Origin of the sequence: Micromonospora pattaloongensis (genome assembly GCF_900107255.1) — a bacterium.
Lineage (GTDB): Bacteria > Actinomycetota > Actinomycetes > Mycobacteriales > Micromonosporaceae > Micromonospora_I > Micromonospora_I pattaloongensis.
Genome location: NZ_FNPH01000013.1, coordinates 56,523 through 99,642 on the forward strand (window position 1 = coordinate 56,523; position 43,120 = coordinate 99,642).

General features: G+C 73.8%; 36 protein-coding genes and 1 tRNA gene (1 of these 37 running past the window's edge). 17 read left to right on the plus strand and 20 right to left on the minus strand.

Features of this window, described 5'->3' with window-relative positions; translation table 11 throughout:
* Together BLW47_RS22615 and BLW47_RS22620 are read right to left on the minus strand one after the other, a co-directional pair.
* Positions 1 to 1,300, minus strand: partial view of a HelD family protein gene (locus BLW47_RS22615; protein WP_091561893.1) — the 5' portion only. Its footprint begins 815 nt before the window's first position; 1,300 of the gene's 2,115 nt are visible here — the first part of the coding sequence; the start codon lies at positions 1,298 to 1,300; its stop codon lies off the left edge, out of view.
* Between the two features lie 160 nt (positions 1,301 to 1,460).
* Complete coding sequence (locus BLW47_RS22620; RefSeq protein ID WP_091561898.1) at positions 1,461 to 2,393, minus strand: alpha/beta fold hydrolase; 933 nt, start codon at positions 2,391 to 2,393, stop codon at positions 1,461 to 1,463.
* A 218-nt stretch (positions 2,394 to 2,611) separates the two neighbouring features.
* On the opposite strand from BLW47_RS22620, the gene BLW47_RS22625 reads away from it, so the two are divergent.
* Positions 2,612 to 3,253 (plus strand): carbonic anhydrase, encoded by a 642-nt coding sequence (locus BLW47_RS22625; RefSeq protein WP_091561902.1) that lies wholly within the window; start codon positions 2,612 to 2,614, stop codon positions 3,251 to 3,253.
* A gap of 172 nt (positions 3,254 to 3,425) precedes the next feature.
* Here the strand turns inward: BLW47_RS22625 and BLW47_RS22630 are convergent, their stop codons facing one another.
* Entirely contained in the window at positions 3,426 to 3,755 is a 330-nt protein-coding gene (locus BLW47_RS22630; RefSeq protein WP_091561906.1) for a hypothetical protein, read from the minus strand.
* Positions 3,756 to 4,035: 280 nt separating this feature from the next.
* On the opposite strand from BLW47_RS22630, the gene BLW47_RS22635 reads away from it, so the two are divergent.
* The 4 genes from BLW47_RS22635 (at position 4,036) to BLW47_RS22650 (ending at position 9,738) form a co-directional block, all read left to right on the plus strand.
* A complete protein-coding gene (locus tag BLW47_RS22635) occupies positions 4,036 to 4,527 on the plus strand; it encodes a DUF3145 domain-containing protein (RefSeq protein ID WP_091561910.1) in 492 nt (163 codons plus the stop codon).
* A 132-nt stretch (positions 4,528 to 4,659) separates the two neighbouring features.
* Complete coding sequence (locus tag BLW47_RS22640) at positions 4,660 to 6,378, plus strand: glycoside hydrolase family 3 protein (RefSeq protein ID WP_091561913.1); 1,719 nt, start codon at positions 4,660 to 4,662, stop codon at positions 6,376 to 6,378.
* Positions 6,379 to 6,460: 82 nt separating this feature from the next.
* On the plus strand, positions 6,461 to 7,465 hold the full coding sequence (locus BLW47_RS22645) for a glycosyltransferase family 2 protein (protein ID WP_091561917.1): 1,005 nt from the start codon (positions 6,461 to 6,463) through the stop codon (positions 7,463 to 7,465).
* The gene (locus tag BLW47_RS22650; RefSeq protein WP_091561921.1) at positions 7,462 to 9,738 is read left to right on the plus strand and encodes a hypothetical protein; all 2,277 of its coding nucleotides are present in this window, start codon (positions 7,462 to 7,464) and stop codon (positions 9,736 to 9,738) included. Before BLW47_RS22645 ends, BLW47_RS22650 begins: the two co-directional genes overlap by 4 nt.
* A gap of 9 nt (positions 9,739 to 9,747) precedes the next feature.
* Here the strand turns inward: BLW47_RS22650 and BLW47_RS22655 are convergent, their stop codons facing one another.
* The 8 genes from BLW47_RS22655 to BLW47_RS22690 form a co-directional block, all read right to left on the minus strand.
* Positions 9,748 to 10,368 (minus strand): class I SAM-dependent methyltransferase, encoded by a 621-nt coding sequence (locus BLW47_RS22655; RefSeq protein ID WP_091561925.1) that lies wholly within the window; start codon positions 10,366 to 10,368, stop codon positions 9,748 to 9,750.
* 77 nt (positions 10,369 to 10,445) lie between these two features.
* Entirely contained in the window at positions 10,446 to 11,156 is a 711-nt protein-coding gene (locus BLW47_RS22660; RefSeq protein WP_091561928.1) for a class I SAM-dependent methyltransferase, read from the minus strand.
* Between the two features lie 101 nt (positions 11,157 to 11,257).
* Complete coding sequence (locus BLW47_RS22665; protein WP_091561932.1) at positions 11,258 to 12,682, minus strand: acyl-CoA carboxylase subunit beta; 1,425 nt, start codon at positions 12,680 to 12,682, stop codon at positions 11,258 to 11,260.
* A gap of 24 nt (positions 12,683 to 12,706) precedes the next feature.
* Positions 12,707 to 13,933: a beta-ketoacyl-ACP synthase II gene (fabF, locus tag BLW47_RS22670; RefSeq protein WP_091561935.1), complete on the minus strand. Its 1,227-nt coding sequence runs from the start codon at positions 13,931 to 13,933 to the stop codon at positions 12,707 to 12,709.
* On the minus strand, positions 13,930 to 14,169 hold the full coding sequence (locus tag BLW47_RS22675; protein ID WP_091561938.1) for an acyl carrier protein: 240 nt from the start codon (positions 14,167 to 14,169) through the stop codon (positions 13,930 to 13,932). The genes fabF and BLW47_RS22675 overlap by 4 nt, the downstream gene beginning before the upstream one ends.
* Positions 14,170 to 14,225: 56 nt before the next feature.
* Positions 14,226 to 15,170 (minus strand): beta-ketoacyl-ACP synthase III, encoded by a 945-nt coding sequence (locus BLW47_RS22680; protein WP_091561943.1) that lies wholly within the window; start codon positions 15,168 to 15,170, stop codon positions 14,226 to 14,228.
* Positions 15,167 to 16,336, minus strand: coding sequence for an acyltransferase domain-containing protein (locus BLW47_RS22685; RefSeq protein WP_091561946.1), 1,170 nt, complete (start codon positions 16,334 to 16,336; stop codon positions 15,167 to 15,169). Before BLW47_RS22685 ends, BLW47_RS22680 begins: the two co-directional genes overlap by 4 nt.
* A 136-nt stretch (positions 16,337 to 16,472) precedes the next feature.
* A complete protein-coding gene (locus tag BLW47_RS22690; protein WP_425435437.1) occupies positions 16,473 to 17,675 on the minus strand; it encodes a PucR family transcriptional regulator in 1,203 nt (400 codons plus the stop codon).
* A gap of 58 nt (positions 17,676 to 17,733) precedes the next feature.
* Here BLW47_RS22690 and BLW47_RS22695 point away from each other — a divergent pair, with 58 nt between their 5' ends.
* The 4 genes from BLW47_RS22695 (at position 17,734) to BLW47_RS22710 (ending at position 20,649) form a co-directional block, all read left to right on the plus strand.
* Positions 17,734 to 18,405, plus strand: coding sequence for a phosphatase PAP2 family protein (locus BLW47_RS22695; RefSeq protein ID WP_091561948.1), 672 nt, complete (start codon positions 17,734 to 17,736; stop codon positions 18,403 to 18,405).
* Positions 18,406 to 18,644: 239 nt separating this feature from the next.
* The gene (locus tag BLW47_RS22700) at positions 18,645 to 18,977 is read left to right on the plus strand and encodes a hypothetical protein (protein ID WP_091561952.1); all 333 of its coding nucleotides are present in this window, start codon (positions 18,645 to 18,647) and stop codon (positions 18,975 to 18,977) included.
* Between the two features lie 76 nt (positions 18,978 to 19,053).
* The gene (locus BLW47_RS22705; RefSeq protein ID WP_091561956.1) at positions 19,054 to 19,713 is read left to right on the plus strand and encodes a TetR/AcrR family transcriptional regulator; all 660 of its coding nucleotides are present in this window, start codon (positions 19,054 to 19,056) and stop codon (positions 19,711 to 19,713) included.
* A gap of 9 nt (positions 19,714 to 19,722) precedes the next feature.
* A complete protein-coding gene (locus tag BLW47_RS22710) occupies positions 19,723 to 20,649 on the plus strand; it encodes an NADP-dependent oxidoreductase (protein WP_245736952.1) in 927 nt (308 codons plus the stop codon).
* Here BLW47_RS22710 and BLW47_RS22715 read toward each other — a convergent pair.
* Entirely contained in the window at positions 20,646 to 21,959 is a 1,314-nt protein-coding gene (locus BLW47_RS22715; protein WP_091561959.1) for a TIGR04013 family B12-binding domain/radical SAM domain-containing protein, read from the minus strand. The two genes, BLW47_RS22710 and BLW47_RS22715, sit on opposite strands and share 4 nt — an antisense overlap.
* Before the next feature lie 25 nt (positions 21,960 to 21,984).
* Positions 21,985 to 22,629, minus strand: coding sequence for a hypothetical protein (locus tag BLW47_RS22720; protein ID WP_091561963.1), 645 nt, complete (start codon positions 22,627 to 22,629; stop codon positions 21,985 to 21,987).
* Between the two features lie 263 nt (positions 22,630 to 22,892).
* Between BLW47_RS22720 and BLW47_RS22725 the strand changes: the two genes are divergently transcribed.
* Positions 22,893 to 23,465, plus strand: a complete 573-nt coding sequence (locus tag BLW47_RS22725; RefSeq protein ID WP_245736953.1) for a copper resistance CopC family protein — start codon at positions 22,893 to 22,895, stop codon at positions 23,463 to 23,465.
* 105 nt (positions 23,466 to 23,570) lie between these two features.
* On the opposite strand, the gene gltX is transcribed toward BLW47_RS22725, so the two are convergent.
* Together gltX and BLW47_RS22735 are read right to left on the minus strand one after the other, a co-directional pair.
* On the minus strand, positions 23,571 to 25,001 hold the full coding sequence (gene gltX, locus BLW47_RS22730) for a glutamate--tRNA ligase (RefSeq protein ID WP_245736961.1): 1,431 nt from the start codon (positions 24,999 to 25,001) through the stop codon (positions 23,571 to 23,573).
* A 94-nt stretch (positions 25,002 to 25,095) separates the two neighbouring features.
* Positions 25,096 to 29,091, minus strand: coding sequence for a P-loop NTPase fold protein (locus tag BLW47_RS22735; RefSeq protein ID WP_175543765.1), 3,996 nt, complete (start codon positions 29,089 to 29,091; stop codon positions 25,096 to 25,098).
* A 469-nt stretch (positions 29,092 to 29,560) separates the two neighbouring features.
* On the opposite strand from BLW47_RS22735, the gene BLW47_RS22740 reads away from it, so the two are divergent.
* Positions 29,561 to 30,004, plus strand: coding sequence for an SRPBCC family protein (locus BLW47_RS22740; protein ID WP_091561976.1), 444 nt, complete (start codon positions 29,561 to 29,563; stop codon positions 30,002 to 30,004).
* 124 nt (positions 30,005 to 30,128) lie between these two features.
* On the opposite strand, the gene aceE is transcribed toward BLW47_RS22740, so the two are convergent.
* Complete coding sequence (gene aceE / locus BLW47_RS22745) at positions 30,129 to 32,882, minus strand: pyruvate dehydrogenase (acetyl-transferring), homodimeric type (RefSeq protein ID WP_091561980.1); 2,754 nt, start codon at positions 32,880 to 32,882, stop codon at positions 30,129 to 30,131.
* Positions 32,883 to 33,093: 211 nt separating this feature from the next.
* Between aceE and BLW47_RS22750 the strand changes: the two genes are divergently transcribed.
* Positions 33,094 to 33,498: a secondary thiamine-phosphate synthase enzyme YjbQ gene (locus BLW47_RS22750; protein ID WP_091561983.1), complete on the plus strand. Its 405-nt coding sequence runs from the start codon at positions 33,094 to 33,096 to the stop codon at positions 33,496 to 33,498.
* 47 nt (positions 33,499 to 33,545) lie between these two features.
* Here the strand turns inward: BLW47_RS22750 and BLW47_RS22755 are convergent, their stop codons facing one another.
* The 3 genes from BLW47_RS22755 to BLW47_RS22765 form a co-directional block, all read right to left on the minus strand.
* Positions 33,546 to 35,198 carry an alkaline phosphatase D family protein gene (locus tag BLW47_RS22755; RefSeq protein WP_091561986.1) on the minus strand — a complete coding sequence of 551 codons (1,653 nt, stop codon included), beginning with the start codon at positions 35,196 to 35,198 and terminating at the stop codon, positions 33,546 to 33,548.
* A gap of 202 nt (positions 35,199 to 35,400) precedes the next feature.
* The gene (locus BLW47_RS22760; protein ID WP_245736955.1) at positions 35,401 to 36,198 is read right to left on the minus strand and encodes an ABC transporter permease; all 798 of its coding nucleotides are present in this window, start codon (positions 36,196 to 36,198) and stop codon (positions 35,401 to 35,403) included.
* Positions 36,185 to 37,096 (minus strand): ABC transporter ATP-binding protein, encoded by a 912-nt coding sequence (locus BLW47_RS22765; RefSeq protein ID WP_091561989.1) that lies wholly within the window; start codon positions 37,094 to 37,096, stop codon positions 36,185 to 36,187. The genes BLW47_RS22760 and BLW47_RS22765 overlap by 14 nt, the downstream gene beginning before the upstream one ends.
* Before the next feature lie 194 nt (positions 37,097 to 37,290).
* Between BLW47_RS22765 and BLW47_RS22770 the strand changes: the two genes are divergently transcribed.
* From BLW47_RS22770 to BLW47_RS22790, 5 genes are all read left to right on the plus strand, one after another.
* Positions 37,291 to 37,770 carry a MarR family winged helix-turn-helix transcriptional regulator gene (locus tag BLW47_RS22770; protein ID WP_091561992.1) on the plus strand — a complete coding sequence of 160 codons (480 nt, stop codon included), beginning with the start codon at positions 37,291 to 37,293 and terminating at the stop codon, positions 37,768 to 37,770.
* Positions 37,771 to 37,818: 48 nt separating this feature from the next.
* Positions 37,819 to 40,197, plus strand: coding sequence for a transketolase C-terminal domain-containing protein (locus BLW47_RS22775; RefSeq protein WP_091561996.1), 2,379 nt, complete (start codon positions 37,819 to 37,821; stop codon positions 40,195 to 40,197).
* Between the two features lie 110 nt (positions 40,198 to 40,307).
* Positions 40,308 to 40,745 carry a DUF3052 domain-containing protein gene (locus BLW47_RS22780; protein ID WP_091562000.1) on the plus strand — a complete coding sequence of 146 codons (438 nt, stop codon included), beginning with the start codon at positions 40,308 to 40,310 and terminating at the stop codon, positions 40,743 to 40,745.
* Between the two features lie 139 nt (positions 40,746 to 40,884).
* Positions 40,885 to 41,349 (plus strand): peroxiredoxin, encoded by a 465-nt coding sequence (locus tag BLW47_RS22785; RefSeq protein WP_091562004.1) that lies wholly within the window; start codon positions 40,885 to 40,887, stop codon positions 41,347 to 41,349.
* A 130-nt stretch (positions 41,350 to 41,479) separates the two neighbouring features.
* Positions 41,480 to 41,551 (plus strand) — tRNA-Val (locus BLW47_RS22790).
* A 282-nt stretch (positions 41,552 to 41,833) separates the two neighbouring features.
* On the opposite strand, the gene BLW47_RS25730 is transcribed toward BLW47_RS22790, so the two are convergent.
* The gene (locus BLW47_RS25730; RefSeq protein ID WP_245736957.1) at positions 41,834 to 42,364 is read right to left on the minus strand and encodes a hypothetical protein; all 531 of its coding nucleotides are present in this window, start codon (positions 42,362 to 42,364) and stop codon (positions 41,834 to 41,836) included.
* Positions 42,365 to 43,120: the final 756 nt, after the last annotated feature.

Sequence of the window (43,120 nt, forward strand, 5' to 3'; positions counted from 1 at the left end):
CCCGCTCCGGCAGCGACCGGTACGCGTCCGCCAGCGCACGGATCTCCGCGTGGGAGAGGATCCCCCGGGCGTACGACCGCAGCCGCTGCGGGTCGGCGAGCCAGCCGAGCACGTGCCGGGGGTGCAGCCGGGGCCACCAGGCGCGCAGGAAGTCGCGGAAATCCGGCCGCTCCGCGAGGTCGTCCTCGAACTCGACCTTCGTGGGCAGGCCCGCGATGCCGAGCCGGTTCGCCTGGTCCCACAGCGCGTTGAAGATCCCGTCGAACCCGGCGCGTCGTACCTCGTTGCGCCGGGCGCCGCGCGGTAGCGCGCGTTCCCGGATCGCGTCGAGCTCCGCCGCGGTCAGCCGGAGCAGCTGGCCGCGGTAGAGGAGCCGCAGCTCGTCCGGGCCGTCCGGCACGGCGTCGCGGGCCGCCCGCTCCAGCACCCGGCGCATCCGCAGCGAGCCCTTGATCGCGGCGATCTCCGCCCGGTCGGAGCGGGTCGCCTCGAACCCGGGCACCAGCGAGCCGAGCGAGTGCAGGGTCGCGGCCTCCTCGCCGAGCGAGGGCAGCACCGAGGCGATGTACTCGACGAAGACGCCCGACGGGCCGACCACCAGGATGCCGCCGCCGGCGAACCGGTTGCGGTCGGAGTAGAGCAGGTAGGCGGCCCGGTGCAGCGCGACCGCGGTCTTGCCGGTGCCCGGCCCGCCGGAGACGATCGTGACGCCGGTCGCGGGGGAGCGGATCGCCTCGTCCTGCTCGCGCTGGATGGTGGCGACGATGTCGCGCATGCCGCGGGTCTTGGCGCGGGCGAGGGTGGCCAGCAGCGCGCCGTCCCCGACCACCCGCATGCCGGGCGGCGCGGCGTCCGGATCCAGCAGGTCGTCCTCGATGCCCGTCACCCGCTCGCCGCTGGACTGGATCATGCGCCGGCGGACGACGCCGCGCGGCTCGGCCGCGGTGGCCTGGTAGAAGGCGCTGGCCGCGGGCGCGCGCCAGTCGATGACGAGCGGTTCCGACTGCTCGCCCCGCACCCCGAGCCGGCCGACGTGCAGCACCGCCCCGGTGCGCAGGTCGAGCCGGCCGAAGACCAGCCCCTCGCGCTCCGCGTCGAGCGCGTGCCGGCGCCGCGCGGCGTGGAAGACCATCGCGTCCCGCTCCACCAGCGCGCCGAAGTTGCCCACCCGCGCCAGCCGGTAGCCGTCCTTCTCCGCCCGGGCGGCGTCGCTGCGCAGCTGATCGAGGCGGGCGTACACCCGGTCGACGTGGCGTTGTTCGGCGGCGATCTCGTGTTGCAGGCTGGTGGCGTCGGTCAACGCGGAAGCTCCGTGAGCGCTCGGGGCGGGACGCGGTGGCGGCCCGCCGGACGTGCCGCGGCGGCGAATCCGGCGGCCAGAGCGAGGGTACGGGGCGCGCCGCGGGCCGACGGCCGGACCGTCCGTTTCGGTGTCCTTGATCAAACGCGGGCGGCGGTCGTCAGGCCGCCAGCGGCAACTCCGCCGAACCGGTCTGTTCCGGGGCGACCCGGCGCAGCACCGCGGCCAGCGCGGCGGTCACCTCGTCGGGGCGCTCCAGCATGAGCATGTGGCCGGCGCCCGGACAGACGGTCAGCTCGGTGCCGGGCAGCGCGGCCGCGATCGACTCGGCGCACGGCGGCGGGGTCAACCGGTCGCGGTCGCCGACCAGCGCCGCGGCCGGGACGTCACCGAGCGCCGCCAGGGTCTCCAGGCGCTGCTGCGCGCCGATCGACGGCCGGAACCCGCCGATCGACCGGAGCGACGCGCGCGCCACGGCGGACGTGGTGAGCCGGATGGCGTCCGGGTCGCAGCTGTCGCCGAAGAGCAGCCAGCGCAGCGTGGGGCGCAGGGCGCGCAGCAGCGGCCGGTGCGGGTGCCACTCCCCGCAGCGGGCCAGCAGGCCGGCGCCGGTGGTCTCGGCGAGCCGGATCAGCCGGGTCACCCGCGGCGACAGTCCGTAGACGGTGTGCGTGTGCCCCTCGGCGGTGGTGGCGACGAAGACCAGGCCGGCGACGCGCGCGGCGAACTCGTCGGGGTGCCGGTGGGCGTACTCCATGATGGTCATGCCGCCCATCGAGTGGCCGGCGAGCACGACCGGGCCGGTCGGGGCGACCTCCCGGACGATCTCGGCGAGGTCGTCGCCGAGCTGCGCCAGCGTCGCGGAGCGCAGCCGCGTCGAACTCGACCGGCCGTGCCCGCGGGCGTCGTAGGTGACCATGCGGACGGGCCCGGCCGATCCGGCGGTCAGCGCGTCGATCTGCCGGCGCCAGGTGCGGCCGTCGAGGGTCCACCCGTGCAGCATGATGAGCGTGACGGGGGCGTCCGTCGGACCGGATGCCCGGACGTGCAGGCGTACGCCGTCCGGGAGCCGTACCGTGGTCTGGTCGGGCATCCTCACCTCCGCGTCGTGCCGGGGGTCCACGCATACCGGGGATCCACGCGTGACGGTAATCACGCGTGGCGGTAATCATGCATCGCGTGCGACGCGTCGGCGGGTATGACACGTTTCCCGACCGCGGTGTACCCACCGTCCCACGTTGTGAATCACCGAACGTGACACGCGTCGCAACCCGCTTCCCGATCGGCCGGTGGCACGCGACGCTGAGGGGCATGTCGTCGCCGTCCCGTATCCAGGCCACGTCCGAACCGACCACCACCCCGGCCGGGCGTACCCGCCCGACCGCCGCGGAGGCGCTCGCCGAGCTGCTCGCCGGCAATGAGCGCTTCGTGACCCGCCGCCCGCGACACGGGCACAGCGTCGAGGCCGCCGCCTCCGGGGACCAGGAGCCGTCCGCGCTGGTGGTGGGGTGTATCGACTCCCGCGTACCGCTGGAGGCGATCTTCGACCAGACCTTCGGTTCGATCTGCGTGGCGCGCTCCGGCGGTCAGGTGCTCGATCGCGCCGTGCTCGGTTCGGTCGAGTTCGCGGTCGCCGAACTGAAGGTGCCGCTGGTCGTCGTGCTCGGTCACGAGCGGTGCGGCGCGGTCGCGGCGACGGTGACCGCGCTGCGTACGGGGGAGCGGCCCGGCGGGGCGCTCGGCTACCTGGTCGACGAGATCGCGCCGGCGGTGACCGAGGTCGGGCTGGACGAGCCGGACGTCGTCGCGCTGGCGCTGCGCCGGCACACCGTGCGCACCGTCCGGGCCGTGGCCGACGCCGAGCGCGTGGCGGAGCGCGTCGCGACCGGCGCGGTAGAGGTGGTCGGGGCCATCTACGACCTGGACACCGGCCGCGTCGCCCTCCTCGACTGACCCCGCCCCACCCCGCCGACTCTGTTGATCATGAGGTCTGCGGCGCGACACCGCGTCGCGCCGCCGTGAACCGCATGATCCACAAAGCGTGAGTGGGCGTTGACACGCAGAAAACCCCGTCACGGATTGCTCCGTGACGGGGTTTTCGAGTGCTGTGGGTGTCGCCGAGGGCTCAGCCCTCGAAGACGCCGGCCTCCACGAGGCGCTTCTCGGTCGCGTCCCAGCCGTGGCTGGGGTATTCGGCGGCCAGCGCGTTCAGCTCGGCGCGGATCTTGGCGGCGTGACCGGCGCCGGCGAGCGCACGGATCTCCTCGACGAACGCCTCGGAGTCGGTGGCCAGACGGTTGGTCTTGCCGTTGGTGAGGTTACGCACATAGGCGTGCTTGCCGCTGTTCAGCGGGATCACGTACTTGAACTCGCCGAGCACGCTCAGGGCGCCACCCTGACCGGCCTGGCCGGCGCGGACTGACGCGCGCGCGGTCTTCGAGGTGTTGCTCGCCACGAGGTACTCCTTGCACGACGTACGGGAACGGACAGGATGTCCGGAGGGCTGAGGAGGCGACAGAAGTCGCCGACTGAACTTTACACGACCGCTGCGGTACGAAAATTCAGCCCGTCCGGCGCTGTCAGAGACAACCACGGGCCCGCCGGGGACATTCCGATGGTGCCATTTTCCCGATTCCCTGGCGCACCATTCGTCACACCAGTCATCATGGGGTGCGGCACCACTCGGTGATCGAGGTCGTAGGGGAAGACGCACCTCGCTCTCCCGGGAGGTCACCGTGCCAACGCGTGGCGTCGTATACGTCCACTCGACCCCGCTCGCCGTGTGCCCTCACGTCGAATGGGCGATCTCGCGCGTCCTCACCGCGCCGGTCAACCTGCACTGGACGGCCCAACCGGTCGATCCGGGCGCCCGTCGGGCGGAGTGCAGTTGGACCGGCCGGGCGGGGACGGGCGCCGAGCTGGCTGCTGCCCTCCGGCAGTGGCCCATGATCCGTTTCGAGATAACGGAGGAGCCGAGCGCCGGCGTCGACGGCGAGCGGTTCATGTACGTGCCGGGACGAGGTCTCTTCCGTGCTGCGATGGGCGCCGCCGGCGACATCCAGCTCGGCGAGGACCGGCTGCGGGCGCTGATGGCCGCCGCCCGCGCGCCGGAGGCGCTCGCGCACGCCCTGGACAAGGCGCTCGGCACCGCCTGGGACGCCGAGCTGGAGCCCTACCGGCACGCCGGCGACGGCGCGCCGGTGACCCTCCTCACCCGGGTCGGCTGACCGCGCGCCCCCATTCGGCGCGCCGACCCGGACACACCGGCAGGAGGCCGCCGAGGGCGGCACGACCTCCGGCGGGCCGGGGACGGCCCCCCGCCCGGCCCAGGTTGCCGCTCGGCCCGATCGCCTGATGGGATGGCCGGCGTGCCGAACCCCTCGCGGCGCGCCATCGCCGTCCTCACCGCCCTGACCCTGCTGGTCCTCACCGGATGCGCCGGCGGCACCGCCGCGCCGACCCGATCCCCGTCGGCCGGCGCCACCACGACCGCCCCGGACGACCCCGCGGCCCGCGCCGCGCGGCTGGCCGGCACGCTGGCCGACGAGGACCTCGTCGGCCAGATCCTGATGCCCTACGCGTACGGCAGCTCGGCGACCGCGGTCTCCGCCGGCTCCGCGGCCGGCAACCGGAAGCTGGCCGGGGTGGACACCCCGGCCGAGATGATCGCCAAGTACCGGCTCGGCGGGCTGATCCTGGTCGGCTTCTCCGCCGACGACCCGACCGGCAAGAACCAGCAGACCAGCAACGTCGACAACCCGAAGCAGGTGCGGGCGCTCACCACCGGCCTGCAGCGGGCCGCGGCCGGCCTGGCCGCCGGCAAGGGGGAGGCGCCGCTGCTGATTGGCACCGACCAGGAGTACGGCGTGGTCACCCGGATCCGCTCCGGCGTGACCGCGCTGCCCAGCGCGATGGCCTCCGGGGCCGCCGGTCAGCCCGCGCTGACCGAGGGCGCGTGGCGGGCCGCCGGCACGGAGCTCGCGGCGCTCGGCGTGAACCTCGACTTCGCGCCGGTCGCCGACGTGGCCGCCGCGAACAGCGCGGTGATCGGGTCCCGCTCGTACGGCGCCGACGCGAAGGCGACCGCGGCGCAGGTCGCGGCGGCGGTGCGCGGCCTGGAGGGCGCGGGCGTCGCCGCCACGCTCAAGCACTTCCCCGGACACGGGCACACCGCGGCCGACTCGCACGAGGCGCTGCCGGTGCTGACGCAGACCCGGTCGGCGCTCGACGCCGGCGACCTGCCGCCGTTCGCCGCCGGCATCGACGCGGGCGCGTCGATGGTGATGTCCGGGCACCTCGACGTCCGGGCCGTCGACCCGGGCACCCCGGCCACCTTCTCCCGCAAGGTGCTCACCGACGTGCTCCGCGGCGAGCTGGGCTTCCGCGGCGTCGTCGTGACCGACGGGATGAACATGGCGCCGGCGATGAAGTGGCCGGCCGGCGAGGCGGCGGTGCGGGCGGTCAACGCCGGCAACGACCTGCTGCTGATGCCGCCGGACGTGAAGGGCGCGTACGAGGGGCTGCTCGCGGCGCTGCGCGGCGGCGAACTGCCGCGGCCCCGGCTGGTCGAGGCGGTCACCCGGGTACTGACCCTGAAGCTGCGACTCGCCGACCAGCGCCCGCCGGCGATGTCCACGCTGAACAGCGCCGGCCACCGGCAGGCGGCCGCGCGGCTCGCCGCCGCCGCCGTCACCCAGCTGCGCGGCGCGTGCGGCCAGCCGGCGGTGCGCGGGCGGGTCACCGTCACCGCCTCCGCCGGCCGCGACAGCACCCGGGCGCTGCTGACCGGCGCGTTGCGCGCGGCGGGCGCCACCGTGGTGCCGGCCGGCGGCACCACCGTCCACCTCGTCGGGTACGGGGACACCGCGAAGGACCTCAACCCGGCGGCCGCGGTGACGGTGGCGATGGACACCCCGGCGATCCTCGCGGCCGCCCGGTCGAAGACGCTGCTCGCCACGTACTCGTCGAGCCCGGCGTCGATGACGGCGCTCGCCGCCGTGCTCACCGGCAAGGCCCCCGCGCCGGGCCGCGCGCCGGTCGCCGTACCGGGGCTGCCGCCGACCGCCTGCGCCGGCTGACGCGTCGCCGGCCCGCGTGACGCCGGTCACGACTGATAGCGTTCGGCTGACTGTCCGACCGACCGAACGGGGGAGACGCGGGATGGCGCGCCCCGAGCCGGCACTCTCCGTCGTCGTGCCGATCTTCAACGAGGAGGCCGTGCTCCCGCTCTTCGCGGTGCGGCTGCGCGCCACGCTGGACGAGCTCGGCGAGGCGTACGAGGTGGTCGCCGTCGACGACGGCAGCACCGACGCGACCCCGGCGGTCCTGGCCGGACTGCGCCGCGGCTGGCCGCAGCTGCGGGTGATCCGGCTGCGCCGCAACAGCGGCCACCAGGCGGCGCTGACCGCCGGGCTGTTCCGGGCCCGCGGCGCGTACGTCGCCAGCATCGACGCCGACCTGCAGGACCCGCCGGAGCTGATCCCCGAGCTGCTGCGCACCGCGCGGGCCGGCGGGCTGGACATCGTGTACGGGGTGCGCAACGACCGCTCCACGGACCCGCCGTTCAAGCGGTGGACCGCCGGGCTCTACTACCGCCTGGTGCGCCGGCTGGTCGCCGACACCGTGCCCGCCCAGGCCGGCGACTTCCGGCTGCTGAGCCGCGCCACAGTCGAGGCGCTGCGCGAGCTTCCCGAGCGCGCCCCGGTGCTGCGGCTGGTCGTGCCCTGGCTGGGCTTCCCGAGCGCGGAGGTCGGCTACGCCCGCGCGGAACGGGCGGCCGGGCGCACCAAGTACTCGCTGTCGCGGATGGTCCGGCTGGCCGCCGACAGCGTCATCAACTTCTCGCCGGTGCCGCTGCGGCTGGCGACCTGGCTCGGTGTCTGCGGCGTGCTGCTCTGCGGGGTGCTGGTCATCATCGCGATCGTGGCCTACCTGAGGGACTCCACCGTGGCCGGCTGGGCGTCGCTCTACGTGGTGGTGCTCTTCCTCGGCGCGGTGCAGCTGCTCTGCCTCGGGCTGCTCGGCGAGTACGTCGCGCGGATCTTCGGCGCGGTCCAGGGGCGACCGAGCTACTTCGTCAGCGCGGACAGCGACGACGCCGGGGAGCTGCCGCCGGCCGGCGGCGGGCGGCCGGCCACCGCGCCCGAGCCCAGGGCCGGCCGGTGACCGCCACGCTCGGGCGGGCCGCCGCCCCCGACGTCGCGCCGACGTCGTCCCGGCACGCGCCCGTGCAACGCTGGCTGCCGCTGGTCGCCGGGCTCAGCTACGTCGCCGCGGTCCTGCTCGCCGCCGACACCGCGCCGCTGGACCTCCTCCGCTACGCCGGGTACGTCGCCTTCGCCCTGCTGCTGCCCGGCACCCTGGTCTACCGCGCCCTCCGCCGCCGGCCGCACACCCTGGTCGAGGACCTCGCGATGGGCGCGGCGGTCGGGCTGGTGCTGGAGCTGCCGGCCTGGGCGCTGTTCAGCGTGCTGGACCTGCGGGGCTGGCTGTGGCTCTGGCCGCTGGCGGTGGTCGGGGTCTTCGCCGTCGTGCCCCGGCTGCGCCGGCACTGGGTGGTGCGCGGCTACACGCCCGCCCCGCTCGGCTGGTCGTGGTCGGTGGCCGGGGTGGTCGCCTTCTTCACCACCTATCTCGGCTACACCTTCCTCGAACGCAACCCCATCCTGCCGACCTCGCACGACACCCGGCAGTACCTGGACCTGGCGTACCAGCTGTCGCTCGCCGGCGAGGCCAAGCACCAGTTCCCGATCCACGTGCCGCAGGTCGCGGCCGAGCCGCTGCACTACCACTGGTTCGGCTACGCCCACATGGCCGCCACCAGCCTGATCGGCCACATCGACCTGCCGGTGGTGGCGCTGCGGCTGGCCGTCCCCGCGCTCTGCGCGGCGGCGATCGTGCTGACCGCGGTGCTCGGCTGGCGGGTCAGCGGCCGCCCGTACGTCGGGGCGATCGCGGCGGCGCTCTTCTTCGTCATCGGCGAGACCAACTTCACCCACCCGGTGACGATGCCGTTCGGCACCCAGGCGTCGTTCGTCATCTGGCACGGCATGTCGATGATCTACAGCTGGGTCCTCCTGATCGCGCTCGTCGCCGCGCTCGCCGACGTGGTCGACCGGCGGCCGGAGCGGCCGGTGCCGTCGATCGGGCCCGGCGCGTTCGTCCTCGCCGCCCTGCTGATGTTCGCCTCCAGCGGTGCCAAGGCCAGCTCCGTGCCGGTCGTCGCGGTGGCGTTGGCGATCACCGCGGTCGCGCTGCTGATCGCGCAGCGGCGCATCCCGTGGGCGGTGGTGGTGGCCGGCGTTCTCGCCGGGGCGGCGCAGCTCTTCGCCACCGCGGTGCTCTACCACTTCAAGACCTACGGCGTGCAGCTCGGACCGTTCTGGAGCTTCGAGCGCTTCTGGGCGCAGCCGCCCGCCGGGTGGGCGCGGCCGGTGCTCGTCGTGGCGGTGGTCGCGGCCTTCGTCATCAACATGCAGCTGCGGGCCGCCGGCGCGGTGGCGCTGCTCACGGCGCGGCGGTGGCGGCTCGAACCCGTGCAGTGGTTCCTGCTCGCCGGCGCGGTCGCCGGACCCGGTCTCTACCTGCTGTTGGAGCAGTCCAGCGACGGCAACCAGTACTTCACCCGCGCCGGGTTCACCTTCACCGTCGTGGTCTCCGCGTGGGGATACGCGCTGGCCGTCGAGCGCGCCCGGCTCGGCCGGCGCGGTCGGTGGCTCCTCGGCGGGTTCGCCGCCGCCCTCGGCGGGCTGCTCGTGCTCACCCAGTTGCGTCACGCCCCGGCGGCCACGTACGAGAACTCCCTCGCCCCGCTGCTGCCGCTGCTGCGCTGGGCGCTGCTGCTCGGCGTCGCCGGGCTGGTCGGCGCGCTGATCTGGGCCGTCGCCCGGCCGGCGCTGCCGGCGCTGCGCGGACGTGGCCCGGTGGTGGTGCTGACCGCGCTGCTCGTGGTCGGGGCGCCCGGCCTGGTGATGGACATGTACAAGTCCGCGCAGTCGCCGAACGGCGGCGCGTACGCCACCGTGCCGCTGCCCGCCTCGCGTGTCGAGGCGGCCCGGTGGACGCGGGAGCACAGCGCGCCGTCCGATGTGGTCGCCACCAACGTGCACTGTCTGGCCGTCTACGAGGGCGGCTGGTGCGACCCGCGCTCGTTCTGGCTCAGCGCGTACGCCGAACGACGTGTGCTGGTCGAGGGCTGGGCGTTCGCGCCGCGGGTCGCCGCGCTCGGACTGGTGCCGTTCTGGGACCAGGAGCTGCTGGGCCGCAACGACGCGGCGTTCACCGCCCCGACCGAGGCGGGGCTGCGGGAGCTGCGGGAGCGGCACGGGGTGCGCTGGCTGGTGGTGGACCGGTCGGTCGGCGTCGAGTCACCGGAGCTGCCGCGGCTGGCGCGACTCGGGTTCGACAATGGCCGGATGGCGGTCTACGAGCTGCGCTGACCGATGGGGTCAGGCGGCCGGCACGGGCTCACGCATCCGCATCATCCAGAAGCTCGACGGGACGCGGGTGGCGTCGTCGATCACCTCGCCGTCGACGTGGGCGAAGGACTCCCGCGCCAGCGCGGTGAACGCCTCCGGCTCGCGCACGTGCTCGCCGCGGTCGTTCTCCGACATCCACCGCGAGATCCGCCCCTGCCGCGGCTCGTAGCAGGTGTCCACGGCGATCACCCGGCCCCCCGGTGCGAGCGCCTTCGCGGCCACCCGGAGCAGCTGCCGGCAGTCCTCGTCGGAGAGGTGGTGCAGCAGCCCGAGCAGCAGCACCGCGTTCGCGGGCGGGATCTCCGTCAGGTGCTGCTCGCCGAAGACCTCGCAGCGGAACTCGGCGCGGTCGCCCCAGCGCTCGCGCGCCCAGTCGATGTAGCGCGGCGCGGTGTCGAAACCGAAGTAGGTGACGCGGGGGAGGCGCTCGAAGTAGTAGGCCGGCCCGCAGCCGACGTCGATCACGGTGTCCCCGTCGACCAGCCCGAGCTCGTCGAGGCAGCGGTAGCGCAACCGATCCGCGCCGAGACCGCGCTGCAGCGCGACGTAGAGCGGGACGTGCCCGAGGAGCCGCTTCACCGCTGCGAGCATCTCGCTCTCCTTCGCCGCCGACGCCGCTCCACGCGCTGCGCCACGTGGCGCTGCAACTTATCAGAGGGTGGCCGGGCTCACACCGGCCGGTGGGCGCGGAGCATCAGCGACACCCCGGGCAGCGACTTCACCGGCAGGTAGCGCTCCGCCGCGATGATCGCGGTCAGCCCGAGGTTGACCACGCCCGGCAGGTCGTCGAGGTCGCTGCCGGTGGAGTTGCGGCGTCGCCACGCGGCGACCGGACGCAGCAGCACGTTCCAGCTCCACAGCTCGTCGACGACCAGACCGGCCTTCTCGATGACCGCGGTCAGCGTGGCGCGGTCGTAGCGGCGTACGTGCCCCACCGCGACGTCGTGCGCCGACCAGAGCCGCATGTCGCACGGCACCGCGATCAGCGCGGTCCCGCCCGGGCGCAGCGTCCGGCGCAGCTCGGCCGCCGCCAGGTGGTCCTCCTCGATGTGCTCGAGGATGTCGAACGCCACGACCAGGTCGAGGCCGGCCGAGGGCAGCGGCAGGAAACGCGCGTCGGCGCGGATCACCGACAGCCCGCGCTCCCGCGCCACCTCCGCGCCGTCCTGGCTGTACTCCAGCGCCACCGGCCGCCAGCCGTGCGCGCGCAGCACCCGGGTGTTGCCGCCGCCGGCGGCGCCGATGTCCAGGGCCCGACCGGGGCGTACCCCGCCGGCGGCCAGCCGCCGCAGCGAACGGGCGAGCAGCGCCCGCCGCTCCCGGTACCACCAGTGGGTGTCCTCGAGAGCGGCCAGCTTGCGGATCTCGGTGGCTTCCACGCGTACTCCTGATGTCGGGGCGGCCCCGACCCTAACCCGCGCGGCACATGGGACGGGTCCCCTCCCATGCGCGAAGCGATGGGAGGGGACCCGTCTTGACGTCAGAGGGGGATGTTGCCGTGTGCGCCGCGGGCGGCGGGCGCCGCCGCGATCGCGTCCGCGATCCGCCGGCGGGTCTCCGCCGGCTTGATCACGTCGTCCACGACCCCGATCTCCAGCGCCCGGTTCACGCCACCGGCGACCCGGACCTGCTCCTCGATCAGCTGCGCGCGCAGCGCCTCGCGCTCCTCGGGCGGCGCGGCGGCCAGCTTCTTGCGGTGCAGGATGTTCACCGCCGCCGACGCGCCCATCACCGCGACCTCCGCGTTCGGCCAGGCGAAGACCGCGGTCGCGCCGAGCGAGCGGGAGTTCATCGCGATGTACGCCCCGCCGTACGCCTTGCGGGTCACCAGCGTCACCCGCGGCACGACCGCCTCGGCGAAGGCGTGCAGCAGCTTGGCGCCGCGGCGCACCACGCCGTCCCACTCCTGGCCCAGCCCCGGCAGGTAGCCCGGCACGTCCACCAGCACGATCAGCGGCACGCCGAGCGAGTCGCACATCCGCACGAAGCGCGCCGCCTTCTCGGCGCTGGAGGCGTCGAGGCAGCCGCCCAGCCGCATCGGGTTGTTGGCGATGACCCCGACGGTACGGCCGGCGAAGCGCCCCAGCGTGGTCACCACGTTCGGCGCCCACTTGGCGTGCAGCTCCACCCCCGGGGCGTCGAGCAGCGCCTTGACCACCGGCTTCACGTCGTACGCCCGGTTGGCCTCGGCCGGCATCACCGCGGACAGGTCATGGCCTTCCTCGGCCTCCGCCGGGATGTCGGCCGGGCTGATCCGCCCCTGCCGGCCGAGCAGCGCCGCCAGCTTGCGCGCCTCGGCCAGCGCCGACTCGTCGTCCTTCGTGGTCACGTGCACCACGCCGGAGCGCCGACCGTGCGGCTCCGGACCGCCCAGGCGCTCCATGTCGACCTGCTCGCCGGTGACGCTGCGGACCACCTCCGGACCGGTCACGAAGATCCGGCCGGCGGCGCTCATCACCACGATGTCGGTCAGCGCCGGGCCGTACGCCGCGCCGCCGGCCGCCGGGCCGAGCACGACCGAGATCTGCGGCACCCGGCCGGAGGCCCGGACCATGGCGGCGAAGACCTGACCGACCGCGTCCAGCGCCACCACGCCCTCGGCGAGACGCGCCCCGCCGGAGTGCCAGAGCCCGAGCACCGGCACCCGCTCGCGCACCGCGGCATCGATCGCGTCGACGATGTGCTGGCACCCCTCGGTGCCCATCGCGCCGCCCATCTTGGTCGCGTCGGTCGCATAAGCGATCGCCGGCGTGCCGTCGATCTCGCCGCGCGCCCACAGGACCCCGGAGGTGTCGCGGGACATCAGCAGGCGCAGCGAACCGGCGTCGAAGAGCGCCCGGAGCCGCAGCTCGGGATCGCGGTAGTCGGTCGTGGACTGATCAGCGCTGACAGAGGTGGTGGTCACGGCAGCAGTCTCCAAATCCGTGTCTCAGGCCCGCGTGAAGACGAGAGCCACGTTGTGGCCGCCGAAGCCGAACGAGTTGTTCAGGGCGGCGGGGATGTCCATCTGGCGCGCCTTGTGGGCGGCCACGTCCAGGTCCAGGCCGTCGTCCGGGTCGTCCAGGTTGATCGTCGGCGGCACGACGCCGTCGCGGATCGCCAGGATCGTCGCGATCGACTCCAGGGCGCCGGCCGCGCCCAGCAGGTGGCCGGACATCGACTTGGTCGCGGTCAGCACCGGGTGGGTTCCGACCGACGCGCGCAGCGCGGCGATCTCGGCCATGTCGCCGACCGGGGTGGAGGTGGCGTGCGCGTTGACGTGGACGATGTCCGTCCTCGTGACGCCCGCGTCCGCGATCGCCTTCTCGATCGCCCGGATCGCGCCGTGGCCCTCCGGGTGCGGCTGCACGATGTCGTACCCGTCGGAGGTGAGGCCCGCGCCGGCCAGCCGGGCGTAGACCCGGGCGCCGCGGGCCGCGGCGTGATCGGCCCGTTCGAGCACGATCACTCCGGCGCCCTCGCCGAGCACGAAGCCGTCGCGCGCCTTGTCCCACGGCCGGGAGGCCTTCTCCGGCTCGTCGTTGCGGGTCGACATCGCCCGCATCGACGCGAACCCGGCGATCGGCAGCTGGTGGATGACCGCCTCGGTGCCACCGGCCACCACCACGTCGGCCCGGCCGGCGCGGATGATGTCGAGACCGAGCGCGATCGCCTCGGCCCCGGTGGCGCAGGCGCTGGCGACCGAGTGGACCCCGGCCCGGGCGCCGAGCTCGAGGCCGACCCAGGCGGCCGGCCCGTTGGGCATCAGCATCGGCACGGTGTGCGGCGACACCCGGCGCGGCCCGGAGGCCTCCAGGATGTCGTCCTGGGCCAGCAGCGTCTGCGCCCCGCCGATGCCGGAGCCGACGCTCACCGCCAGCCGTTCCGGGTCCAGCCCGGCGTCGGCGAGCCCGGCGTCCGCCCACGCCTGGTGCGCGGCGATCAGCGCGACCGCCTCCGACCGGTCGAGCCGGCGCAGCTTGACCCGGTCGAGCACCTCGCCCGGCTCGACCGCGAGCTGCGCCGCGATCCGGACCGGGAGCTGTTCGGCCCACGGGGCGGTGAGCGGACTCACCCCGGAGTGGCCGGCGAGCATGGCGTCCCAGGTCGACGCGACGTCCCCGCCGAGCGGGGTCGTCGCGCCGAGCCCGGTGACGACAACGTCGACCCTCGTCACGCCTGCGCCTCGATGTAGGCGACCGCGTCACCCACGGTCTTGAGGTTCTGCACCTCGTTGTCCGGGATCTTCACGCCGAACTTCTCCTCGGCCGCGACCACGACCTCGACCATGGACAGCGAGTCGACGTCCAGGTCGTCGGTGAACGACTTCTCGGTGGCCACGTCGTCCGGGTTCACGCCGGCGACCTCTTCGAGGATCTCGGCGAGGCCGGCGGTGATCTCGTCACGGGTCATTGGGGTTCCTCTCGATGGGTGGGTTCGATGCCGCCCGCGGTGGACGGCACACGGTGTCACGGGCAGCGGACGACCTGCCCGGCGTAGGTGAGGCCGCCGCCGAAGCCGAAGAGCAGCACCGGGGCGCCAGAGGCGATCTCCCCCCGCTCGACCAGCTTCGACAGCGCCAGCGGCACGCTGGCCGCGGAGGTGTTGCCGGACTCGACGATGTCCTTGGCGATGATCGCCTGCGGGATGCCGAGCCGCTTGGCGATCCCGTCGATGATCCGGGCGTTCGCCTGGTGTGGCACGAACGCGGCGAGCTCGGACGGCTGGACGCCGGCCCGCTCGCAGGCCTGCAGCGCCAGCGGTGCCAGCGCCGTGGTGGCCCAGCGGAACACCGTCTGGCCCTCCTGCTGGATGTACGGCCGCCAGCCCTCGATCCGGACCGCGTCGCTCTTCTCCGGCACCGAGCCCCAGAGCACGGGGCCGATGCCGGCGGGCTCGTCGTCGGCGGTCGCGGTGACCACCGCGGCGCCGGCGCCGTCGCCGAAGATGATGCAGGTCGAGCGGTCGGTCCAGTCGGTGAAGTCGGAGAGCTTCTCCGCCCCGATGACGATGGCGTTGCGCGCCGCGCCGGCCCGGACGGCGTGGTCGACGGTGCCGAGCGCGTACGAGAAGCCGGAGCAGGCCGTGTTGATGTCGTACGCGCCGGGGGCGTTGATGCCCAGCTTCGCGGCGACCCGGCAGGCCACGTTCGGGCTGCGGTCGACGGCGCTGCAGGTGGCGACCACGACCAGGTCGATGTCGGCGGCGGTGAGACCGGAGCTGGCCAGCGCCTTGCCGGCGGCCGCGGCCGCCATGTCCGCGACGGTCTCGCCGTCGGCGATCCGTCGGGTGACGATGCCGACCCGGTCCCGGATCCACTCGTCGTTGGTGTCGACCATCTGGGCGAGCTCGTCGTTGGTCAGCACCCGCGAGGGCTGGTAATGCCCGAGCGCGAGGATGCGGGATCCGGTCACAGGTGTCCTCCGATGCGGGCGAGAGGCTGGCCCGGCGCGACCGGGTCGTCGTGGTGGGCGAGCCATTCGGTGAGCACCCCGTCGTCGTGCGCGGCGACGTCGACGGCGCCCTGCCGGGTGATGACGTGGCCGATCACCTGGCCGGTGCGGAGCGTGTCGCCCTCGGCGAGGCCGGCGGCGGGCTCGAAGGTGCCGGCGCCGGTCGAGACCACGACCCGGAAGTGCATGGTCGGCTCGTGGCTGGGGGCCATGCCGTGCCGGGCGATCAGGTCGCGGGCGGCGGGCAGGTCGTCGGGGGTGTTGAGCGTGACGATCTCCGGAAGACCGTCGCCCTTGAGCTCGCGCTTCACGAGCCCGGCGAGGGTGCCGGCCGGCGGCAGCTCGATCACCGCGGTGACGCCGAGGTCGGCGAGGGTGCGCATGCACAGGTCCCAGCGGACCGGCGCGGTGACCTGCCGGACGAGCCGCTGCAGCAGCTCCCGGCCGTGCGTGACCGCGGAACCGTCGAAGTTGGAGAGCAGGATCCGGCTCGGGTCGGTGGGGGTGATGCCGGCGGCGACGGCCGCCAGCGCCTCCTCGGCGGGGGCCATGTACGGCGTGTGGAAGGCGCCGGCCACCTGCAGCGGGATCACCCGCGCCTTCGCCGGCGGCTCGGCGGCGAGCTTCGCGAGCCCGTCGGCCGCGCCGGCGGCGACCACCTGGCCGGCGCCGTTGCGGTTGGCGGGGTGCAGCCCGTGGGCCGCGATCGCCGCCAGCACCTCGTCGGGGTCGCCCCCGAGCACGGCGGCCATCCCGGTCGGTTCGAGCGCGCACGCCGCGGCCATCTCCCGGCCGCGGACCCCGGCGAGGGTGATCGCGGCCTCGGGGGAGAGCACCCCGGCGAGCGCCGCGGCGCCGAGCTCGCCGACGCTGTGTCCGGCGGTGACGGCGACGTCGTACATCGGCAGGTGTTCGGCGGCGAGCAGAGCGGCCGCGACCAGCAGTGGCTGGGTGCGGGCGGTGTCCTTGATCTCGTCCGCGTCGGCGGCGGTGCCCAGGTGCACCAGGTCGACGCCGGCGAGCGCCGACCACCAGCGCAACCGGGCGTCGGCGCCGGGCAGTTCGAGCCACGGTGTCAGGAAGCCGGGCTTCTGCGAGCCCTGGCCTGGAGAGAGTACGGCGAGCACGGTTAGCACTCTTCCTGATACTGGTGAGTTACTTCGGTGCTACTCGGCACGAATCCACACTACGGGCTTTGTGTGATTCCTACAAAGATCGTTAGACGTCGTCGCCGTTATGGGCGGTTTATGGTCGAAGGGGCGGTCAGGGCTGCGCCGGGGCCGCCGGGGCCGCCGGATCGAGGCGCCCGATCGTCAACGCCACCCGCAACGCGAAGGCGTCGCGCGGGCTGAGCGGCGAGAAGCCGGTGACGTCGGCGATGCGGCGCAGCCGGTACCGCACCGTGTTGGGGTGCACGAACAGCGCGCGGGCCGCGCTCTCCAGCACCCCGCCGGCGGCGAAGAAGGCGTCCAGCGTCTCCAGCAGCTCGCCCCCGGCGCGCGTCAGCGACCCGTACACGTCCTGGCGCAGTGACCGCCGCGCCTCGCTGTCGCCGGCCAGCGCCCGCTCCGGCAACAGGTCGGCCGCCGCGACCGGCCGGGGCGCGGTCGGCCACGCCGGCGCGGCCCGGAACCCGGCGAGCGCGGCCCGGGCCGACTCCGTCGCCTCGTCCAGCGTCGGCACCGCCGGCCCCACCACGACCGGGCCCGCGCCGAAGCCCGCGAGCAGCTTCTCGGTCGCGGCCAGCGGGTCCGCGGCCCCGCCCAGGACCACCACCAGGCGGTCGCCGTGCACCCCGCCGACGACCTCGACCCCGATCCGTCGCGCCGCCCGGTAGACGGCGTGCAGCACCACCCCCACCTCACCGCCGGGGGAACGGCCGACCGCGACCGCCACCGGCGGCGCGTCCCCCCAGCCGAGCGCGGCGGCCCGGCTGGCGAGCACGTCGGAGGAGTCGCCGCGGAGCAGCGCGTCGACGAGCAGCGCCTGCAGCCGCGCGTCCCACGCCCCCCGCGACTCGGCCGCCCGCGCGTACACCCGGGCCGCGGCGAACGCGATCTCGCGGGAGAACCGGAGCACGACCTCGCGCAGCAGTTGCTCCTCGCCGTCGGCGGCCAGGTGCGGCACCTGCTCCTCGACCACGTCGATCGTCACCTTGATCAGGGCGACCGTCTGCTGGAGGCTGATCGAGCGCGCCAGCGCCCGCGGCGCGGCGGCGAAGACCTCGTCCGAGACCTCCTGCGGGCTGCCGGCCGCGCCGCCGCCGCGACTCAGCCATTCGACGAGCGAGCGCACGCCGGCCTGCGCGACCAGCATCACCCAGGAGCGCTGGTCGGCCGGGAGCTCGCGGAACCAGGGCAGCGTCTCGTCCATCCGCGACACGCTGGCGGTCGCGAGCGCCCCCGCCGACCTCTCGATCCGGCGCAGCGTCGCGATCAGCTCACCGCCGTCCGGCTCGATCACCACCCGTCTAGCGTGTCATGCCCGATCCGGGTCCCCGCCGCCCCGTGTCACCATCGGCGTCATGCTCGCCCGGATGCACCGTGCCGTTCCGCTGCTGGCGCTCGCCGCCTTCGTGCTCCTGCTCGCGCTGGTCGGCGCCGGCTGGGGGCCGGTGCAGCGGCTCGACGGCGCGGTGAGCGAGGCCGCCCGCCGCTACGGCCGGGCGCATCCCGGATTGGTGGACGTGCTGCGGATCGCCACCGACGTCGCGGCCACCGGGGCGTACCTGGCGGCCGGGACGGTGCTGACCGTGGTCCACGCCCTGCGCCGGCGGCCGCGACGGGCGGCGTTCTGCGCCGCGGTCACCGTCACGATCCCGGTGCTGTGGGGGCTGCTGCACTGGCTGATGTACCGCCCGCGCCCCACGGACGGATTCGTCGTGGTGACCTCCAACGGCTTCCCGAGCGGGCACGCGAGCAACGCGGCGGCCGCCGCGCTCGCCGCCGTACTGCTGCTCTGGCCCCGGCTGCGCCGGGCCGGGCGGGTCGCGGCGGTGCTGGTCGCGGCGGCGTTCGCGCTCTTCGTCGCCGTGACCCGGGTGGCGCTGCTGGCGCACTGGCCGAGCGACGTGGTCGGCGGCGGGCTGCTCGCGCTGGCCGTGGTGCCCCTGCTGGGCGGGGCCGTGGCCCGCGCGCCGCGACGCCCGCTGCGCGGGCGGCGGAAGCCCGATGCCTCCCGCCGTCGTACCTCCTGATCCCTATGGTGTTGATCTCCACGGTGGACGTCGTCGCGCCGCAACCACTTGATCCGGGCGGACGCCTGCCGATCACTGGAACGTGTTGACCCGCTGCTCACCGTGATCTGAGCCACGCGACACCCGGCTCCGCCGCGCCTGACCTGCAAAATCCCCCGGAAGGCGAAACGGCGGCGTCGGTGCGGCCTGGCAGGGTGGCGGCGGGGTCGACGGGTGACGGTGAGGGGGAGGAGACCGGCATGTCGCAGGCGGAGGTCACGCACAGCGCGGGAAATGAGCGCTGCTGCGTGCGGTGCGATCAGGGCCAGCAGCTGCAGCCGCCGATCCGCGGCCATCACCGCCTCCTCGGACCGCGCCGGATCGCCGAGCCCGTCGACGCGCCCGACCCGACGGCCGACGCGCCCGACCCGACGGGCGCGCCGCCCGCCGACGACGGGGACCCGGCGATGCAGGGCTGGGGTGCGACGTGCCAGTCCTGGCAGGAGGGGTGGGCCGGCGCCCACCGGCACGGCGCGGTGCGGCCGCGCAAACGCAAGAACCGTCGGGAGCGCCCGCCGCGGCGCTGGTGTTGAGTATTTAGGGTGATTTACCCGCCTTATCCGGCGTGTCTGACGCCGACCCACCGTCACCGCCCGCACCGTGATCCGCGTGGATGAACCGCGACGTCAGATCCTGACCCAGGCGATGGCCCTCGCCGACGCCGACGGCGTCGCCGCGCTCTCCATGCGCGCGGTCGCCCAGCGACTCGGCCTCAGCTCGATGGCGCTCTACCCGTACGTGGGCAGCAAGGACGGCCTCCTCGACGGGCTCGTGGACCTGCTCGTCGCCGACCTCGTCCCGACGCTGCCCGCCGGCGACGGCGACGGCGACTGGCGGGAGCGGCTGCGCGGTCTCGCGCGGGCGGTGCGCCGGATCGGCCACGCCCACCCGGGCGCGTACGCGCTGATGATGGGGCGCCCCTCGACCACCCCCGACGCCGCCCGGCTGGTCGAGCTCCTCTACCGCGCGCTGCTCGACGCGGGGGTCCCGCCGCCGCAGGTGCCGCGGCTGGAGCGGCTGCTGACCACGCTGGTGCTCGGCTTCGTCGCGGCGGAGCTCAACGGCCGGTTCGCGAGCCGGCACCCGGACCGGGGGCCCGCGGCGGACGCGGCCGAGCTGCCGGCGCACGCCGCGCTCGACCCCGAGCTGCGGGCCGAGGTGGACTGGGACGCCGAGTTCGAGGCCGATCTTGACGACGGGATCCGGCTGATCGAGCTGACCGCGGCGACGTCGGCCGCACGCGCGGCGACGCCGGTGGCGGCGGGCTAGGGTAGCGGGGTGAAGGCGATCGCGATCACGCGCTACGGCGGGCCCGACGAGCTGTCCGAGATGGAGCTGCCCGATCCGCCGGTGGGACCGGACACGGTGCTGGTCCGGGTGCGCGCCGCCGGCGTCAACCCGGTCGACTGGAAGATCCGCGAGGGGTACCTGGCCGGGGCGTTCCCGTCGCACTTCCCGCTCGTGCCGGGCTGGGACCTGGCCGGCGTCGTGGAGGCCGCCGGGCCGGCGGTGACCGGGTTCGCGGTGGGGGACGAGGTCATCGGGTACGCCCGGCGCGACGAGATCCAACACGGCACGTACGCCGAGCTCGTGCCCGCGCCCGAGCGCGCCCTCGCCCCCAAACCGGCCAGCGCCTCCTGGGCCGAGGCCGGGGCGCTGCCGCTGGCCGGGCTCACCGCCTACCAGTCGCTGCGCGCGGCCGGGGTCGGCGACGGCGACACCGTGCTCGTGCACGCCGCCGCCGGTGGCGTCGGCCACCTGGCCGTCCAGCTCGCCCGGATCCTGGGCGCCCGCCGGGTGATCGGCACGGCGAGCGCCGGCAACCACAGCTACGTGCGGTCCCTCGGCGGCGAGCCGGTGATTTACGGCGAGGGCCTGCTGGAGCGGGTCCAGGAGCTCGCCCCCGACGGCATCGACGCCGTCGTCGACTTCGTCGGCGGCGACGCGCTGACCGCGTCGGCCGCGCTGCTCGGCCGGCCCAAGCGGCTCGTCTCGATCGTCGACGCCGAGACCGTGCTCCGCCTCGGTGGCACGTACGTCTTCGTCAAGCCCTCGACCGCCGACCTGACCACGCTCTCCGAGCTGGTCGACGCCGGGCGGCTCGCCGTCCACATCGACCGGACGTTCCCGCTCGCGCAGGCCGCCGACGCGCAGCGGCTCGTGCAGGAGGGCCACGTCCGGGGCAAGGTCGTCCTGGAGGTCTAGTCCTCCGCCGGCGGCTGCGCCGCCAGCGGCAGCAGCGTCCGGCTCCGCCCCGGCCGCGGGTACGCCTTCGCCGCCTCCGCCAGCCGGTTGGCGTGCTCGCGCTGGCGCTGCCAGTGCCCGTAGAGGGCCCCGCGGCTGGAGAGCCGATCCACCTCGCTGATCGTCGCCGGGTCGACGTCGCCGGGCGGCGCGTCCCGCCACGGCGTCCCCGGCAGCGGCATGAAGGTGTGCGCGTGGATCCGGGCGCCGAGATCGGCCAGCTCACGCGCCAGCGCCAGCGAGTCGTCGACGTCCGATGGGCCCTCGCCGGGCATGCCGAAGATCATGTCCACGTTGATCCGGAAGCCCTCCTGGATCCCCAGCCGCACCGCCCGGCGTACCTCCTCCACGCCGTGCCCGCGCTTCGCCGCCGCCAGCACCCCGGTCGAGCCGGACTGCGCGCCGACGATCAGGTTGTCGTTGTCGCAGTAGCGGCGCACCAGGCGCAGCGCGTCGACGCTGATGTGCTCGGGCCGGATCTCGGAGGGGAACGAGCCGAAGAAGACCCGCCCGTCCGGCCCGATCTCCTCGCGGCACGCGGCGAGCAGCTCCTCGACCGCGTCGAGCTGCGGCTCCTCGGTCTGGGTGCCGTACGACAGCGAGGTGGGGGTGATGAAGCGGACGTCGCGCAGCCCGTGCTCGCGCATCCGCCGTACGTGCCAGCGCACGTTCTCCACGGAGCGGTGGCGGAACCGGGCGGAGAACATGAACGGGGTCTGGCAGAACCGGCAGGCGTAGATGCAGCCGCGGGTGATCTCGATCGGGTTGAACCGCTTGTGGGCCACCGGGAAGGCGCGGTACGTGTCGAGGTCACGCCGCTCGGCGCGCCCGGTCTTCACCACGGTCCCGTCGGCGTCCCGGTAGACCAGCCCGGGCACCCCGGCGGGGTCGCCGGCCGCGTCGACCAGCCGCAGCAGCGTGGTCTCGCCCTCGCCGACCGCGGCGACGTCCCAGCCGGCGTCGAGGGTCTGGATCGGTTCGGCGGTGGCGTGCACGCCGCCCGCGATGTGTGTCGCGCCCGGCGCCGCCGCCCTGATCTCCGCGAGCTCCCCGGCGAGCGCGGCCGCGTCGGGGGAGTAGAACGACCAGAGCACCAGCACCCGCGCCGCGCGTTCCCGCGCCTGCCGGATCTGCGCGGCGCATTCGTCGGCCGTGGTCGCGAAGCTCACCTCGTACCGCACCGACGTCGCGTGCTCCTCCAGCGCCGCGAGCAGGGTGTGGTGCCCGTACGTCACGGCCTTGCGGTAGCGCAGCACGATGGCGAGATCCATCCGGGCAACCTATCGCCCGGCCCGGTCAGCCGACGCGGCGGCGCACCAGCAGCGAGATGCCGGCCAGCCCGATCGTGATGGTCACCACGATCGCGGCGTTGAGCAGCATCACCCGGCGCAGTTCGCCGACCACCCGATCGATGTGGCCGGCGGGGGCGAGCGCGCGCTCCGGGATCACGCGCGATCCGCCGCCGACGCCGCTGTGGATCATGTCGGGGCGTTCCGGCAGTGGCACGCCGGCGGCCCGCAGCGTCTCGGACATGGTGAGCCGGCCGTAGAACCAGGCGGGGGTGGTCCGCTTGCCGGGTTGGGCGGCGGGGCGGAACGCGCGCGGGCCGCCCTCGGCGAGTGGGTAGAGGTCGTACCGGTGCCTGGCCGCCTTCTCGACGCTCACCACCACGGTGTACTTCGGGCCGAGGCCGCCGGCGGCCGGCGAGCTGCTCTGGCCGCGGCCGTTCAGCCAGCTGACCTGACTGAGCACGGCGGCGAAGAGCTCGGGGTTGTCCTCGGCACGCAGCGTGAGCGGCTCGGGCACGTCGGCGCCGGTGATGGTGATTGTGGACGGCGCCGCGGGCGGTGCGGCCTGAGCGGGGGCGGCGAGCAGGACGGTGGAGAGAGCGAGCAGTACGGTCGCCGTCCCGAAACGTCGGCGGCTGATCCCCTGCGCCATGATCGACCTCCTCGCCCCGTTCGATGGATGGTCCCTGATGCCGGTCACGCGCTGATGGGTCGGCCGTGACGGCCTTCCCGCCCGGGACGGAAGGCCGTACATAGTCCTAGACTCCGCAGAACGTCGCTCGGTTGCATCCGGCCGAGCGGATATTTGGAACTATCTGCGATCTCCGGCCGACCAATGACGGGCCGGGGATCGGCGGCCCGAATCGTATCTACCTGGAGGCGGTCGTGGGGGGCGGGGTTTCGCGCATTGCGCGCGTGTCGCTGGTCGTGATCACAGGGGTGCTCGGCGTGCTCGTCGGGGCCGCGCCGGCGGCGGCGCACAACTCCCTGACCGGCAGCGATCCCAGAAACGGGACGCGGTTGGAGCGGCCGCCGGCGCAGCTGCGGTTGACGTTCCTGTCCCGGCTCGACCCGGCCACCACGAAGATCACCGTGACCGGCCCGGACAACGTGCCGGCCGCGGGCGGTCGTCCCCGGTTCGACGGATCCCGAGTCGCCGTGCCGTTCAAGCCGGGCGCCGCCGGCCTCTACATCGTCGAGTACGAGGTCGCCTCCGGCGACGGGCACCCCATCACCGGAGAGGTCCGCTTCACCCTGACCGTCGCCGCGACGCCGACCGCGAGCCCGACGCCGACCGCGCCCACGGCCGCGTCGAACTCCGTCGCGCCGACCCCCGGCGCCGGCGCGACGCCGAGCGCCGCGGCCGCGGACGCCGCCGGCGGGTCGAACGGTGGCGTGCCGTGGTGGCCGTGGGTGCTCGGCGGCGTGGTCGTGCTGGCCGCGCTGACCACGCTGGTGCTCGCCCGGCGTCGCCGGTCGCAGGCGTAGCTTCCGGGTCATTCGGGAAAGTGAGGAATGTCAGCTGGTTGCTGACGGCCGTGCTGGTCGGCGCCGGCGCCACCGCCTGCGCCGACCGCCCCGTCACGGCGTCGACTAGCCGAGCGTGGCCCGCGCGGCGCGCAGCCGGGCGAGCGTCCGCTCGCGGCCGAGCACCTCCAGCGACTCGAAGAGCGGCAGCCCCACGGTGCGGCCGGTGACCGCCACCCGGACCGGCGCCTGCGCCTTGCCGAGCTTGAGGCCGCGCTCCGCGCCAACCTGCTCCAGCGTCGCCTTGAGCGGCTCGGCCGCCCACTCCGGCTGCGCCTCGAAGCCGGCGATCGCGGCGTCGAGCAGGCCGTCGGCGCCCTCCTTCATCGCCTTCGCCCACGCCGCCTCGTCGACCACGGGCGACTCGAGGAACAGGAAGTCGACGTTCGGCACGATCTCGCTGAGCACCGCGATCCGGGTCTGCGCGAGCGGCGCGACCGCCGCGAAGACCGCCGGGTCGAAGTCCTCCGGACGCCACGGCGGCAGTGCGGTCGACGTGCCGCTGGCGCCCGTCTCCGTGTTTCCACCCGCCTCCGCGTCGGACGCGGGCGGCGGCGGAGCGCCGACGAGCCAGGGCTGGCAGGCCGCGATGAACTCCTCGACGGTGAGCGCCCGGATGTAGTCGCCGTTGAAGGCCCGCAGCTTCTTCTCGTCGAAGAACGCCGGCGAGGGGTTCACGTCCTCCAGCCGGAACTCGTTCTCGATCACCGACCACGGGACGATCTCGCGGTCGCCGGTCGGCGCCCAGCCCAGCAGCATCAGATAGTTGCGCATCGCGTCCGCGAGGTATCCCTCGGCGCGGTACGCCTCCAGCGCCACCTTGTCCCGGCGCTTGGAGAGCTTCTGCCGCTTCTCGTTGACGACCACCGGCACGTGCGCCCAGATCGGCGGCTTCACCCCGAGCGCGTCCCAGAGCAGCTGCTGCTTCGGCGTGTTCGGCAGGTGCTCCTCGGCGCGGATCACGTGCGTGATCCCCATGATCATGTCATCGACGACGTTGGCCAGCAGGAAGACCGCCGAGCCGTCGCCCCGCGCGATCACGAAGTCCTCGAGCAGCTTGTTGTCGAAGGTCGGCTCGCCCCGGACCAGGTCCACGACCACCGTCTGACCCTCGTCCGGGGTGCGGAAGCGCAGCGCCCGTCCCTCGGCCGGCCCGAGCCCCCGGTCCCGGCAGAACCCGTCGTAGCCCTGGTGCTGGTTGCCCGTCCGGGCCTGCACGTCGGCGCGGGTGCAGTCGCAGTAGTAGGCGCGGCCGGCGTCGTACAGCTTCTGGGCCGCCGCGCGGTGCTCGGCCGCGTTGGCCGACTGGAAGTGCGGCCCCTCGTACGAGCCGCGTTCGATCCCGATCCAGTCCAGCGCGGCGAGGATCCCCTCGGTCCACTCCGGGCGGTTGCGCGCCGCATCGGTGTCCTCGATGCGGAGCACGAACACGCCGCCGTGCTGCTTGGCGTAGATCCAGTTCTGCAGCGCCGATCGGGCGCCGCCGACGTGGAACATTCCGGTCGGAGAGGGAGCGAAGCGTACGCGTACGGTCACGTCCTCCAGCCTACGGCCGGCGCCCGGTGCGCCCGCCACCAGGTTTGGTCCCGGCTCACAGGTAGCGTTCCCCGATCTCGGCGAGCAGCTCCGGGCTGCCGGTCGGGTCGCGGAGCAGCTCGCGCAGCTCCTCGACGGCGGGATCGACGGGCGAGAGCCGACAGCGGACGAGCTGCTCGTGCCACATCTGCTCCTCGGCCGCCGCCGCCACGAACCGGCGGAACTCGGTGGGGGACGGGTCGCTCACCGAGTCGAGCAGCGCGGGGAAGCGCAGCAGCATGCCGACGAACCGCGCCATCGCCCGCCCGTGCCGCGCGAGCTCGCGGAAGTGCTCCGGGAGCCGCCCGCAGCGGTACTCCACGGACATGTAGAACCGCCACAGGTTGACGACGCGCTCGGCCTGCCGGGGACCGCGCCGCGGCAGCGCCAACGCGGCCCGCCGCAGCTCCCGTCGTACGTCCCTGATCTGTTCCACGTAGTCGATCTGGGCCGCCGTCTCGGCGGGCGACCATGCGACGCGCCGCGTGACAGCGGCGGTCACCGCCGACGCGCCGGCGATGCCGTCCGTCCGCGGAGTCGGCCCCTCATCGGCGGGCGGGCGCGGCCGCCCGACGGGTCCGCCGCCGCGCGGCACGGTCTCGACGGCGGGATCGGCCGGCGCCGGCCGGTCGGGCGGGGGACGGTCGGGCGGCGGCAGGTCGTCGGCGGGCAGCCGCGGGCGGGGCACCCGGACGGGGGCGCGCCGGAACGGGCCCGTCGGGCGCGCCGGCGGGCGAGGTGCCGGCGGGCGCGGTGCCGGCGCGGGCGGCGGCGGCGCGCCGAGCGGTCGCGCGCCGGTGAGCTCGTCGAGGTAGCCGCCGAGGCAGGACGCGGTGAGGCCGGGGAGCCGGACCGGCAGGGTGATCAGCTTTTCCAGCAGTCGCCAGCCGACGTGCCGCGCCTGCCCGGAGCCGGCCCCGTCCGCGCCGAGGCGCCGCGGCAGCGTGGTCTGCGCGCCGGCCAGCTGGGCGGCGACGGTCGTCGGATCGAGAGCGAGCACGAACACGCAGTCGCCGAACGCGTCGCTGAGGAAGAGCTCGATCGCGTCGACGGTCGCCGCGACCGTCTCGGGGCCGCAGCGGTCGAGGTCGTCGACGAAGATCACGATCGGGGTCTCCCGGCTGGCCAACGCGACGATCTCCGGGACGTCGTGCTGCAGGAGGTAGAGGTAGCCGGTCGGGCTGTGCCGCAGCGGATCGCGGTCGGTGGGCCCGTTCGACCCGTGGGGCGGGGCAATGCCGCTCGGCGACGGCCCGTCCAGCACGCCGGGCGGCAGTTCCCCGCGGATGTGACGGCACCCGAAGCGCGCCACGGTGACGAGCCCCAGGACGATCACGGCCGCTCCGATCGCGCCGAGCGTGACCGACGGCGGGACGCGGCGCCCGGTCGCGGAGCCGACCAGCGCCACGGCGGTCACCGTCGTCAGCGCGAGCAGGACGAGGTTGGCCACCAGCCGGGCAACGGGCTGCCACAGCAGGCGCGGGCGCAGTCGCGCCGGGTCGGTGCGGCGCAGGTTGAGGTCGAACCACAGCCGTTCCCGCTGCGCCGCCGGGAGCCGCCGGGTGACGGCGGTGAGCAGCTCGCGGGTCAGCCCGGCCCAGATATGCTCCGGGCCGGCGTACCGTGCGGGGCTGAACCAGACGGTGATGGGCTGCGCCGGGCCGTCGGCGGACGCGGCGCCGGGACCGCGGCGGCGCGGCCGTATCCGGTACGGCAGCCGGCCGGCCGGCTCCGACCCGCGTTCGAGCTGCCGCCACGCCCACCACCGCGTCAACCGCGTCCGCACCGGTCCGCCCTGCCACCGCTGGCGCAGCCCCCGCCACCCCCGCGCCGGGGCGCGCCCCGGCGCGGAGGTGAGCTCGTGCGTGGGCGACGGCGGGTCGGTCCAGCCCGGCGCGGGCTGCGTGCGGTCGAGCTGCCCCCGCAGCTGCGACAGGACGCTGGTCCTTCCGTGCCCCGACGGCCCGTGCACGCCGATCACCATCGGCGGGGTGGTGCCCGGGTCGGTGAGCAGTTCGTGCAGACCGGCCACCAGCGCGGCGCGTCCCAGTCGGTCCGCCCGCTCCGGCCCGTCGGGCGGGCCGGGGGGCCCGCTGCCGGGCCGGAGCTCGTCGACGAGCCGGGGCGCGGGCCCGGTCAGCGCCCACCGCCGCAGCTGCCCGTCATCGCCGGCGCTGCCGAGCTGCGCGGCGCCGTCGCGGTCGAGCGCCACGACGGCGCGGACCGCGCCGAGGTGCGCTCCGGCGATCTCGGTCCGCAGCGTCGCCGTGTCCGCGTCCCAGATCAGCAGGCGCCCGTCGTGGCAGCCGCCGACGATCCACTGCTCGCCGCCGCGCGGCACGACGGTGAGCGCGCACACCTGGGCCGGGATCTCCGGCGTCGGCAGCGTCGCGGCCAGCTGCCGGGTCACCGGGTCGAACAGCACCACGTCGCCGTCGAGGCGGGCGCAGACGACCAGAGTCCGGTCGCGGCACGTGACCGTGGTGACCGCCGAGGTGGGCATCGTGCAGATCTGCTGGACCGCCCGGCGGGGCGCCAGGTCGATGAGGCGCACACCGGTGGTCCCGGCGCAGGCGATCCGCGGCCGCCGGGGCGCCGGTACGACCGTGAGCCCGGTGATCTCGCCGGCCTCCTCGGCCAGCGTCTCGGCCGTGGTGTCGGCGCCGTCCAGCGGCGACAGCCGTACCACGCCGTCCGCGCCGCCGCTGACCACGAGATCGGCGCCGTTCAGCCGCAGCGGCGCCAGCGCCCACACCTCACCCCGACCGTGCATCACGCTCGCGCGCGCCGCGCCGGTGACCGGGTCCCACGCCCGGATGGTGCCGTCGACGCCGCCGCTGATCAGGGCGGGCCGGTTCGGGTCCGGGCCGGCGGCCACCGCCCGCACGGTGCCGTCGTGGCCGGTCGGCGCGGTCCGCAGGACCGACGCGCCGGGGCCGACCATCCCGACCGCCCCGTCGACGCCGGCGCTGGCGAGCAGCCCGCCGGCGCGGCCGGGAAGTGCCGCGAGCGACCAGATCGGACTCGCCGGGGCGACCCGCAGCGACACGGTGGTCGGCTCCTCGACGTCGTCGCGCAGGTCGGTGAGGCGGATGCCGCCGCTGATGTCGCCGGAGGCGACCACGGTGCGCCCGCCGTCCCGCGTGCAGGCCACGGACCACACCTCGCCGCGATGCCCGTCGAACGCGCGCAGGTGCGCGGGGTGCGACGGGTCGGGGCGCCACAGGTCGGTCAGCCCGGCCGCCGACGCACTCACCAGCAGGTCGCCGTCGTGGTGGGCGAGCGCGGCGAGCTGGCGGACGGTGCCGCGCGTCCGGAGCGCGTCGACGGTGAGCGGATCGGCGAGCAGGTCGCTGAACTGCCAGATCCGGATCGTCCGGTCCGGCCCGCCGCTGGCGAGCCACTCGGCGCCCCCCATCCGGAACGGCGTCAACGCCCGGACCGTCCCGTCGTGCGCCGCCGCGATCACCCGCACGGGCGCGCCCGGCTGGTCCGGATCCCACAGTCGGACGTCACCGCCGACGTGCCCGGCGACCAGCAGGGCCTGCCGACCGATCCGCAACGGGCAGAGCGCGGACGTCGGCGCGCCGGCGAGCGCGAGGTCGCGTACCCGCTCCCGCCGCCAGTCCCAGAGCCGGACCTGCCGGGAGCAGACCGCGGCCACGAGCGAACCCTGCGGGGCGTCGAGGGTGGTCAGCGCGGCCACGCTGCCGTTGCCGATCGCCACCCGCGCGACCGGCTCCTGCCGCGCGGCGTCCCAGAGCCGGACGACCCCGTCGACGCCGCCCGCGGCGAGCAGCGCGGGCGCGTCCCGCCCGTCGGTCACCACGCTCAGCGTCCGCACCGGCGCCGACCGCCCACCGTCGAGATGCCCCACCAGACCGCCGGTCTCGACGTCGAGCAGCGATATCCCGTCGGCGCCGGCCCGGGCCAGCGTGAGCCGGCCCGCGACGCGGAGCAGGGCGAGGGCGGTGACCGGGCCCGTTCCGCGGGCGATTCTGTGTGGTTGCACGATCGGTCCCGTTTCGATTCGGCGTTGGCGGCGACGCCGCGGGGTCCGCGCGGCGAATGTGGGGCGGCGGCGGGGGCTGGACATACCGGGGGATATAAATTGCCGCCGTCAATATCCATACCACAGGCGGGCGCGGTTGGGGGCGCGATTGGAGCGACTCGATATGCGCGCCGGCGGCGGTGTCCGCCACCCGACAGCGGATGGCGGGCTTTGCTGTTCCGCGCGGTGTTTTTCCTGGTCGACACGCCGGAGGTGGTGCACCGGTCGGCGCCCGGGCGCGGGGACGATGGAGACGCGATCGACCGGCATTCACCGTGGAAAATTAAATCGCCGGCGGGTACGGTGGTGAATGCGATTCATTTTCGCAACGCATTCCGTGCGGCGAGTCTGGCAGAACCCCCGATATGTGGCGCTAAATCTGTTTTACGCTTCATCTGTCGTGGGTTGTCATCGCTGGAGGCGACTAAAGATGATCCTCATTGAGCGGAGCGGGCGCGTCGACGCGCCGATCGAGGCAGTGTGGGAGGTGGTCCAGCAGGCCGACCAGTTGCCGGCGTGGCTGGCCGGCGTACGCCAGGCCGAGGTGGTTTCCGGTGAGGGATTCGGCCGCCGGCAGCGGGTGCACGCCGCGGACGGCGCGTCCCTCGACGCCGAGGTGATCGCCTATGAACCGCCGAAGCTGATCTCCTGGCGGGAACGGGCCGAGGGGACCGGGATGCGCGCCGAGGCGCGCACCGAGGTGCAGATCGCGCTCACCCCCGAGGGCCGGGGCACCGGCGTTCGGCTCACCATCGTGCGCTGGCCCTCCGGGCCGGTCAGCGCGGCCCTGCTGCGGCTCGGCATCCGCCGCATCGGCGCCGACCTGGAGACATCCCTGACCCGCCTCGCCGACCTGGCCACGGTCACCGCCTGACCCCGGGCCCCGGTCTTCCCTCGACCAGGGCGCTAATGCGGATCAAGGACCCGTTCACACGCGCGTGAACGGGTCCTTGATCAAAGGCCGGGCCGGAGGGGCCGATCCGGGCCCCCCGGGCCTGCTACGAGTCGCCGCCGGTCTCGCCCACCGGGGCGGCGCTGATGTCGTCGATGGCGTACTTCTTGGCCGCCTCCGCCGGGATCGAGGCCGGAACCTCGCCGCGGCGGGCGAGCTGCCGCAGCGTCGCCACCGCGACCGACTCCGCGTCGACGTGGAAGTGCCGGCGCAGCGCGTGACGGGTGTCCGACAGGCCGAAGCCGTCGGTGCCGAGCGAGGTGTAGTCACCCGGTACCCACCGCGAGATGAGGTCCGGCACCGCCCGCATCCAGTCGCTCACCGCGATCTTCGGGCCGGCCGCGTCGGCCAGCTTCCGCGTCACGTACGGCACCCGCTCCTGGCCGCCCGGGTTGAGCAGGTTGTACTCCTCGGACTCCACGGCGTCGCGCCGCAGCTCCGTCCACGAGGTCACCGACCAGACGTCGGCGGCCACCCCCCAGTCCTCCGCCAGCAGCTGCTGCGCCTTGAGCGCCCACTGCATGCCCGTGCCGGAGGCCAGGATGTTGGCCCGTGGCACCTCGGGGCCGGTCTGGGAGATGGTCGGCGCCGGGGCGTACCGGTAGATGCCCTTCTTGATGCCCTCGACGTCGACGTCGGCCGGCTCGGCCGGCTGCAGGATCGGCTCGTTGTAGATGGTGAGGTAGTAGAAGATGTTCTCCTGCTGCTCGCCGTACATCCGGTGCAGGCCGTCCTCGACGATGTGCGCGATCTCGAACGCGAACGCCGGGTCGTAGGCCACCACCGCCGGGTTGGTCGCCGCCAGCAGGTGCGAGTGCCCGTCCTCGTGCTGCAGGCCCTCGCCGTTCAGCGTGGTCCGGCCGGCCGTGGCGCCGAGCACGAAACCGCGGGCCATCTGGTCGGCGGCGGCCCAGAAGCCGTCGCCGGTGCGCTGGAACCCGAACATCGAGTAGAAGATGTAGAGCGGGATCATCGGCTCGCCGTGGGTGGCGTACGCCGAGCCGGCCGCGGTGAACGACGCCACCGAACCGGCCTCGTTGATGCCCTCGTGCAGGATCTGCCCGGCGGTCGCCTCCTTGTACGACAGGAAGAGCTCCCGGTCCACGGACGTGTACTTCTGGCCGTGCGGCGAGTAGATCTTCTGCGTCGGGAAGAGCGAGTCCATGCCGAAGGTGCGGGCCTCGTCGGGGATGATCGGCACCCAGCGGCGGCCGAACTCCTTGTCCTTCATCAGGTCCTTGAGCAGCCGGACGAAGGCCATCGTGGTGGCCACCTTCTGCTTGCCCGAGCCGCGCTTGACGTCGCTGAACCGCTCCGGGCCGGGGATCGCCAGCGGGATCGTCTCGGTGCGCCGCGACGGCAGGAACCCGCCGAGCGCCTCGCGCCGCTCGCGCAGGTACGCGATCTCCTCCGAGTCCTCGCCCGGGTGGAAGTACGGCGGCAGGTACGGGTTGGCCTCCAGCACCTCGTCCGAGATGTCGAGGTGGAGCCGGTCGCGGAACGCCTTGAGGTCGTCCAGCGTCAGCTTCTTCATCTGGTGCGTGGCGTTGCGGGCCTCGAAGTGCGAGCCCAGCGTCCAGCCCTTGATCGTGTGGGCCAGGATCACGGTCGGCTGCCCGGTGTGCTCGGTCGCCGCCTTGTACGCCGCGTAAAGCTTGCGGTAGTCGTGACCGCCGCGCTTGAGGTTCCAGATCTCGTCGTCGGACATGTCCTCGACCATCTTGCGGGTGCGCGGGTCGCGCCCGAAGAAGTGCTCGCGCACGAACGCGCCGGACTCCGCCTTGTAGGTCTGGAAGTCACCGTCGGGCGTGACGTTCATCAGGTTGACCAGCGCGCCGTCGGTGTCGGCGGCGAGCAGCGGGTCCCACTCGCGGCCCCAGACGACCTTGATGACGTTCCAGCCGGCGCCCCGGAAGAACGCCTCCAGCTCCTGCATGACCTTGCCGTTGCCGCGTACCGGACCGTCGAGGCGCTGCAGGTTGCAGTTGATGACGAAGGTCAGGTTGTCGAGCTCCTCGCGGGCCGCCAGGCCGATCGCGCCGAGCGACTCCGGCTCGTCCATCTCGCCGTCGCCGAGGAACGCCCACACGTGCTGCTGGGACGTGTCCTTGACGCCCCGGTTGTGCAGGTAGCGGTTGAACCGCGCCTGGTAGATCGCGTTCAGCGCGCCCAGGCCCATCGAGACCGTGGGGAACTCCCAGAAGTCCGACATCAGCCGCGGGTGCGGGTACGACGGCAGACCGCCGCCCGGGTGCGACAGCTCCTGCCGGAACCCGTCGAGCTGGTGCTCGGTCAGCCGGCCCTCGAGGAAGGCGCGGGCGTACATGCCGGGGGAGGCGTGGCCCTGGTAGAAGATGTGGTCACCGCCGCCGGGGTGGTTCTTGCCCCGGAAGAAGTGGTTGAAGCCGACCTCGTAGAGCGACGCCGAGCTGGCGTACGTGGAGATGTGGCCGCCGACGCCGATCTCCGGACGCTGGGCGCGGTGCACCACCATCGCGGCGTTCCAGCGGATGTACGCCCGGATCCGGCGCTCGATCTGCTCGTCGCCGGGGAACCAGGGCTCCTGCTCCGACGGGATGGTGTTGATGTAGTCGGTGGTGGTCAGGGGCGGAACCCCGACCTGACGTTCGCGGGCCCGCTCCAGCAGGCGCAGCATGACGTAGCGGGCGCGTTTGGCGCCGCGTTCGTCGATCACCCCGTCGAGCGACTCGACCCATTCGCTGGTCTCTTCTGGGTCGATGTCCGGAAGCTGGCTCGGCAGGCCGTCGCTGATCACCGGGCGCTTGCGTTCCGTGGCCACAGGCGTTCCCTAAGTTGTGTGTGGGATAGGTCTCGACGCAATCCTGCCCCCTGATGGCACCTGTCGTCACGCATGCAAGCCGCAGACGCGACGCTCGACACACGTACTGACCAGTAACTTTCCGGCTCTCACCCGATCCGCTAAAGGATCTTCCTGCCCCCGGGTCCCGCCCCGCGCGCCGCTGCGGGGCCGTACCGGCACACTGGTGCGCATGCGCAGTGAAGTGATCACGGTCCGGACCGGCTCCCGACCGACGGTGCGGGACATCACCGCCGAGGCGCAGCGGTTCGTCTCGGGGCAGGGCGACGGTCTCCTGCACGTCTTTGTGCCACACGCCACCGCCGGCATCGCGATCATCGAAACCGGGGCGGGCTCGGACGACGACCTGCTGACCGCCCTCGACGACGTGCTCCCCACCGACGACCGGTGGCGGCACCGCCACGGCTCGCCGGGACATGGCCGGGATCACGTCATGCCGGCGTTCGTCGCGCCGTACGCCACCCTGCCGGTGCTCGACGGCCGGATCGCGCTCGGCACCTGGCAGTCGATTTGCCTCGTCGACCCGAACGGCGACAACCCCACCCGCGAGGTCCGCCTCTCCCTCCTCCCCGCCTGACCCGGCGCCCCGGCGGCCCGGCAACCGACCGCGGGGGCGGGTGGGGCTCACGGGCGGGTGGTCTCGTCGTGGATCGTGGCGGGGCCGTCCGATGGGGCGGCGCGCAGCGCCGGGTCGAGCGGGCGGTCGTAGGTCCGGTGCAGGCCGGGGACGCGGTCCTCGATCACGAACGACGCCCGGGTGTGCACCGGCGCGCCGGGCGCGGTCACCTGCGGCACGACCCGGAAGTCGGCGGCCAGCTGCCCGGGCGTGATCCGGGTGCGCACGTACCCCCGCTGATTGTTGTAGAAGCGCAGGTGCGGGTTCGCGCCGAACCACGGGTGGCCGGTCGAGTCCGCCCCGTTGCCGCCGGAGGTGATCGACGAGCAGACCAGCTCGGTGCCGACCGTGCGGGAGGTCGGGTCGTTCCAGTCGAGCTTGAGATCGTCGGCCCAGTGCGCGTGCACGTCACCGGTGAGCACGACGGGGTTCCGCACCCCGGCGGCGAGCCAGCCGCGGGTGATCCGGTCGCGCGAGGCGGCGTACCCGTCCCAGGCGTCCATGCTGACGACGGTGGCCGGACCGGCGTCGCTGTCGCGCTGCCCGAAGAAGACCTGCTGCCCGAGGATGTCCCAGCGCGCCCGGGAGCGGCGGAAGCCGTCCAGCAGCCACGCCTCCTGCTCGGCGCCCGTGATGGAGCGCGTCGGATCCGCCGCCGCGGGGCAGTTCCGGTAGCCGTCGCCGCAGGCCTGGTCATCGCGGTACTGCCGCGTGTCGAGCATGTGGAAGGTGGCCAGGCGGCCCCAGTGCAGCCGACGGTAGAGCTGCATGTCGATGCCGCGCGGGATCGAGGTGCGGCGCAGCGGCATGTTCTCGTAGTACGCCCGGAACGCCGCCGCCCGCCGCGCCGGAAAGTGCGGGTCCGGCTGCTCAGGCACCTCGTCGGCCCAGTTGTTCTCGACCTCGTGGTCGTCGAAGACCACCAGCCACGGCGCCACCGCGTGCGCGGCCTGCAGATCGGGGTCGGTCTTGTACTGGGCGTGCCGCTGCCGGTAGTTGGCCAGCGTCACGGTCTCCGGCCCCTCGTGGTCGCGCGGGTTGCCGCCCGGGATCACGTACGTGTTCCTCGCGTACTCGTACTGGTAGTCGCCGAGGTGCAGCACCAGGTCCGGCTCGTCCTCGGCGAGCCGGCGGTAGGCGGTGAAGTAGCCGTGCTCGTACTGCGCGCACGAGGCGAAGGCCATCGCGAGGGCGCCGCCGAGCGCCCACGGCGGGGGCGCGGTGCGGGTCCGGCCGACGGGGGAGACGAAGCCCTCGGCCCGGAACCGGTAGAAGTATTCGCGTCCCGGCAGCAGGCCGGCCAGTTCGACGTGCACGCTGTGCGCGGACTCGGGCCGGGCGGCGGTCACGCCGCGCCGCAGCACGTGCCGGAACCGTTCGTCGGCGGCGACCTGCCACTCCACCTCGACCACCCGGTCCGGCATGCCGCCGCAACCGTCCTCGGCGAGCGGCCGCGGCGCGAGCCGGGTCCAGAGCACGAAGCCGTCGGCGTCCGGGTCGCCGGAGGCGACGCCGAGGGTGAACGGGTCCGTCCGCAGCGGTCCGGACGGCACGGTTGCGCCGACGGGCGCGGCGGCCGCGGCGCGCGCGGTGGCGACGGCGCCGGCGGCCCCGACGGCGGCGCCGGCGGCGAGCAGGGTACGACGGGACAGCGCGGTCATCGCGACTTCCTCCTCCTGGTTCCGAGAGGCACGGACCCCGTCACCCTCGCGACCCCCGATGCCGCCCAGAACTCACCCGCGTGACCACAGCCCGAACACCCCCCGAACTCCCGCCCCCTTCCGGCGCGTTGATCAAGGGAACGACGGCATCGAATCGCCGTATCCGCGCTGCCCAGCCCTTGATCACCCGGGTGGAGGGGGGTCAGGTGGCCACGTCGCGGCGGGTCAGGGCCCAGGTGCCGGTGGCGAGCAGGGCGGATGTCGTGGCGATGAGCAGCAGCGGGCCGGCGAGCTGTACGCCGTTGACCAACGGGTCGCCGCCGAGATACCAGTGGAACGGCGACACCTCGCGTGCCCAGGCTAGCCCGTCGACCTGGGGGATCACGCCGTTGGCCAGATACGCCAGCACGGCGACGCCGGCACTGATCCCGAGGGTGAGTCCCTTGCGGCCGGTGGCCGCGCCGACCGCGAACGCCAGCGCCCCGAAGAACCCGCCGAAGAGCAGCAACTGCAGCGTGATCGCCGCGAGTTCGCCCGCGGTGACGCCGTCGAACTGCGCCGGCCCGCGCAGCGCGAGCATCGCCAGGCAGAGCAGCGTGACGATGACCGCCAGCGCGACCAGCAGCGCGGCGTACCGCTGCACCGCCAGCCGGACGCGACCCACGGGATGCGCGAGCAGCAGGTCGAGGGTGCCGGCCTCCTCGTCGCCGGCGATCGCGCGGGTGCCGGCGCCGACACTGAAGACCACGATCAGCAACGGCACCAGCAGCCCGTAGACGCTGCTGCCCAGGTAGCCGGCCGCGCTGGTCAGGTCGTCGTAGTTGAACGCCTCCAGCACCCCCTTCGGGTACGCCGCCAGCGCCTGCTGCATCTCGGGGCTCTGCACCGACGGCCAGAACGCCGCGTACATGCTGCCGACCGCGGTGACCGCGAGCGCCCAGCCGAGCAGGGACCGGCGGGCGTCGAAGAGCGCCTTCGTGAACGGGTTACGCAGAAACACGATCCGCCTCCCCGGTCGAGTAGTAGCTGAAGAACAGCTCCTCCAGGTCCGGCTCCTCCGAGAGCAGCCCGACCACGGTGTGCCGGGCCGCCGCCTTGACCAGCGCGTCGGCCCGTCCGTCGAGCCGGCAGCGCAGCGTGCTGCCGTCGACCGTCGCGTCGCTGACCCCCGGCAGCGCGCTGAACTCGGCCAGCGGCACCGGCTCCGCGAAATGGATCTCGACTCGGCGCACCGCCCGCTCGCGCAACTCCTCGACGCGTTCGACCGTGAGCAGCCGCCCGTCGCGGATGATGCCGACCCGGTCGGCGGTCTGCTGCACCTCGCTCATCACGTGCGAGGACATGAAGACCGTCTGCCCGGCGGCCCGCGCCGCGCGCACCATCGCCACGAACTGCTGTTGCAGGAACGGGTCGAGGCCGCTGGTCGGCTCGTCGAGGATGAGCAGCTCGGGGGAGTGCATGAACGCCTGCACCACGCCGATCTTCTGTCGGTTGCCCTTGGAGAGTCCCTTGATCTTTCGGCTCAGGTCCAGGTCGAGCCGGTCGGCGAGCTCGGCGATCCGCCGCCGCGGCACGCCGCCGCGCAGGTTCGCCAGGTAGCCGAGCAACTCCTGGCCGGTCTGCCGGCCGTCCACGACGAAGTCCCCCGCGAGGTAGCCGATGCGCCGCCGCAGCGCGACCCCGCCGCGCCGCGGGTCCGCCCCGAGGACGGTGACGCGGCCGCTGGTGGGCCGGATGAGGTCGAGCAGCAGCCGGATGGTGGTCGACTTGCCGGCCCCGTTGGGCCCGAGGAAGCCGTACACCTCGCCGGTGTCGACCGCGAGGTCCAGGCCGGCCAGGCCGCGGTTGCGGCCGTACGTCTTGACGAGTTTCTCGGTGCTGATGGCCAGGTCAGCCATCGCTGGTCGCCTCCCCTTATCCGTCGTGTCCCGCGTCTGAACCGTTCGACGAGCTTCGGCAGTTCGCGCCCGATGAACGCGGTCTACTCCCAGGGCGCGCTGGAGGGCAAGAGGCGGCGGCCGGGCGGTTCAGGTGGCGCGAAGCACCCCGATCGCTGACCTCGGTGCCCCGGTTCGGCACGTAGCGTGGAGGTATGGCACCGACCGACGCCGCCCCCGACCTCGGCGCGACCGAGCGCGCCGAACTCGCCGGCGCCGTCGTACGCCGGCTGCTGCACCTGTCCCGCGCGATGCGGCACGACACCGACCTCGGCTTCGCCCAGCTGGGGCTCACCCCGGCCGTCGCCCGCGCGCTGCACCAGCTCGACCCGGACCGGCCGGTCGCCGCCCGCGAGCTCGCCGAGCAGCTCGAATGCGACCGCTCCAACGTCACCGCGCTGGTCGACAAGCTCGAACTCGCCGGCCTCGTCCGCCGCCAGGTCGACCCGACCGACCGGCGGCTCAAGACGCTGGTGGTCACCGACGACGGTCGCGCCGTCCGGGGTCGGGTGCACGAGGTGATGTCCGACGCGCGGCTGCTGGCGGCGCTCGGCGACGACGAGCTCGCGACGCTGCGCGACCTGCTCTGGAAGGTCTCCGACGGCGGCTGCCCGGAGGAGTGCGGCGGCGAGTGACGCCAGAGCCGACCGGTCGTCGGGTGGCCGGCGACGCCGTGGTCGGTAATGCTGTCCCACGTGACGACCCCTCAAGATCTCGATGAGCGGTTCCGGGACACGGTCGGCGCGCTCGTCCCTGCCGACGTCCGGCGCTGGGCCGACGGACCGGTCCGCGACGACACGACCCTGACCGGCGAGGCCGCGTGGAAGCTCTTCGACGCGCAGGTCACCAGCCGTCACCTCGATCTCGCCGCCCGCTGGCTGCGCAGCTTCGGCGAGGGGTACTACACCATCGGTTCCTCCGGACACGAGGGGAACGCCGCGCTCGCCGCCGCCGTGCGCCCGACCGACCCCGCGCTGCTGCACTACCGGTCCGGCGCCTTCTACTGCCGGCGCGCCGCGCAGGCCGCCGAAGCGGGCCCGACGGGCGCCGCGAACGAGCCGACGGACGGCGACGGGCCGCGCGGGGGCGGGCCGCACGGGGGCGGGTCGACCGGGGGCGGGCCGACCGGGGGTTCTGCGCTGCGCGACGCCGCCCGCGACGTGCTGCGCGGTATCGTCGCCTCGGCCGCCGAGCCGATCGCCGGTGGCCGGCACAAGGTCTTCGGCAGCGCCGAACTCGCCGTCATCCCGACCACGTCGACGATCGCCTCGCACCTGCCCCGCGCCGTCGGCGTCGGCTTCGCGATCGAACGCCTGCGCCGCGCCAAGGGCAACGCCGGCACCCCCTGGCCCGCCGACGCGATCGTCGTCTGCTCGTTCGGCGACGCCTCCATCAACCACGCCAGCGCGGTGGCCGCGTTCAACACCGCCGGCTGGTGCGACCACTCCGGGCTGCGCATCCCGGTGCTCTTCGTCTGCGAGGACAACGGCCTCGGCATCAGCGTCCGCTCCCCGGAGGGCTGGGTGGCGCAGGCGCTGCGGACCCGGCCGGGGATCCGCTACTTCGGCGCCGACGGCTGCGACCCGGCCGCGACGTACGACGCGGCCGTGGAGGCGGCCGCCTGGGTGCGCCGGCACCGACGGCCCGCCGTACTCCACCTGTCGACCGTGCGGCTGATGGGCCACGCCGGCGCCGACGCCGAACTGGCCTACCGGCCGGCCGCCGAGCTCGCCCGCGACCTGGAACGCGATCCGGTGGTGGCGACCGCGCGGCTGCTCGCCGAGGCCGGGCTGGCCGGCGGCGAGGAACTGCTCGCCCGGTACGACGAGATCGGCTGGCAGGTGCGGCAGGTCGCCGAGGAGGTGCTCGGCGAACCGAAGCTGGAGAGCGCGCCCGAGATCGTCGCCCCGCTCGCGCCGCGCCGGCCGGTGCGGGTGTCCCGGGCGGTGGCCGACGCCGGCACCCGCGCCGCCGGTCCGGGCGCGGCCGCCCGCGCCTCCGCGTTCAACGGCAAGCTGCCCGAACGCAACGGGCCGCTCACCCTCGCCCAGACGATCAACGCGACCCTCGCCGACACCCTGCTCAGCCATCCGACGATGGCCGTCTTCGGCGAGGACGTCGCCGGCAAGGGCGGGGTGTACGGCGTGACCAAGGGGCTCCGGGAGCGCTTCGGGGCGTCCCGGGTCTTCGACACCCTGCTCGACGAGACCTCGCTGCTCGGCCTGGGGCTCGGCGCCGGCCTGGCCGGCATGCTGCCGGTCCCCGAGATCCAGTACCTGGCCTACCTGCACAACGCCGAGGACCAGCTCCGCGGCGAGGCCGCCACCATGCAGTTCTTCTCCCGCGGCGCCTATCGCAACCCGATGGTGGTGCGGATCGCCGGGCTGGCCTACCAGGAGGGCTTCGGCGGGCACTTCCACAACGACAACTCGGTGGCGGTGCTGCGCGACGTACCGGGGCTGGTACTGGCGGTGCCGGCCCGGGCCGAGGACGCCGCGCCGATGCTCCGCTCCTGCCTGGCCAGCGCCGCCGTCGACGGCAGCGTCTGCGCCTTCCTGGAGCCGATCGCGCTCTACCACACCCGCGACCTGCACGCCGAGGGCGACAACGAGTGGCTGGCGCCCTACCTCCCCCCGGCGGAGTGGGGCGCCCACCACGTGCCGATCGGGCGGGCCCGCGGCTACGTCGTCGGCTCCGGCGAGGATCTGACGATCATCACGTTCGGCAACGGCGTACGCATGTCGCTGCGCGTCGCGGCCCAGCTCGCGGCCGAGGGGATCGGCTCCCGGGTGGTCGATCTGCGCTGGCTGGCGCCGCTGCCGGTCGCCGACGTCGTCCGCGAGTCCACCGCCACCGGCCGGGTGCTCGTCGTCGACGAGACGCGGCGCTCCGGCGGCGTCGGCGAGGGGGTGCTGGCGGCGCTCGTCGACGCCGGTTTCGTCGGCGCGGTCCGCCGGGTCGCCTCGGTCGACTCCTTCGTCCCGCTCGGCCCCGCGGCGCGCCGGGTACTGGTCGCGGAAGATGCCATTACCCAGGGTGCCCGCGCGCTTCTGGCACGGTAAATTCCGTTGCACCCGGTGCGCCGCTTGCGGATGGCGGCACAACTGTGTGGACTACGCGCTATCGGCGTCGGCCCGACGCCGGGAGCAGGAGGATGAGGAGGCATGCGACAGTGAGCGCGACCGCTGGTCAGGCCGCCGACGGCGTACGCAGCCAGGCGGACCGGTTCGGCATCGAGCCGGGGATGGTCGTCATGGAGATGGGGTACGACGACGACGTCGACGAGGAACTCCGTGATGCCCTGACCGACCGCTGCGGGGAGCTGGTCGACGAGGACACCGACGAGGTCGTCGACGCGGTGCTGGTGTGGTACCGCGAGGACGACGGTGACCTGTTCGAGCTGCTCGTCGACGCCCTCGGCCCGCTGGCCGACAACGGCGTGATCTGGCTGCTGACTCCCAAGGCCGGGCGACCCGGTCACGTCGAGCCCAGCGACATCAGCGAGTCGGCGCCCAGCGCCGGCCTCCAGCAGACGTCGACGATCAACGCCGGCAAGGACTGGAGCGCCGCCCGGCTGGTGCTCGGCCGCGGCTCGCGCGGCAAGAAATAGTCGCCTTCCTCCCGCCGCCGGCGCGGCAGGCCACTCACGGTGGCCTGCCGTCGCCGGAGCCGGGGTTGCCCCGTGGGCGCGCCGCCGCCCGTGGCATGCTCGGCGGTGGAAGCTGACCATCATGATCAGGGGAGCGCGCATGCCGATCGAGGTTGGTGCCGAGGCGCCGGACTTCGTGCTGAAGGACCAGAACAACCAGGAGGTCCGGCTGTCGGACTTCCGGGGCAACAAGGCCGTGCTGCTGGTCTTCTACCCGCTGGCGTTCACCGGGACCTGCCAGAACGAGCTCTGCGAGGTGCGGGACAACCTCAACGAGTACGTCTCGGACGACGTGCAGGTGCTGACCGTCAGCGTCGACTCCGTCTTCGCCCACAAGGTCTGGGCCGAGCGCGAGGGCTTCCAGTTCCCGCTCCTGGCCGACTTCTGGCCGCACGGGGCCGTGGCGCAGGCGTACGGGGTCTTCAACGACGTCACCGGCTTCGCCAACCGCGGCACCTTCGTCATCGACAAGGCGGGCGTGGTGCGCTTCGCCGAGATGAACATGCCGGGCGAGCCGCGCGACCAGGAAGCCTGGCGCAAGGCGCTCGCGTCGGCCGCCGCCTGACGCCGCTGTCCGTGATCGCGAAGAGTTCGCTCGCCGTAGCGGGTAAAACTCTTCGCGATCATGGGCGTCGGGGCGCAGGCAGGCGGCGGCAGGGTAAGCTAGCCGCCGCCAGCACGCCGTACGGCGTACCGGGCGCGTAGCTCAGTGGAAGAGCACTCGCCTTACAAGCGAGGGGTCGCAGGTTCGAAACCTGCCGCGCCCACCCAACACCACCAGCACCGACAACGGCCTGAAGATCAGAGATTCGGCCGATGACAGCAACGGTGACAGCAACGGCAGTCACGAGAGCCGCCCGTCGAGCTTGCCGAGCGCCTGGCGCATGGCGTCGAGGTTGGCGTGCGAGTAGACCTTGAGCGTGATCTTCACATCGGCGTGCCGGGCGATGGCCTGCAGCCGGCATGTCGGGTCCCAGGACTTGCGTTACAGATCAGTCTCGGGACGTGGGCGACACATCCGGCTAGACGATCTAGGAATGGCTGGCAGGTCACCCTACGGTGAACCCGCCATGGTTGACGGTCTGTCTCAGCCAGTTGAGCCAGGTCACCCACAGGTCATCCCCCTCAAACTCTGCATGCAGGCTGGGTGGTGAAGCCTGGTAGAGGATCAGCGCTTGCTCGATCTCCCTCGCCCCTACGAGCCAGGGGCCGTTACTCGTCAGCTTGAACTCCGGAATGCCAACCATTCCAGCGACCGTCTGGGCCGACGCCGCCCGTTCGGCATCGCGGTAGGCGTCGCGCCGACTCGGATCGGCAGACCGCCAGTCGTAGATGTCATCGAACGGCCAGTCGGGAAAGGGCTGCGGGGTTGCCTGGTAGGTCATGCCCGTGCGGCGCATACGGTCACGGCAGAAAGCCATGCCGGCGATGTTCAGATGGAACTGATAGGCATCACAAAGCGAGTAGTACTTGTCCGTGCATGGTTGGCACAGCTCATCGAACTCGGCGTGCGCTTCGTAGCGGGAACGAGCGGTCGCAGCAGGTTCGGGCAGATCAGCCCACTCAAAGCTGTAACCCATGGGACCTCCTTCGCTGTCGGCCACAACGGCCCAGGCGGTTACGCGCGATGACATCTTGCCGGGCGGTGCAGGGGGTCGGGGCGTGGGCATCGGTCGACCTGGCTGGCCCACGGCAGCGTCATCCACCTTCTCGGTCACACCCATCTCCACTAGCAATCGGCGGAGTCACCCACGTCCTGATACCGATCTGTCACGTAGGTCCCGAGACCGGACAGGCCGGCAGCCGGCAGGTGGTTCGAACTTTCTGTACGTCTCCAAGGCGGCCCTTGACGGGCCGCACGCGCCGCCGCCTGGGCGCGCGCCGGCCGCTGCCGCTGTCGCTCTGCGGCCGTCACGCCTGACGCCCGGCGGCTGGCGCGAAGGGTGAGGAGCCCGGAGGGCCGCAGCAGAACGACAGAATGTTGACGGTGGTGTGGTGAGCGGCAGCCGGCCAGCCGCGCGGCCAGGACCCGCGCGGAGTGCGGAAACGGACGCCGGCCGCGTCGGCGAGCTGGCGGCGGTCGCGGGGCTGCGGCTACTGCGCCTCCGGCGGGGGCGCTCCGGCTCCAGGATGGCCGGGGTTTCACCGGCGGGTCGCGGTCCGTGCGTGGTTGCGGGAGGCCATCCCGTCTGCCATCGACCCGGACAAGCCGAGCAGACCACCGCCCGGCCCGCCAGTGCCTGTCAACGACGGCTGAAAACGGACCCCTTCGCGACGGCCGAAAACGGACCCCCTCTGCTGGTTGAATCTTGCTAGTCGTTGGTCTTGGTGGCCGC

Excerpts from the sequence above, each read along its gene's own strand:
- BLW47_RS22620 (WP_091561898.1), bottom strand. The coding sequence starts at position 2,393 with ATGCCCGACCAGACCACGGTACGGCTCCCGGACGGCGTACGCCTGCAC.
- BLW47_RS22625 (WP_091561902.1), top strand. The coding sequence starts at position 2,612 with ATGTCGTCGCCGTCCCGTATCCAGGCCACGTCCGAACCGACCACCACC.
- BLW47_RS22640 (WP_091561913.1), top strand. The coding sequence starts at position 4,660 with ATGGCCGGCGTGCCGAACCCCTCGCGGCGCGCCATCGCCGTCCTCACC.
- BLW47_RS22645 (WP_091561917.1), top strand. The coding sequence starts at position 6,461 with ATGGCGCGCCCCGAGCCGGCACTCTCCGTCGTCGTGCCGATCTTCAAC.
- BLW47_RS22655 (WP_091561925.1), bottom strand. The coding sequence starts at position 10,368 with ATGCTCGCAGCGGTGAAGCGGCTCCTCGGGCACGTCCCGCTCTACGTC.
- BLW47_RS22675 (WP_091561938.1), bottom strand. The coding sequence starts at position 14,169 with ATGACCCGTGACGAGATCACCGCCGGCCTCGCCGAGATCCTCGAAGAG.
- BLW47_RS22695 (WP_091561948.1), top strand. The coding sequence starts at position 17,734 with ATGCTCGCCCGGATGCACCGTGCCGTTCCGCTGCTGGCGCTCGCCGCC.
- BLW47_RS22700 (WP_091561952.1), top strand. The coding sequence starts at position 18,645 with ATGTCGCAGGCGGAGGTCACGCACAGCGCGGGAAATGAGCGCTGCTGC.
- BLW47_RS22715 (WP_091561959.1), bottom strand. The coding sequence starts at position 21,959 with ATGGATCTCGCCATCGTGCTGCGCTACCGCAAGGCCGTGACGTACGGG.
- BLW47_RS22720 (WP_091561963.1), bottom strand. The coding sequence starts at position 22,629 with ATGGCGCAGGGGATCAGCCGCCGACGTTTCGGGACGGCGACCGTACTG.
- gltX (WP_245736961.1), bottom strand. The coding sequence starts at position 25,001 with ATGTTCCACGTCGGCGGCGCCCGATCGGCGCTGCAGAACTGGATCTAC.
- BLW47_RS22740 (WP_091561976.1), top strand. The coding sequence starts at position 29,561 with ATGATCCTCATTGAGCGGAGCGGGCGCGTCGACGCGCCGATCGAGGCA.
- BLW47_RS22750 (WP_091561983.1), top strand. The coding sequence starts at position 33,094 with ATGCGCAGTGAAGTGATCACGGTCCGGACCGGCTCCCGACCGACGGTG.
- BLW47_RS22755 (WP_091561986.1), bottom strand. The coding sequence starts at position 35,198 with ATGACCGCGCTGTCCCGTCGTACCCTGCTCGCCGCCGGCGCCGCCGTC.
- BLW47_RS22765 (WP_091561989.1), bottom strand. The coding sequence starts at position 37,096 with ATGGCTGACCTGGCCATCAGCACCGAGAAACTCGTCAAGACGTACGGC.
- BLW47_RS22770 (WP_091561992.1), top strand. The coding sequence starts at position 37,291 with ATGGCACCGACCGACGCCGCCCCCGACCTCGGCGCGACCGAGCGCGCC.
- BLW47_RS22775 (WP_091561996.1), top strand. The coding sequence starts at position 37,819 with ATGCTGTCCCACGTGACGACCCCTCAAGATCTCGATGAGCGGTTCCGG.
- BLW47_RS22785 (WP_091562004.1), top strand. The coding sequence starts at position 40,885 with ATGCCGATCGAGGTTGGTGCCGAGGCGCCGGACTTCGTGCTGAAGGAC.
- BLW47_RS25730 (WP_245736957.1), bottom strand. The coding sequence starts at position 42,364 with ATGGGTTACAGCTTTGAGTGGGCTGATCTGCCCGAACCTGCTGCGACC.